The following is a 56736-nucleotide window of genomic DNA, read 5'->3' as shown; positions in this document are numbered from 1 at the left end:
CAGCGCTCCGGCTGGAGGGTGACGACTGCGCTGCGAACTTTGGTTGACGTTGCTGGCTCTGACACGCCCATGGAGACTGTCGAGGACGGTGTGCGCGATGCTCTCGAGCGAGGGCTGACGACGAGGCGGCGCCTGCAGCTCGGCGCTGATGAACGAGGTGGCCGAGCGAGGTCAAGGATGTCCGACCTCCTTGCGAGAGTGTCCTCGTGACATCGCGACGCGCTCAGGGACTGAACGACCGGATCCGGATTGCTGCGACTGACCGTGGGGAGGATGCCCATCGGATCCGCAGGGGGTTGGTCTTCCAACGACTGCTCGGACGGCTCGCACCGCAGGGATTGGTGCTCAAGGGCGGCTTCTGCCTGGAGGTCCGGCTCGGGGATGTGGCCCGGACGACCAAGGACATCGACCTGGTCGGCCGGATGGCCCTGGCGTCCGATCCCGATGATGTGCTCGATGCGCTGGAGCACGCGTTGGCGAGTGGTTCCTTCGACGACGGCTTCTCATTCCGTCCGGGCGTCCCTCGCCGGCTTCGGGCCGACGAAGCGGGCAGCCCCGCCTGGCGGGTCTCCGTGGACGCTCTGGTGGACGGCGCCCCCTTCGAGCGGATCAAGCTCGACCTCGTCGGGCAGGTCGAGGAGGTCGCTGGGGCCACCGAGCCGCTCGAGGTGCGTGCTCCGATCACCGCGCCAGGGTGTGGCCCGGTCACGGTCGCAGCTATTGATGTCCATCAGCACGCCGCCGAAAAGTTGCACGCATACGCTCGCCTGTACTCCGGCGGCCGGACATTCTCCCGGGTGAAGGACCTGGTCGACCTCGTCCTGCTCATCGACGCTGGTCTCCTGACTGATCCGCCTCGCCTGAGCGAGCGACTCGCTGTGGTGTGGAGTGCTCGCGATCAGTCCCGGCCGCCCCCTTCGCTCCCTGAACCTCCGGCGTCGTGGGAGGACGACCTGGCCCGCCTCCTGAGTGATCTTGGTACTCCCCACCGATCCCTTGCCGCCGCTCACACCCTGGTGACCGACCTCTACTCCGCAGCTATCGATGATGAAGGAACCTCCGCGTGACGCCTCCTCGGACCAAGAAGTCCACCCAACCGCCGACCACTCGCGCTCGCCTGCAGTCGGTGATCAAGGAATCGCGCAACATCATGCGCAAGGATGCTGGCCTCAACGGTGAGCTGGATCGACTCCCGCAGCTGGCGTGGCTCCTCTTCCTCCGCGCTCTCGACGAGGTTGAGGAGGAGCGCCAGATCAACGACCCCGACTATGTGCCTGCGGTCGTCGGACGGTACCGGTGGTCCGAGTGGACCAAGGGTGACCGGACCGGCTCTGCGCTCCTCACCTTCGTCGAGGAGCAGCTGCTGCCACACCTGCGCGAACTGCGTGGATCGGGTCGGGCCGGTGACCCGAAGGACACCGTGGCCCAGATCTTCAAGCACGTCGACAACCGGATGCACAGCGGCTACCTGCTCGCAGACCTTGTCGGCCAGCTGGGCAAGGTCGACTTCGCCAACACGGACGACATCCACACGATGGCGCACCTCTACGAGTCGATGCTCAAGGAGATGCGGGATGCAGCGGGTGACTCCGGCGAGTTCTACACGCCTCGGCCACTTGTGCGGTTCATGACCGAGATGGTCGACCCGCAGCCCGGCGAGGTCGTCATGGACCCTGCGATGGGCACGGGCGGCTTCCTCGTCGAAGCCTTCGATCACATGCGGGCGGCGGCGACCACGGCCAAGCAGCTCGAGGCGGTCCAGCTGGGGATCAGGGGCACCGAGAAGAAGTCGATGCCCCACCTGCTCGCACAGATGAACTTCCTGCTCCACGGCATCGACCGTCCTGCCGTCGCGCAGACCAATGCCCTGTCCAGCTCGATCGCGGACATGCGTCATGACGGGGTCGACGCCATCCTCACCAACCCGCCCTTCGGCGGTGAAGAGGAGAAGGGGATCCAGGACAACTTCCCGAGCGGCATGAAGACGGCCGAGACCGTGTGGCTCTTCCTCCAAGCAGTGATGGCACGCCTGACGAAGACCAAGGGGCGGTGTGCCATCGTCGTGCCGAACTCGGTGCTCTTCGATCAGGGGATCGGCGGGCGGGTGAAGAAGGCCCTGATGAAGGACTTCAATCTGCACACCGTGCTCCGTCTGCCCAACGGTGTCTTCGCGCCGTACACGCTCATCCCCAGCAATGTCCTCTTCTTCGAGCACGGGCCCCAGCAGGAGCAGGTGTGGTTCTACGAGCACCCGCTGCCCGAGGGGCGCAAGAACTACACGAAGACCAAGCCGCTGGCCCATGACGAGTTCGCGGACTGTGCCGCGTGGTGGGGCGGCCAGGACCGTGAGGGGCGAAGGGAGACCACGCAGGCCTGGCAGGTGCCGGTCACGGACATCGTCGAGTCGGGGTACAACCTCGACCTGCGCAACCCCCATCGGCCGGATGACCTGTCACACCGACCGCCGGCTGAGCTCATTGCTGAGCTCATCGAGACCGAGCGCGAGATGCTGACTCTGCTCGAGCAATTGGAGCTGGAGATCAAGGACTTCGCAAAGTGAGTGTCGAGTGGGTGCGGGTGGGTGACGTGCTGGAGCTGCAACGCACTCCGATCGATATCGAGTTGACCGAGTCCTACAAGCGGATCGGTATTTACTCTTGGGGTCGGGGGCTACTGCACCGGTCAGAAGTTCCCGGCACTGAGATGGGCAGTCTCCGCTACTACACCTTCCCCACAGAGGCACTGATCCTGAGCAATATCCAGGCATGGGAAGCGGCGGTTGCGGTTACGTCGGAGGCTGAAACGGGGTATGTCGCCTCAAACAGATTTTTGCCCTACGTTCCCAAGACGGAGCGTGTCGACGTTCGATATCTCGCCCACTACTTCGTGAGCGAACGAGGGCTGGGCCAGCTCCGATCGGCTAGCCCCGGCACGCAGGTCCGCAATCGGACGCTGGGTAAGAAGTTGTTCGAGGAGTTGAGGATCCCCCTCCCGCCCATCGACGAACAGCGCCGGATCGCCGCCCATCTCGACGCAGTTCAAGACTACGTTGCGCATCTCGCGTCGGAATCGATCACATTTCCTCTGCAGAGGTTGCCGACGGTGGTTGGCGATGTAATTACGGAGGCAGGCCTGCCGGTCACGACAGTGGGTGAGTTGCTCTCCGTGGTCAATACAACAATCCACCCTGGCGAGCCGTTGCAAGGTGCCACAGAGTTCGTCGGTCTGGAGCACATCGCGTCTCACACTGGAGATCGTCTGGGATCTCGCGCCATCCACGAGGAGACCGGGCGCAAGTTCCTCTTCAGGCCGGGGCAGGTGACCTTCGGGTACCTGCGGCCGTATCTCAACAAGGCCTGGGTCGCTGACCGGACAGGCCTGTGTTCAGTTGAGCAGTTCATCCTTGAGCCAGTCGATGGGCTGGCTCCGGAACTTCTTGCGCACCTCTTGCGAAGCGCTCACGTGCTGGACCGTGCGGTCGCCGCTACGAATCGCCTTCAGTTGCCAAGACTCAGCCTGAAGACCCTGCTTGCTATGGAGGTCCCGGACATTCGTGTTGCTCAGCCCGGATTGACGAGACGTCTCGACCTCTTGCGGGACCAGTTCGTGACGCTCAGCCGAATCGACAAGCGCCGTGAGGTGCTGAGAGACGGGATGTTGCCAGCTGCACGCAACGAGATCTTCACCGCGATGCGGTGACGCTGCGCCACTGAGCGCCACCCACGACCACGTGGTCGAGGAAGCGCACACCGACCTCGTCACACGCCCGTCGCAGCCGCTCGGTGACGGACACGTCGTCGGCACTCGGTTCGACCGACCCGCCAGGATGGTTGTGCGCCAGCGCGATCGCCACGGCATCGTGGCGAAAGGCGAGCGCCAACACGTCACGCACCGGCACGAGACTGCCCGTGGCGCCGCCGCTTGCGACGGTTACGGCTCGTCGGACGCGATTGCCGCCGTCCATGAGGATGAGGAGCACCTGCTCTGTCCTTGCTCGTCCGATCCGGCTCGCCGCGATCTTTGCGATGTCTGCTGAGGTCGTGACCGTCACACCGTCATGAGGGCTGATCCGATCGGCCAAGGTGAAGGCCGCGACGAGCCGGCACGCTTTCGCAGGACCGACTCCGGGTGTCCGGGAGAGCTCGTCGACGTCTGCCCGCGCCAAGCCGCCTACCCCACCCCACTCGGTGAGCAATGACCGGGCGAGAGTCAGCACCCCTTCGCCCTTCCTGCCGGTGCCGAGGTGGATCGCGACGAGCTCCGCGTCAGAGAGGGCACCTGCACCCAGCGATATCAGTCGCTCCCGCGGTTGGTCGGAGGTCAGGTGGTCTGGTGGCACTTGTCGACGCTAGGGCAGATGGACGCGCGACGCCTTGCGTCATCCACAGGGCCTCAGCCCCAGAAGATGCTGGTGGGGTCTTCCTCAAGCTCTGCGAGGAGCTCGGCCGCAGAGCCGGTGAAGATGCCACCCTCGTGGTACTCGTGCCACCGGCTGTTGCGATCCGCCCAGTGCAGCGTCCAACGACCCTCATCTGGTTGGTACCTCAGTTGCGCAATGGGCTGGTGGGTCCAACTCCCTTCGCCGTTCCACGGGGCACGCGTCTCGCAGACGGTGACGCTGCGTCCGCCCACGTGATGCTCAGCGCGGACCTCATCCGCGAATCGCGCCGGCCACTTCTCCTCGCAGTAAGCCGTGATCCGACGCAGGTCGGTCTCCGGCAACGAGGTCCGAGGCATCAGAAGTACCAGGGGAAGGGCGACCAGTCCGGCTCGCGCTTCTCGAGGAACTGGTCGCGCCCCTCGACGGCCTCGTCGGTCATGTAGGCCAGACGGGTCGCCTCGCCGGCGAAGACCTGCTGGCCCATGAGTCCGTCGTCGGTGAGGTTGAAGGCGAACTTGAGCATCCGGATCGCGGTGGGGGACTTGGCCATGATCTCGCGAGCCATCGTCAGGGCCTCGGTCTCGAGCTCGGCGTGGTCGACGACCGCGTTGACCGCGCCCATCTCGTACATCTCCTGGCCGGTGTAGGCACGGCCGAGGAAGAAGATCTCGCGAGCACGCTTCTGCCCCACCATCTTGGCGAGGTAGGCGCTGCCGTAGCCGCCGTCGAAGGAGCCCACGTCGGCGTCGGTCTGCTTGAAGCGCGCGTGCTGGCTGGCCAGGGTCATGTCGCAGACGACGTGCAGCGAGTGACCGCCGCCGGCCGCCCACCCGCCGACGAGGGCGATGACGACCTTGGGCATGGTGCGGATGAGGCGCTGGACCTCGAGGATGTGCAGGCGCCCCCCTTCGGCCTTGACGCGACGCTCGTCGATGCCCGCGACGCTGTCGTCGCCGGTCGGGTCGGCCGCGTACTGGTAGCCGGAGCGGCCGCGGATGCGCTGGTCACCGCCGGTGCAGAAGGACCAGCCCTCGGTGCTCGCGCTGCTGCCTTCGCGCGGTGTCGGGCCGTTGCCGGTGAGCAGGACGACGCCGACGTCGGGGGTGCGACGGGCGTGGTCGAGGGTGCGGTAGAGCTCGTCGACCGTGTGCGGACGGAAGGCGTTGAGGATCTCCGGCCGGTCGAAGGCGATCCGGACGCAGCCGACGTCCTTGGCGCGGTGGTAGGTCAGGTCGGTGAGGTCCTCGAAGCCGGGGACCACCTCCCAGGCCTGTGGGTCGAAGGTCTCGCTGACGTTGTCCAGTGCACTCACGCAGGTGAGCCTACTGACCTGCGTGCTGCGACCGGCCGGCGCTCGGGTTGGCGACCTCGTCCCGAAAAGTTAAAGTGACAACCGTTGTTTGTGCAATCAACCGGAAGGACCGCGCGCATGCGCCGCCACCAGATCGACTCCGCCCTCCTCGTCCTGCGGGTCGTGGCCGGACTGACCATCTTCCTGCACGGCTGGCAGAAGCTCACGACCGCCGGGTTCGGTGGAGTCGGGGAGATGTTTGCCGGGATGGGAGTCCCGCTTGCGGGCGTCTCCGGTCCACTGACCCTCGTCATCGAGGTCGTCGGCGGGATCCTTGTCGTGCTCGGCCTCGCCACCCGGGTCGTCGGCGCCGTCTACGCGCTCGTCATGCTCGGGGCGCTATTCATCGTCCACCTGGCCGCCGGCTTCTTCGTCGCCGAGGGCGGGTACGAGCTCGTCCTGCTCCTGGGCGCGGTCGCCGCGGCGCTGGCCCTCGCCGGCCCGGGTGCCTGGTCCCTCGACGCCGTCCTCGCCGGTCGTCGCGGCCGGGCCGTGGTCGACGCCCCCGAGCGGGAGCGCGTCGAGGCCTGACCACGACCGGTGGGGCGGGCCCCCTTCGTCACGACGACGAAGGGGGCCTCGCTCACGCGACGAGGCTGACGAGCAGGACCATCGGCAGGGAGACCACCGCACCGAGCGAGGTGCACAGCGTCAGCGTCTTGAGCGCGCCCTTGGTCGAGAGCCCGAGCAGGCTCTTGAACATCCAGAAGAAGTTGCTGTTGACGTGCAGGGCAAACATGGCGCCGGACGCGATCGACAGGCCGATGACGACCGGGTCGACGCCGGTCGACGCGACGACCGGGCCGATGATGCCGGCCGCCGTGATGGCGCCGACCGACACCGAGCCGATCGCGAAGTGCAGCAGGGCCGCGATGAACCACGCGAGCAGCACGCTGATCAGCACGGGCGCTCCGGCGTCCGCGGAGAACAGGCCCTTGAGCGTGTCGCCGAGGCCGGTGGCCTTGATGACCGCGCCGAGCGAGCCGCCGATACCGGTGATGAGGAGGATCTCGCCGGTGGTGCGGAAGCCGGTCGACAGAGCCCCCTCGGTCCCGTCCGAGCCGAGTGTCGTGCGCCCGATGACGAAGGCGATGAGCAGGCCGACGAAGAGGGCGATGTTGGCGTCGCCGATGAAGGCGATGACGTCGTTGCTCCGGTCGAAGAGGTCCATGAAGGCGCCGAAGGCGATGAGCACGAGCGGCACGAGGATCGGCGACAGGCGGAGCAGGAGAGGCAGGCGAAGGGCGCGCTCCGGCACCTCGTCGGGGTGGTCCAGGTCGGCGTCGGCGCCGGTGGTCCCGGACGTCGTGGCACCGGACGTCATGGCCCCGGACTCCGCGTCGGCGCGGGCGAGGTAGGCGCGGTGCCCGGCGTTGTCCGGGTGCTCCTCCTCGTCGGGGTCGATGTCGGTCGTCTCGTCCCACAGGCCGGCAGCCAGCAGGGCCCGGAAGATGAAGGTCGTCAGCAGCGCGGTGGCCAGACCGATCGGGACACCGAAGACGAGGTAGCGGCCGAGCGGCACCTCGAGCAGGCCGGCCACCGCGACGGCGGCCAGGCCGGGGACGACGAAGACGTAGCCGGAGAAGATGCCGACACCGATCGCGCCGGCGAGCCACGGCAGGCCCCGCTTGCGGTCGACGACGGGCGCCGCCTGGCGGGCCATCGGCGAGGCGAGGACGACCTGCACGTCGACGTAGATGGAGGGGAAGATCGTCGAGAGCGCCGCGGTCATCGCATAGGGGAGCTTGCCGCCCACCCGTCGGGCGATGATCTCCACGAGCGCGCGGAAGGTGCCCGTTGCCTGGAGCAGCGAGCCGATGAGCACCCCGAAGCCGATGAGCAGACCGACCTCGCCCATGATCTCGCCGAAGCCGCCGGTGATCTCCTTGACCGTGTCCGCGAGGCCCACCCCGGCAGAGAGGCCGAGGAAGACCGACGAGATGATCAGCGAGATCACCGGGTCGACCTTGAAGCGGATGATGAGCAGGATCGCCAGGGCGATCGCGATGAGCGTCAGTGCGATGTCCACCCTGCGACCCTACGTGGTGGTGACCGGCGTCACATGTCGGAGCGGTCGGGTCGGGTCGGTCGTCGAGATCGTCCCGTGGCCTTTCCACAGCCCGGCTGCCGGTCCGTGGTCCTTCCACAGCTGGCGAAGGGGGTGCCCCCTCGCCTCCCGCAGGCGGTGGGGTGGGTGCACGGCCACCCACAGGCGGTGGCCCCGACGGGAGGACACCACATGCTCGAGGACTGGATCCGCGCACCGGAGGGACTGCCGTCCGGTCCGGGCCGATGGTTGGCCAGGGACGACGACCACGACGGGACGGGGCAGTACGACGCGTACGAGCCGGGGCCGCCGCGCGAGGGCATGGGCGAGCTCACGCAGATCGTCGTCCTCAGGGGCCGGGTCATCGACGTGACGTACGAGGCGGTGAGCGGCAGCGGGTACGAGTGCGCGGCCATGGAGATGGAGCACCTGCACCCGTCACCGGCTCCGAGGGTGGAGAGGATCAGCGTCCGAGAGCCCCCGCACGAGGCGATGGTCGACTGGCTCGGGCGGGTCGTCGGGGGCGAGGAGGCTCTCGACACCCTGGACGCGCGGCCATTGCCAGCATCCTCACCGGTCGAGGCGAGCTCGCTGCCCGACCCGGAGCGGGAGCTGGTTCTGGCGATCGACGAGCAGCTTGCGCGGGCCGCCGCCGGGTGGCTCCTCGCCGACGAGATGCTCAGCGCCTGCCGCAACCTGCTCGCGGCCGCTGTGGACGCCGACATGCTGCGCATCTGGCGTGACCTCGAGCCGGAAAAGATCGCCGCCGTCGTCGTGCACTGCATCGCCAAGGCCAACGCGCTGGTCGGCTCTGGTGCCCCCTTCACCGTGGCCCACTGGCTGCGTGATCTCGGGACGACCTCGGCGCCGAGCAGTCGGTCCGCGACCTTGTCCAAGGTGATCGGTGGCCGGCAGTGGTCCCACGGGTGTGCGCCGTCGGAGGTCCCTGATGTGTACGTGCTCGGCGATGTGCGCCTGCTCGTCAGCAGCTTTCGCCGGGAGCTGCTGACCTATCGGGCCCTCGCGGGGAAGGTCCGTGACGAGTGACGCGGCCTCCACGGGCGGCCCGTGGTGCACCATGTCCCCATGGCGAGCACGCAGTCGACCCGGATCCGCCGGGCTGTCCAGCGATACGCCGCGAGCCACGACGAGCTGCGCGGTGTCACCGACGCCTATGTCGCTCTCGTGACCCGGCTGCTGGACGACGCGGGCATCAACTACCTGGCCGTGACCGGGCGGACCAAGTCGGTGGAGTCCTTCGCCGGCAAGGCGGCCCGACGGCTGCAGGGTGGCCGGCTGGCGCACCCCAAGCCGCTCACCGACATCACCGACCAGGTCGGCGTACGCGTCGTGACCTATGTCCTCGCCGACGTCGACGCGGTCGCCCAGCTGCTCTCCTCGCAGCTGGTCGTCCGCGAGGACCGCGACATGGGTCAGGAGACCGCCGACGCAGGACGCTTCGGCTACTCCAGCCGCCACCTGCTGGTCGCGCTCGACGAGGAGCGCGCCGAGGCGGGCATCCCGACGGACCGCCCGGCCTCGGTGCAGATCCGCACGGTCCTCCAGCACGCCTGGGCCGAGTTCGAGCACGACGTCCGCTACAAGGGGTCGGTCTCGGACGAGCACGCCCCGGACTTCGACCGACGGTTCACGCTCGCGGCGGGGCTGCTCGAGCTGGCCGACCAGCAGTTCTCGGCGATCAGGGACCGCCACCGCGAGGAGCTCACCTCGCCGGCCGAGGCGGCTGACGACGACCCGCGGATCAGCCCGACCGACCTGGCGGCCTTCCTCGCCGGCCAGTTCACCGACGCCGGCTGGTCACGCACCGATCACTACGCGTGGATCAGCGGGCTGCTGCTCGAGCTGGGCATCAGCTCGCTCTCCGAGCTGCGCGAGGTCCTGCGCGACGTCGACGTCGCATCGATCGAGGGCCACATGGGCTACCGCTACCCACCCGGCGCCGTCCGCCGCCTCGACGACGCTCTGCTGTCCGTCCACGGCGACCGCTACGTGGCGCTGCACGGCAATGCCCACCGGGTCGGGCTGCTGCGGGCCCGGCTCGGCCGGCTCACCGACTGACGACGGGCGTGGGGCTGCGACTACCGTCGGGCCCATGGCCCTGCACCTCCACCAGCTGTCCGTCGACGCGCACGACCACGCCGCCCTCGCGAGGTGGTGGGCCGACGTGCTCGGGTGGCGGATCGGGTACGAGGACGAGTTCGAGTGCAATGTCGTGCCTCCCGAGCACACCGAGGACCCGGTCGACGACACCGCGACGTGGCTGACGGGCCGGACGTCGCTCGTCTTCGCCCCCGTGCCCGAGGGCAAGACGATCAAGAACCGTCTGCACATCGACCTCGCCCCACACATCGACCAGGACCGTGACGCCGAGATCGAGGCGCTGCTGGCCAAGGGGGCGACCCGCGTCGACGTCGGCCAGACCCCCGACGTCACCTGGACCGTGCTCGCCGACCCGGAGGGCAACGAGTTCTGCGTGCTCTCCTCCCGCGACCGGTGAGCGGCACCCGGACCCAGCCCGGGCCGGACTCCGTCGAGGAGCTCGTCGACGGGCTGCGCGTGGTGACCCTGCCGCTCAACACCCGCTTCCGCGGCGTCGAGGAGCGGGAGGTGGCGCTCGTCCACGGGCCCTGCGGGTGGGGCGAGTTCGCTCCCTTCGTCGAGTACGGACCGGCCGAGGCGGCACGGTGGCTCGACGCCGCGATCGAGGCCGCGTGGACCGGCTGGCCCGACCCGGTGCGCACCGAGGTGCCGGTCAACGCCACGGTGCCCGCGGTGCCCGCCGAGCGCGTCGCGCAGGTCTTGGCCCGCTACGACGGCTGCACCACGGCCAAGGTCAAGGTCGCCGAGCGCGGTCAGACCGAGCAGGACGACATCGACCGGGTGGCCGCCGTCCGCGATCTCATGGGGCCCGACGCGCGGATCCGCGTGGACGCCAACGGCGGGTGGTCGCTCACCCAGGCGGCCGACATGCTGGCCAGGTTGGCTCCCTTCGGGCTGGAGTACGCCGAGCAGCCCTGCGCCGACGTGCGCGACCTGGCCCATCTGCGAGTGGACCTGGCGCACAACGGGGTCGACGTACCCGTCGCCGCGGACGAGTCCATCCGCAAGGCGGAGGACCCCATGCAGGTGGCGCGGCTGCGCGCCGCCGACGTCATCGTCGTCAAGGTCGCACCGCTCGGCGGCGTCACCGCCGCCCTGCGCATCGTCGACGAGTGCGGCCTGCCGGCCGTGGTCTCCTCGGCCATCGACTCGAGCGTCGGGCTGCGGGCCGGCGTCGCCCTCGCCGCCGCACTGCCGAGCCTCGAGCACGCCTGCGGGCTCGGTACCGGCGCGCTGCTGGCCGCTGACGTCACCACCGACCCGCTCCTGCCCGCCGGCGGAGTCCTCCCCGTGCGCGACGTGGAGCCCACCGAGGACCTCTTGGCGCGCCACGCGTCGCCCGCACCACGACAGCAGTGGTGGCGCGAGCGGGTGCGCGCGGCCTGGGCGGCCCGCGACTGAGCGCTCCTCCACAGCCCCCATCCGGGCTCGCCCCGACGTGCACAGCGGGGCGAAGGGAGCCCCGCCCACCTCGTCGAGGCGGTGGGCTGTGCTCATGGACATGGGGACATTCCTCCCGGGGGAGCTGAGCGGGACCGCGGCCCGACTCGATCGGTGCGCGAGGCGGCTCGAGACCTGCGCCGCGCAGGTGCGCGTCGCCACCGCGACGAGCTGGCAGGGCGGTGCCGCCGACCTGCACCGCGACCGGGTCGCCGGGCACGCCGACGACCTCATCGCCCTCGCGGGCCGGGTGCGCGAGAGCGCGCGGCTGGTCCGTGAGCTGCAGGTGGTCGCCGAGTCCCGGCTCGACCTGGTCGCTCAGGTCGACCTGACCGTCGGGCTGCTGCCGTGAGCGGCATCGAGGTCAGCGGGGGCGTCGCCGGGCTGTCGGTGGCGCTGATCGAGCTCGAGGAGTCCGCCGAGCGGCTGCGCGGCATCGGGACCCAGCTCGCGGAGATCGCCGTGTCGGTGGCCGGGGCCGCGACCGAGCCGGCGATGGTGCTGGCCGGGGTGCTCGCGCCGCGCGAGCTCGTGGCCGTGGAGTGCTCACTCCTCGGCTGCTCAGGAGCGACCGGGGTGACGGGCGTGGCAGCCGACGTCGTGGCCACGTCGCTGGCGACCACGGCCGCGGTGCGCAGCTACCGGGCGGGCGAGGACGCCGCGGAGGCCCTGACCGACGGCATCGCGACCGCGGCAGGTCGCTGGATCGGGCGCCGGGCCGGGCCGGTGCTCCTGGGCGCGGGGGTGGCGATCGCCCCGGTCGCCACGGTCGTGCTGTCCGTGCCCGGGGGCCGTGACGCAGCCGTCGCGGTGGGCCTCGGGCTCGGTCGAGAGGTCGACGAGATCCTCTACGACCACCCGTGGCTCGTCCCCGCAGTGGCCGACGGCCTCGACGGGCTGGTGCTCGGCCTCGGCGAGGGAGTGCCCGCCCTCGGCGTGTGGATGGCCTGGCGCAGCGGCCGGGCAGGAGCCACCTATCCACCCCGGACGCAGGAGGAGGCGCTCGCCGTCGTCCTCGCGACGACCCAGGGTGTCCTGCTCGACGAGTCGGGTGCGGACATCCGTCTGAGTGCGCACGAGCCCGAGGCCGGGGTGGCGCCCCGTGGGGTGGGCGACCTCGTGGCGGGTGACGGTCCGACCTCGGGCGGGTCGCGGGTGCGGGTGTCGGGGATCCCCCAGCCGGACGGCTCCTGGACCTGGGTGGTGGACGTGCCGGGGACGCAGACCTTCGACCCACGCGCCGGCAGCAACCCCTATGACATGACGAGCAACATCCTGCTCGCCGCGGGCCAGCGCACCCGCACCATGAGGGCCGTCGTCCAGGCGGTCGAGGACGCCCGCCGCCGCACGGGTGACACCGGGCCCCCCAGGGTGATGGTCACCGGGCACAGCCAGGGTGGGCTGACGGCGGCGGCGCTCGCGGCCGACCCCGCCTTCAGGGCCCGTCTGGGCATCACCCACGTCGTGACCTCCGCGGCTCCCGTCGCCCGTCTCGACATCCCGCCGGACGTGTCGGTCCTCAGCCTCGAGCACACGCAGGACCTCGTGCCGGCCGCCGAGGGGGCCGACAACCCTGACCGGGAGAGCTGGGTGACCGTCGAGCGGTCGGTCGTCGACGAGCTCGGGTCCGACGGCCGGGCGACGCAGGCACACGACAACGGGCTCTACGCCGACACGGCCCGCATGGTCGACGCGAGCGACGACCGCTCGATCGCTGCCTGGCGAGACGGCGCGACGGCCTATGTCGGCGGCTTCGGCGGTCCCACCGTGACGATCGACTACGACATCGAGCGTCGATGAGTCACGAGACAGGTGGCAGGATCGGGCCCGTGAACCCCTCGACGACCGGCGCGCGCGTCCTCCTCGACGAGCTCGTGCGGCTGGGGCTGCGCGAGGTGGTGCTCTGCCCCGGCTCGCGCTCGGCCCCGCTGGCCTACGCCGCCCACGACCTCGAGGTCGCTGGTCGGATCCGGCTGCACGTGCGCGTCGACGAGCGCAGCGCGGCCTTCCTGGCGCTGGGCCTGGCCAAGACCTCCCGGCGTCCCGCCGCCGTCATCACCACGAGCGGGACGGCCGTGGCCAACCTGCATCCCGCGGTGCTCGAGGCGCACCACGGCGCGGTCCCCCTCCTGCTGCTCACCGCGGACCGCCCTCCCGAGCTGCGCGGCATCGGCGCCAACCAGGCGACCGACCAAATCGGCGTCTACGGCGAGCACGTCCGCCTCGCCCTCGAGCTCGAGACCCCCGCCGACCCGTCGCGGCAGGCACCGGCGTGGCGCACGGCCGCGGCCCGGGCCGTCGCCGCGGCCACCGGAGCGCTCGGCGGGACCGGTACGGCCGGTCCGGTGCACCTCGACCTGCCCTACCGCGACCCGCTCGCCCCGAGCGGCGGCGACCTCGCGCCGAGCGGCGGCCTCCCCGACCCCCTGCTCGGTCGACCCGACGGCGCTGCGTGGGTCGCCCTGCCCGAGCCGGCCACCTGGACTGCCACCCCGGTCGCCGGGCCGGCCGCCCTCCTCGCCCACGACCCCGACACCCTCGTCGTCATCGGCGAGCTGCCGACTGCGCAGCACCGCGCCGCCGCGCTCGCCTGGGCGACGCACCACGGAGCACCCGTCATCGCCGAGCCCGGACCGGGAGGCAGCCCGCTCGTCCTGCCGCACGGCGACCGGATCCTCGCGGCCGCGCACTGGGTGGGGGAGCACCTCCCTTCGCGCGTCGTCGTCGTCGGCCGACCGACCCTGGGCCGGGCCGTCCCCGCGCTCACCCGCACGCCCGGGTTGCGGGTCGAGGTGGTCACTCCCGGCGAGCCCGGCGCCGCCGGGTGGGCCGATGCCACGCACACGGCCGCGGCGGTCCACCCCTTCGCCGCGCTCGGGGTGCAGGGGGAGGGGAAGGAAGTCACTCCCTTCGCCCGCACCTGGCTGGCCGCGGGTGAGCGGGTCGCCGCTGCGCTGGCCCCCGACGCCCGCGCCGACGCCGACCTCGACGGGCCGGTCACCGCGCGGGTCGTCCACGACGCGCTCCCCGAGGACAGCGCCCTCTTCCTCGGCAGCAGCAGCGTCGCCCGCGACATCGCGCACGGCACGGCGCACGTGCGTGACGACGTCGAGATCGTGACCAGTCGTGGTCTGGCCGGGATCGACGGATGCGTCTCCACCGCGGTCGGTCTGGCCCTGTCACGGCCCGGCCCGACGCTCGCTCTCCTGGGCGACCTGACCTTCCTCCACGACGCCAACGGCCTGCTCATCGGCCCGGACGAGCCTCGGCCCGACCTGACGATCGTCGTCGTGGACGATGACGGCGGGAGCATCTTCAGCACCCTCGAGTACGGCGTCGCCGAGCTCGAGGGGCCGATGCGGCGCCTCTTCACCACGCCGACCGGCACCGACATCGAGCTGCTCTGCGCGGCCCACGGGGTGCCCGCCACGACGGTGACGGACGCTGCCGGGCTGGCGCAGCTCGTGAGCCGCCCGAGCACCGGTATCCGGGTCATCCGGGTCCCGGTCGATCCCGGTGCCAGGCGGGCAGCCGGTCAGGCATCGCGCGACGCGGTGGTCGCGGCGCTCGCGGACTGAGGCGGAGCGCTCAGCCCCCGAGGGCGCTGCGCATCGGCATCAGCTTGGCCACCGACTCGGCGACCTCGTCCTCGGCGACCGAGCCCGCGACGATGCCGCAGCCGGCATACAGGCGCAGGGACTGCGGGCTCTCGTACCAGCCGCAGCGCAGGGCGATGCCCCACTCGCCGTCGCCCGAGGCGTCCATCCAGCCGACCGGACCGGCGTAGCGGCCCCGGTCCATCTGCTCCAGCTCGGCGATGACCGTGTCGGCGTCCATCGTCGGGGTGCCGCACACGGCGGCCGAGGGGTGCAGCGACGCGGCCAGCGCCAGCGAGGTCGACCCGTCACGCACGACGCCCGCGACATCGGTCGCCAGGTGCATGACGTTGTTGAGGTGCAGGACGAAGGGAGTCTCCGGCACGTTGATCGAGGAGGTGTGCGCCGTCAGCGCGTCGGCCACCGAGCGCACCGCGTACTCGTGCTCCTCGAGGTCCTTGCTGCTGCGGGCCAGCGACCCGGCGAGCGCCAGGTCATGGCTGTCGTCGCCCGTGCGCCGGATGGTGCCGGCCAGCACGCGCGATGTGACCAGGCCGCGCTCGAGCCGGACGAGCATCTCGGGGGTCGCCCCGACGAGGCCGTCGACGGCGAAGACCCAGGTCGTGTCGTAGTCCTCGGCCAGCCGGGTGAGGAGCCAGCGCGGGTCGATGCGGTGCCCCGCGGTCGCCTGGACGGCCCGGGCGAGGACGACCTTGTCGAGGGTGCCGGTGCTGATCCGGGCCACGGCCTCCTCGACCGCCTGCGCCCAGCCCTGCGTGCTCAGGTCGCGGTCGGCGAAGACGACCTCTCCCGGGTCACGAGGGTCGGGCTGCGCCGCGAGCGGCTCGTCGGCCGGCGGGACCGTCGAGTCGGTGGTGGTCGTCGTGACCCAGGCGAGGTCCCCGCGGCGTCCGACGACGACCTCGGGGACGACGAGCACGGACTCGGTCCCGGAGCGGCGGGAGTAGGCCATGGACCCGAAGGCGATGGGGCCGGTGCCGGGCTCGTCGACGTCGTCGCGCACGATCGCCTCGCTCGTCACGCCACGCCACCACGACTGCGCCTGCTCGAAGCGGTCGACGCCCGTCGCACGGAAGGTCGCGACACGTCCCCAGCCGACGAAGCCCTCGCCCTTGCGGACCCAGGAGACGATGTCGCCGGCGTCCTCGGGCTCGGGGAGCAGGGCGAGCAGGTCGCCGACGCGAGCGGTCGGGACGGCGACGGTGCGCACGACCAACGCCGGGTGCTGGGAGCCGAGCGGGTGGGGGACGTCGACGGGCGATGGTGAGGTCATGGCGGGCAACAGCCTACGACTGTAGGTGCGAAGATGAGCACATGAGCCGCGCCACCCTGCAGAAGGACCCCAAGGACGTCGCCGCGATGTTCGACGAGACCGCCGCGAAGTACGACCTGATGAACGACGTGATGTCGCTGGGGCAGACGAGGCTGTGGCGCCGGGCCGTGCTGCGGGCCATCGACCCCCAGCCGGGCGATCGCATCCTCGACATCGCCGCCGGTCCCGGCTCCTCCTCCATCCCGCTGCGTCGTGCCGGCGCACAGGTCGCTTCTGCCGACTTCTCCCTCGGGATGCTGCGCCAGGGGCTCAAGCAGAGCCCCGAGCTGCACTTCACCGCGGCCGACGCGACCCGGCTGCCCTTCGCCGACGAGTCCTTCGACGTGGTGACGATGTCCTTCGGCTTCCGCAACGTCGTCGAGCCCGAGGTGGCGCTGCGCGAGTTCCTGCGGGTGACCAGGCCCGGCGGCCGGCTGCTCATCTGCGAGTTCAGCCAGCCGGTCAACAAGGTCTTCCGCACCGTGTACTCCGAGTACCTCATGGCGGCCTTCCCGCCGGTGGCCCGCCGGCTCAGCTCCAACCCCGACTCCTACGTCTACCTCGCCGAGTCGATCCAGTCCTGGCCGGCGCAGGAGCCGCTCGCCCGGATGGTCGCCGGGGCCGGGTGGGCCGACGTCGAGTGGAACAACCTGACCGGTGGCGTCGTGGCGCTGCACCGAGCCAGCAAGGCGAGCTGAGGGACTCGGCAAGTTAGGTCAACCTGTGTGACCGGCGGTGTTCCCACCGAGTAGTCTTCGGGCGATCGTGAAATACTTCACAAGCAGTTGAGGAACCCTCTCGTGACCAGTTCTCTGCCTGCGGCCGACGGTGACCGCAGTGTCGACGTCATCGTCGTCGGAGCCGGACCCGGCGGCAGCGCGACCGCCGCGTGGTTGGCCAAGGCCGGCAAGGACGTCGTCCTGCTGGAGAAGTCGCGCTTCCCCCGGGACAAGATCTGCGGTGACGGCCTGACGCCGCGCGCGGTGCGACAGCTGATCAACCTCGGCATCCCCCTGTCGGAGACCGACGGGTGGGCCCACAACAAGGGCCTGCGGATCATCGGCGGCGGCATGCGGCTGCAGCTGGACTGGCCCGACGTCACCTCCTTCCCCGGCTACGGCATGGTCCGGGCCCGCCAGGACCTCGACGAGGTGCTGGCCCGCCACGCAGCCTCCTGCGGCGCCGAGCTCCTCGAGGGACGCAATGTCTCCGAGCCCATCCGTGACGAGTCCGGCCGGATCGTCGGGGTCACGGCCAAGGTCGTCGACGAGCGTGGCAAGGCCACCGGCGAGCGCGAGACCTACCGGGCGCCCGTCGTCGTCGCCGCGGACGGCGTCTCCTCCCGGCTCTCGGTCAAGATGGGCCGCGAGAAGCGCGAGGACCGGCCGATGGCCGTGGCCGTGCGCGCCTACTACGAGACCCCCCGCCACGACGACGAGTACCTCGAGAGCCACCTCGAGCTGTGGTCGACGACGCCCGAGGGCGGTCGCATCCTCATGCCCGGCTACGGCTGGCTCTTCGGGCTGGGCGACGGCCGATCCAACATCGGGCTCGGCGTGCTCAACACCTCGGAGGCCTTCGGTCGCACCGACTACAAGGACGTCATGCGTCGCTGGGTCGAGACGATGCCGGCCGAGTGGGGCATCAACGAGGGCACGATCACCGGCGAGATCACCGCCGCTGCGCTGCCGATGGCCTTCAACCGCCAGCCGCTCTACGCCGACGGGCTGATGCTCGTCGGTGACTCCGGCGGCATGGTCAACCCCTTCAACGGCGAGGGCATCGACTACGCCCTCGAGGCCGGTCACGCCGCAGCCGAGACGATCGTCCAGGCGCTCGCCCGGCCGACGGCCGCGGACCGTGAGCGCGTGCTCGTGTCCTACATCGGGCGGATGAAGGACATGCACGGCGGCTACTTCACCCTCGGGGCCCAGTTCGCCAAGCTGATCGGCAAGCCGGAGATCATGCGGCTGGCGACCAAGTACGGGCTGCCGCGGCAGACCCTGATGAAGTTCATGCTCAAGCTCATGGCCAACCTGCCGGAGGAGAAGGGCGGCGGTCTCGACGACCGTCTCGTCCAGCTCATGACCAAGGTGGCGCCCAATGCGTGAGGCGGGCGCCGGGCAGTCCCGGCTCACCCCTAGGATCGGGCATGGCGTGCATCACACACAAGAAAGCGAGGCGCAGCGATGAACCCCTACATCCCGCTGCTCATCCTCTTCGCGCTCGGCCTCGGCTTCGCGCTCGTCTCCGTCGGGACGAGCCTGGTCGTCGGTCCGGCGCGCTACAACGTGGCCAAGGCCCAGGCCTACGAGTGCGGCATCCAGCCGACCCCGCAGGCCGCTGAGGGCGGCCGCTTCCCGGTCAAGTACTACCTGACCGCGATGCTGTTCATCATCTTCGACATCGAGGCGCTCTTCCTCTACCCCTTCGCCGTCGCCTTCGACGAGCTCGGGGCCTTCACGCTCGGTGCCGTGGTGCTTTTCCTGTTCAACGCGTTCTTCATCGCTGATGCCTATGTGTGGCGTCGCGGTGGGTTCGAGTGGGACTGACGAGGACGGATCTGACATGGGTATCGAGGAAAGGCTGCCTTCGGGCATCGCGCTCACCACGGTGGAGAACCTTGCGGGCTACATGCGCAAGTCGTCGATCTGGCCGGCCACCTTCGGACTGGCCTGCTGCGCCATCGAGATGATGGCCGTCGGCACGCCGCACTACGACATCGCCCGCTTCGGCATGGAGCGCTTCGCCGCCACGCCACGCCAGGCCGACCTGATGATCGTCGCCGGCCGCGTGAGCAACAAGATGGCGCCCGTCGTGCGCCAGGTCTACGACCAGATGGCCAACCCCAAGTGGGTCATCTCGATGGGCGTGTGCGCCAGCTCCGGCGGCATGTTCAACAACTACGCGATCGTCCAGGGCGTCGACCACATCATCCCGGTCGACATCTACCTGCCGGGCTGCCCGCCACGGCCGGAGATGCTGCTCAACGCGATCATCACCCTGCACGAGCAGATCCAGAGCACGCCCCTGGGCGTCAACCGGGTCGCCGCCGCCCGCGCCGCCGAGAAGGCCGCGCTCGGCGCCACCCCGACGGAGCTGCAGCCCCCGACGCACGACCACGAGGGCCTGCTCGGAAGGAACCTCCTGGCATGACCGACGACAACAAGGACGTCGCGGCGCCCCGGCCCGAGGGTGTCCACCCGCAGGGCCCCGGCCTCGGCGGCACGGCCAACAAGGGCTTCCCCTCGACCGAGGGACTGACCGGCGGCAACCGCCCGGTCGAGTACTCCAACGTCGAAGGGGGCCCGGCCGGCGAGGTCGACCCGGACCACGCACCGGTCGTGCGCGACGAGCGCCGCGGCATGTTCGGCGTGCGCGAGGGCCAGGACACCTCCGGCTACGGCGGGCTCCAGCGCACCGTCGCCTTCCCGGGCGCCACGCCGCGGCCCTACGGCGGGTGGTACGACGAGGTCGTCGACCGCCTGGCCGAGGCCACCGGCGGCGACCTGGTCGAGCGGGTCGTCGTCCACGCCGACGAGCTGACCCTGCACGTGCACCGCGAGGACCTGCCCGTCGTCATGCGCGCGCTGCGCGACCGGGCGGACCTGCGCTTCGAGATGTGCATGTCGGTCTCCGGGGTGCACTTCCCGCAGGAGACGGGCGCCGAGCTGCACGTCGCCTACCACCTGCTGTCGATCACCCACGGTGGGCGCCGGCTGCGGGTCGAGGTCACGGCCCCTGACAGCGACCCGCACATCCCGAGCGTCGTCGCGACCTACCCGGCCGCGGACTGGCACGAGCGCGAGACGTGGGACATGTTCGGTGTCATCTTCGACGGCCACCCGTCGCTGACCCGCATCCTCATGCCCGACGACTGGGCCGGGCACCCGCAGCGCAAGGACTATCCACTGGGTGGCATCCCGGTGGAGTACAAGGGCGGCACCGTCCCGCCGCCCGACCAGCGGAGGTCGTACAACTGATGGCTCGCACGCACACGCACACGGCCGGGGTGCATTCCACCCCCGGGGCCGACGACCTCGCCGAGGGCCACGTCGTCAACGTCCAGGGCGGTGACTGGGATCAGGAGATGGGCGAGCTCGGGATGAACCCCGAGGAGCGCATCGTCCTCAACATGGGGCCGCAGCACCCCTCGACGCACGGCGTGCTCCGCCTCATCCTCGAGCTCGACGGCGAGACGGTCACCGAGGCTCGCGCGGGCATCGGGTACCTGCACACCGGCATCGAGAAGAACATGGAGTTCCGCACCTGGACGCAGGGGGTCACCTTCTGCACCCGGATGGACTACCTGACCCCGATGTTCCAGGAGACGGCCTACTGCCTGGCCATCGAGAAGGTCCTGGGCATCACCGCGGACATCCCCGAGCGGGCCAGCGCGATCCGGGTGCTCATGATGGAGCTGACCCGCGTCTCCAGCCACCTGATCTGCCTCGGCACCGGTGGCATGGAGATGGGCGCGACGACGATCATGACGATCGGCTTCCGCGAGCGCGAGCGCATCCTGTCCGTCATCGAGAACATCACCGGCCTGCGGATGAACAACGCCTACGTCCGCCCCGGCGGTGTGGCCCAGGACCTGCCGCACGGCGCGATCGACAAGATCCGCGAGATGGTCCCGCAGGTGCGCAAGGGCATCCTCGAGCTCGACAAGCTGCTCATGGAGAACCCCATCCTCAAGGGCCGCACCAAGGACGTCGGCGTCCTGTCGCTGACCGGGTGCACCGCGCTGGGCATCACCGGCCCGGTCCTGCGCTCGACCGGCCTGCCGCACGACCTGCGCAAGCTCGCGCCGTACTGCGGCTACGAGAAGTACGACTTCGACGTCATCACCCGCACCGGGGCCGACGCCTACGACCGGCTGGCGATCCGCATCGACGAGATGCGCGAGAGCCTGAAGATCATCGAGCAGGTCACCGACGAGCTGCAGCGCAACCCCGGCGAGACGATGGTCGCGGACAAGCGCATCGCCTGGCCGGCCAAGCTCGCCGTCGGCGGTGACGGCCAGGGCAACAGCCTCGACCACATCCGCGAGATCATGGGCACCTCGATGGAGTCCCTGATCCACCACTTCAAGCTCGTCACCGAAGGCTTCCGGGTCCCGCCCGGCCAGGCCTACGTGGCGATCGAGTCGCCCAAGGGCGAGCTGGGCTGCCACGTCGTCGCCGACGGCGGCACCCGCCCCTACCGGGCCCACTTCCGGGACCCGAGCTTCAACAACCTGCAGGCCGTCGCGGCCATGTGCGAAGGGGGCATGCTCGCCGACGTGATCGTCGCCGTCGCCTCCATCGACCCCGTGATGGGAGGAGTGGACCGATGACCGGACACTATGGGAGGCAGAGCGCCTCGGGGCACCTGCACGTGGCCTCGGAGAGCAAGGAGCCTTACCCCGCAGACGTGCTCGAGCAGCTGTCGCTCGATGCCGAGCAGGTCATCGCGCGCTACCCGCAGCCCCGCTCGGCGCTGCTGCCGCTGCTGCACCTCGTGCAGAGCCTGGACGGGTACATCACCGGCCGCGGCATCGACTTCTGCGCCCGCACCCTCGACCTGACGACGGCCGAGGTCTCGGGCGTCGCGACCTTCTACACCCAGTACAAGCGCCACCCCAACGGCGACTACACCGTGGGCGTGTGCACCAACACCCTGTGCGCGGTCATGGGCGGCGACCAGATCTGGGAGACCGTCAGCGAGCACCTGGGCATCGGCCACGATGAGACGACCGAGGACGGCAAGATCACCCTCGAGCGCATCGAGTGCAATGCCGCGTGCGACTACGCCCCGGTCGTGATGACCAACTGGGAGTTCTTCGACAACCAGACCCCGGACTCGACCGTGCAGCTGGTCGACGACCTGCGCTCCGGCGCCCCCGTGGCCCCGACCCGCGGCCCCAGCCGCGTGTGCACCTTCAAGCAGGTCTCGCGTGTGCTCGCCGGCTTCCCCGACGGCCTCGCCGACGAGGGCATCGGCGCCGGGCCCGCCTCCCTTCGCGGGGTGGAGCTGGCCAGACGCGAAGGGTGGACCGCTCCCGGTGACGGGTCGGACGCCACGAGCGCGGACTCCCGCGGCGAGTCCGTCGACGGCATCGCGGTCGGCGAGCAGAGCTCGGTGGACACCCCGGCCAACGCCCCGGACGAGCGGCCCGGTGGGCAGGACGCCCAGGAGCAGGCCAAGGAGGACGACAAGTGACCACGCTGACCCCGATCCTCACGAAGTTCTGGGACCACCCGCAGTCCTGGACGATGGCCACCTACGAGGACAACGAGGGCTACACCGCCCTTCGCCAGGCACTCAAGACCGACCCCGCCGACCTCATCCAGGCGACCAAGGACTCCGGCCTGCGCGGCCGCGGCGGCGCCGGCTTCCCCACCGGCATGAAGTGGGGCTTCCTGCCACCTCCGGACGGCGGCCCCCGCTATCTCGTCGTCAACGCCGACGAGTCCGAGCCGGGCACCTGCAAGGACATCCCGCTGCTCATGGCGGCGCCCCACTTCCTGATCGAGGGCGTCGCGATCACCTCCTTCGCGATCGGCTGCAACCACGCCTTCATCTACCTGCGCGGTGAGGTCGTCCACGTCTACCGCCGGCTCATGCGCGCGGTCGAGGAGGCCTACGCGGCCGGCTACCTCGGCAAGGACATCCTCGGGACCGGCTTCGACCTGGACGTGACCGTCCACGCCGGTGCCGGTGCCTACATCTGCGGCGAGGAGACGGCTCTGCTGGACTCCCTCGAAGGGCGCCGTGGCCAGCCTCGTCTCAAGCCCCCCTTCCCCGCGGTGGCCGGTCTCTACGCCCGCCCGACGGTCGTCAACAATGTCGAGTCCATCGCCTCGGTCCCGGCGATCATCAAGCAGGGCGCCGAGTGGTTCTCCGACATGGGGACGGAGAAGTCGCAGGGCTTCGGGATCTTTTCCCTGTCCGGGCACGTCAAGAACCCGGGCCAGTACGAGGCGCCGCTCGGCATCACGCTGCGCGAGCTGCTCGACATGGCCGGTGGCATGCGCGACCCGGGTCACCCGCTGAAGTTCTGGACCCCGGGTGGCTCGTCGACGCCGATCTTCACCGACGAGCACCTCGACGTGCCCCTGGACTTCGAGTCCGTCGCGGCCAACGGCTCGATGCTCGGTACGCGTGCGCTGCAGATCTTCGACGACACCGTCTCGGTCGTGCGCGCCGTGAGCCGCTGGACCGACTTCTACATGCACGAGTCCTGCGGCAAGTGCACCCCGTGCCGCGAGGGCACGTGGTGGCTCGCCCAGATCCTGCAGCGGATCGAGCGCGGCCAGGGCACCCCCGAGGACATCGACAAGCTCGTCGACATCTGCGACAACATCCTCGGACGGGCCTTCTGCGCCCTCGGTGACGGCGCCACCAGCCCGATCACCTCTGCCGTGAAGTACTTCCGTGAGGAGTTCGAGGCCGGGTGCCACACCCCGGCCGCGGAGCTCTTCCCGCCCGCCGCCTCGACGCTCTTCGCCAAGGAGCAGAACACGATGGTGACCGCATGAGCGTCACGAGCGACAAGAACCCGACGTCCGACGAGGTCAAGCCCGACCTCATCGGCGTGACCATCGACGGCATCGCCGTCTCGGTCCCCAAGAACACCTTGGTCATCCGGGCCGCGGAGGAGGCGGGGATCGAGATCCCGCGCTTCTGCGACCACCCGCTCCTGGAGCCGGTCGGCGCCTGCCGCCAGTGCCTCGTCGAGGTGGCGACGCCCGACCGCGAGGGCAATGTCAAGCCGATGCCCAAGCCGCAGGCGAGCTGCACCATGACGGTCAGTGAGGGCATGCAGGTGCGCACGCAGCACTCCTCGCCGGTCGCCGACAAGGCGCAGCAGGGCATCATGGAGATGCTCCTCATCAACCACCCGCTCGACTGTCCGGTCTGCGACAAGGGCGGGGAGTGCCCCCTGCAGAACCAGTCGATGAGCAACGGCCGGGCCACCTCGCGCTTCGAGGACGTCAAGCGCACCTACCCCAAGCCGATCAACATCTCCTCCCAGGTGCTCCTCGACCGTGACCGGTGCGTGCTGTGCGCGCGCTGCACCCGCTTCTCCGACCAGATCGCCGGCGACCCCTTCATCGCGCTCGTCGAGCGAGGTGCCCTCCAGCAGGTCGGCATCTACGAGGACCAGCCCTTCGAGTCCTACTTCTCGGGCAACACGGTCCAGATCTGCCCCGTGGGCGCGCTCACGGGGGCGGCCTACCGCTTCCGGTCGCGTCCCTTCGACCTCGTCTCCACCTCCGACGTCTGCGAGCACTGCGCCGACGGCTGCTCGATCCGCACCGACCACCGCCGCGGCACGGTCCTGCGACGGATGGCGGGCAATGACCCCCAGGTCAACGAGGAGTGGAACTGCGACAAGGGCCGCTGGGCCTTCAACTCCGCCAGCCTCGGGGACCGCTTCGAGTTCCCGATGGTGCGTGACGCCAGCGGTGAGCTGCGCGTCGTCTCCTGGCAGGAGGCTCTCGTCGCTGCCGCGGAGGGGCTGCGCGCTGCGCAGGGCCACGGAGTGCTCGTCGGCGGCCGGGTGAGCGTCGAGGACGCCCACGCCTATGCGGCCTTCGCCCGCTCGGTGCTGCACACCGACAACATCGACCACCGCGCCAGGCCGCTCTCCGCCGACGAGCGTGACTTCCTGCTGCGGCATGTCGCGGGGACCACGCCGGAGACCGGTGTGACCTTCGAGGAGGTCGGGCGGGCCAGCTCGGTCCTGCTCGTCGGCCTGGAGCCCGAGGAGGAGAGCCCGATCCTCTTCCTGCGCCTGCGCAAGGCCTACCGCGAGGCCAAGACCGCGGTCCACTCCATCGCTCCGCTGGCCACCCGCGGCCTCGACAAGCTCGGTGGCACCCTCATCCCCTCCGCACCGGGCACCGAGACCGAGGTGCTCACGGCGCTGACCGGCGAGGTCGGTCCCGGCGCGGACACCGACCCGCTCATCGCTGCCCACGCCGCGCTGCGCGGCGAGCGGCCGATCATCCTCGTCGGCGAGCGACTGGCCACCGTGCCCGGTGCCCTGCCCGCCGCTGCCGAGCTCGCCCGGACGACCGGTGCACGCCTGGCCTGGATCCCACGTCGTGCGGGGGAGCGCGGCGCCGTCGAGGCCGGCTGCCTGCCGGGCGAGGGTGGTCTCGACACCGCCGGCATCGTCGCCGGCGCGGCCTCCGGCCAGCTCGGTGCGCTCGTCGTCGGTGGCGTCGACGTCCGCGACCTCGGACTCCCCGGAGCGAGCGAGGCCTTCGAGCGCTCCTTCGTCGTCTCCCTCGAGATCCGGCCCAGCAGCGTCACCGAGCACGCCGACGTCGTGCTCCCGGTCGCCCCGCACGCCGAGCGCGCGGGTGCCTTCGTCAACTGGGAGGGTCGCGTGCGGCCCTTCGAGGCGGCCCTGTCGACCAGCGCGCTGCCCGACCACCGCGTGCTGCACATGCTCGCCGACGAGATGGGCGAGTTCCTCGGGACCCGCACCACCGCCGAGGCCCGCGCCTCGCTGGAGACCACACCCGCCCCGGCAGCCAAGGGCTACCCGCCGCGGGTGCGACGCGCCCCGGTGCCCGAGCCCGGTGCCGGTGAGCTGGTCCTGGCCACCTGGCGCCTCATGCTCGACGAGGGGTCGATGCAGGAGGGCGAGCCCTTCCTCGCGGGGACGGCCAAGGCGCCGCGCGCGATCGTCTCCCCGGCGACCGCGCAGGCCTTCGGCCTTGCGGTGGGTGACCTCGTCACCATCCGGGCCGACGACGTGCGGGTGACCGTGCCGGTCCTGGTCCAGGACATGGTCGACCACGTCGTGTGGTTGCCGACCAACTCGAGCAGCTGCGACCTGCGCAGTCTCTCCGGCCGAGCCGGAGCCATCGTCTCCGTCACGAAGGGTGGTGCGGCATGACCGGTCTCTCACTCCTGATCGCCGCTGCGGACAAGCCGGTGGCCGCGGACTTCAGCGACACCCCGCTGTGGCTCTCGCTGGTCAAGGCGCTCTTCCTCTTCGTCTACCTGCTCGTGTCCGTGCTGCTCGTCATCTGGTTCGAGCGTCGCGTCATCGGCCGGATGCAGCAGCGCCCCGGGCCCAACCGCACCGGCCCCTTCGGCCTGCTGCAGACCCTCGCCGACGGCATGAAGTCGATGCTCAAGGAGGACGTGCGGCCCAAGGCGGCCGACGCGCTGATCTTCACGATCGCGCCGGTCATCTTCGCCTCGATGGCCTTCGTCGCCTTCTCGATCATGCCGCTCGGCGGGATGGTCTGGATGTTTGGTCACCACACGCCGCTGCAGCTGACCGACCTGCCGGTCGCCGCCCTTCTCGTCCTCGCGGTCGCCGGTGTCGCCGCCTACGGCATCGTCCTCGGCGGCTGGTCGGCTGGCTCCACCTACCCGCTGCTCGGTGGGCTGCGCGCCACCGCCCAGCTGATCTCCTACGAGATCGCGATGGGCCTGGCCCTGGTCGCGGTCTTCATGTACTCGGGATCGATGAGCACCAGCGAGATCGTCGCCGCCCAGGCCGACCTCTGGTACATCATCCCGGCCTGCGTCTCCTTCGTCATCTACGTCATCACGATGGTCGGCGAGACCAACCGACTGCCCTTCGACCTCGCCGAGGGCGAGGGCGAGATCGTCGGTGGCTACTTCACCGAGTACTCGGGCATGCGCTTCGCGATGTTCTTCCTCGGTGAGTACATCAACATGTTCACCGTCTCGGCCTTGGCCACGACGCTCTTCCTCGGCGGCTGGCAGGCACCTCCCGGCATCGCGGCGATCGGCGACGGCATGCTCAACACCGGCTGGTGGGGCCTGCTGTGGTTCTCGGTGAAGCTGTGGATGTTCATGTACTTCTTCGTCTGGCTGCGCGGCACCCTGCCCCGTACCCGCTACGACCAGTTCATGCGCTTCGGCTGGAAGTTCCTCATGCCCGTCACCGTCGCGTGGGTCATAGCGGTGGCCTTCATCCGCGGCGCCGACGCCGGGTTCTTCGGCGACGGGACCGTGGGCATCCTCGGTCTGAGCTTCCCCGTCTCCTCGCTGATCATCGTCGCGGTCCTGGCCGTGATCGTCCTGGGCTCCACGTGGATCTGGGAGAGCAAGGTCGAGGCCAGGGCCCAGGCCCAGGAGGAGGAGTCCGTCGTGCCCGACGAGATCGACCCGTGGGCCGAGGGCTATCCCGTCCCGCCCATGCCCGGCCAGCGTCTCGTCGAGAGCCGCGGCGCCACCGCGATCGACACCAAGCCCGCGACCACCGGGGCGGCAACGCCGGCCCGTCAGGAGGAGCAGCACCGTGGCTGACGATTCCCAGGGAGGGTTCTTCTCGGACCTCTTCGCCCCCGTAGCCGGGTTCGGCGTGACCTTCGCGACGATGTTCCGCAAGGTCGCCACCCAGGAGTACCCCGAAGTCAAGTGGCCGACCCAGCCACGCTTCCACGGCCGGCACCAGCTCAACCGTCACCCCGACGGGCTGGAGAAGTGCATCGGCTGCGAGCTGTGCGCGTGGGCCTGCCCGGCCGACGCGATCCTCGTGCAGGGCGGTGACAACGACGACGAGCGCGGCCTGCGCTTCAGCCCCGGTGAGCGGTACGGGCACATCTACCAGATCAACTACCTGCGCTGCATCTTCTGCGGGCTGTGCATCGAGGCCTGCCCGACGCGGGCGCTGACGATGACCAACGAGTACGAGCTGGCCGACAACAACCGCGCCGACCTGATCTTCACCAAGGAGCAGCTGCTCGCCCCGATGCAGGAGGGGATGCTCCCGGCGCCCCACCCGATGGTCGAGGGCATGCAGGAGCGCGACTACTACCAGGGCAAGGTCGCCGCGGCCACCGACGCCCAGCGCGAGTGGGTCGACCAGCACGCAGCGGCCACGAGCGACGGCGCCTCGGCCGGCTCGGCGGCGGGCACCACAGCGGACACCACGGAGGAGGTCCGATGACCGGCACCGGAGAAGCCGTCGTCTTCTGGGTCCTGAGCATCATCGCCGTCCCCGGCGCGCTGGCCCTGCTCTTCGCCCGCAAGGCGGTGCACGCGGCCATCGGCATGGTGCTGACGATGATCACCGTCGGGGTCTTCTACCTCCTGCAGGAGGCGGACTTCCTCGGTGTCGTGCACATCTTCGTCTACACCGGCGCCGTGATGATGCTCTTCCTCTTCGTCGTCATGCTCGTCGGTGTCGACCACTCATCCTCGCTCGTCGAGCCGCTCAAGGGCCAGCGGTGGCTCACCGCGCTGCTCTCCCTCGCCGTGATCGCCCTGCTCTTCGGTGCCGTCGGCCAGGTGACCTACACCGGTGACCCGTCGCTGGCGGACGTCAACGCCGACCCCGGCAACGTCGAGGCGATCGCCTACCTCGTCTTCGGCAAGTACGTCTGGCTCTTCGAGGTCACGGCCGCCCTGCTGACGGTCGCGGCACTCGGCGCCATGGTCTTCGCCCACCGCGAGCGGATCATCGCCAAGCCGACGCAGAAGGAGTGGATGGCCAAGCGCTTCCGCGAGGGCAAGAACCTCGCCGGCCTGCCCGTCCCGGGTGTCTACGCCCGCCACAACGCGGTCGACACCCCGGCGCTGCTGCCCGACGGCAGCATCTCCGAGCTCTCCCTCAACCGAGTCCTCGTGGCGCGTGACCAGGTCACCACCCCGACCCGGTACACGCAGCTCGAGGACGCCGAGACCACGACCGAAGGGGGCCTGGAGCGATGAGCCCGATGAACTACATCTACCTCGCGATCATCCTCTTCACGATCGGCAGCGCCACCGTCCTGCTGCGCCGCAACGCGATCATCGTCTTCATGGGGGTGGAGCTCATGCTCAACGCTGCCTCGCTCGCCTTCGTGACCTTCGCCCGAATGCACGGATCGATCGAGGGGCAGGTGATCGCCATGTTCGTCATGGTGGTCGCCGCCGCCGAGGTCGTCGTCGGACTGGCCATCATCATGGCCGTCTTCCGCGCCCGCCGCTCGGCCTCGGTCGACGACGCCAACCTCCTGAAGCTGTAAGGAGCCACCTTGCTCACGGATCTTGCTTGGCTGCTCGTCGCCCTGCCCCTGGCCGGCGCCGCGCTGCTGCTCCTCGGCGGCCGCCTCACCGACTCCTTCGGTCCACTGCTGGCCACCGCCCTGTCCTGGGGTTCCTTCCTCGTGGGCGCGGCGATCTTCGTCTCGATGCTCGGCTCCGACCCGGAGGCGCGCGCGTCCTCGGTCGAGCTGTGGGACTGGGTCCCCGCCGGCAGCATCGACATCGCCGCCGGGTTGCTCGTCGACCCGCTGTCGATGGCCTTCGTCCTGCTGGTGACCTTCGTCGGGTCGCTCATCCACGTGTACTCGCTCGGGTACATGGAGCACGACCCGGACAAGCGGCGCTTCTTCGCCTACCTCAACCTCTTCGTCGCATCGATGCTCCTGCTCGTCCTCGCCGACTCCTACCTGCTGCTCTTCGTCGGCTGGGAGGGCGTCGGCCTGGCGTCGTGGTTGCTCATCGGCTTCTGGAACCACAACCCGGCCTACGCGACCGCGGCCAACAAGGCCTTCATCGTCAACCGGGTCGGCGACGTCGGCCTGCTCCTCGCGATGTCGATCATGCTGGCGACCTTCGGCACCCTCGACTTCGCCGCGGTCGACGGCGCCGTCTCGGGCGCCGGGGAGGGCACCCTGACGGCCATCGGCCTGCTGCTCCTGCTCGCCGCCTGCGGCAAGTCGGCGCAGTTCCCGCTGCAGTCCTGGCTCGGTGACGCCATGGCCGGCCCGACCCCCGTCTCGGCGCTCATCCACGCCGCGACGATGGTGACCGCCGGCATCTACCTCGTCGTGCGCAGCCACACCATCTTCGAGGGAGCACCCAACGCCCAGCTCGCCGTGGTCATCGTCGGTGCGATCACCCTCGTCTACGGGGCGATCGTCGGTTGTGCCAAGGACGACATGAAGAAGGCGCTGGCCGCCTCGACCATGAGCCAGATCGGCTACATGATGCTCGCCGCCGGTCTCGGCCCGGTCGGCTACGCCTTCGCGATCTTCCACCTCATCACCCACGGCTTCTTCAAGGCCGGGATGTTCCTCGGCGCCGGCTCGGTGATGCACGGCATGGACGACCAGGTCGACATGCGCCGCTTCGGTGGGCTGTCCACGGCCATGAAGATCACCTGGGTGACCTTCGGCCTCGGCTGGCTGGCGATCCTGGGGGTTCCCCCCTTCTCCGGCTTCTGGAGCAAGGACAAGATCATCGAGGCCGCCTTCGTCGGCGAGGGCTGGCGCCCGTGGGTCTTCGGCCTGACCGCCCTCATCGGCGCCGGGATCACCGCCTTCTACATGTCGCGTCTGTTCTTCATGACCTTCCACGGCAAGAAGCGCTGGACCGAGGATGTCCACCCGCACGAGTCGCCGCTGACGATGACCATCCCGATGATGGTGCTGGCCGTGGGCTCGGCCTTCCTCGGGCTGGCCCTGGCGACCGTCGCCCCGATCGGCACCTGGCTCGAGCCGGTGTTCGGCCCCGTCGAGCCCCACGAGCCGGTCCTGCCGGTGCCCGTGCTCGTGGCCGCCACGCTCGTCGTGGTCGCCATCGGCGGCATCTGGGCCTGGCTGACCTACGGCCGCGACGAGGTCCCCGTGGTGGCACCGGAGGGCTCGGCGCTCACCCGCGCCGCTCGCCGCGATCTCTACCAGGACGAGCTCAACGCGACCCTCCTGCAGTGGCCGGGCCTGGCACTCACCCGCGGGCTGGTCTCCGTCGACGCCGACGGCATCGACGGTGCCGGGGTCGGCGGGCTGGCCCGTCTGACCGAGCGCTCCTCCTCCTGGCTGCGCCGCGCCCAGAACGGCTACGCGCGCACCTACGCCCTGACGATGCTCTCCGGCGTCGTCGTCTTCCTCGCAGCCCTGTGGGTGAACAACTGATGGACAACATGCCCTGGCTCACCCTGCTCATGGTCGTGCCGCTCGTCGGCTCGATCGCGGTGGCGGCGCTCCCTTCGCGCAGCTCCGCCCTCGCCCGACCCATCGCGCTCGGCGTCTCCCTGCTCACGCTGGTCATCGGTGTCGTCGCCGCGGCGACGAGCTTCACCCGCGGCAGCGACCAGCAGTTCCAGATGGTCGAGCAGCACGAGTGGATCCCGCAGCTCGGCGTCAGCTACGCGCTGGGTGTCGACGGCATCGCGCTGTCGCTCATCCTCATGGCGCTGGTCCTCATGCCGATCTGCCTCCTGGCGGCGTGGGACGACGTGCCCGAGGGCGGCAGCCGGGAGAAGGGCTACTTCGCCCTCCTCCTGCTGCTCCTGCCCTTCATGGTCGGGGTCTTCGCGGCGACGGACGTCTTCCTCTTCTACGTCTTCTTCGAGGCCATGCTCGTCCCGGTCTACTTCCTCATCGGGATGTACGGCGGCGAGCGTCGCCGGGCGGCAGCCGTGAAGTTCCTGCTCTTCAGCCTCGTGGGCGGGCTGATCATGCTCGTCGGCGTCATCGCGCTGTACCTGCAGGGCCCGGGTGGCTCCGACGGCTTCCTCCTCGAGCGCCTCACGGGTCTCGACATCGGCGGTACCACCGAGCGCTGGCTCTTCCTCGCCTTCTTCATCGCCTTCGCGATCAAGGCGCCGATGTGGCCGGTCCACACCTGGCTGCCCGACGCCGCCACGGCAGCCCGCCCCGCGGTGGCCACGCTGCTCGTGGGCGTGCTCGACAAGGTCGGCACCTTCGGGATGATCCGCTTCTGCCTGCAGCTCTTCCCCGAGGCGAGCCGCTGGGCGACCCCGGTCGTCATCACCCTCGCGGTGGTCTCAGTCCTCTACGGCGCGATCCTGGCCATCGGCCAGCGGGACATGATGCGCCTGATTGCCTTCACCTCGATCAGCCACTTCGGCTTCATCGTCATGGGCATCTTCGCCTTCACCTCGGTCTCGCAGGCCGGCAGCAACCTCTACATGATCAACCACGGCTTCGCGACGGCCGCGCTCTTCCTCATCGCGGGCATGCTCGTCGCCCGGCGGGGGAGCAAGCGGATCGACGACTACGGCGGCTGGCAGCGGGCGACCCCGCTCCTCGCCGGCAGCTTCCTGGTCGCCGGCCTGGCGACGCTGTCGCTGCCCGGCCTGTCGACCTTCGTCTCCGAGTTCCTGGTCATCGTCGGCACCTGGTCGCGCTACCCCGTCGCGACGGCCTTCGCCGTCTGGGGCGTCGTCCTCGCCGCGATCTACATCCTGCTGATGTACAAGCGGATCTTCACCGGCCCGCCGCCCGTCGTGGGGACCGACGAGGGGGGGGACCCGGCCGAGTCGTCCGACGCCGACCGGGAGTACCTCGGCGTCGACATCGACGAGGGGCGTCGCCCCCTTCGCCTCACCGCGCCGCTGCGTGACCTCGGCCTTCGCGAAAAGCTCGTGGTCGCACCGATCCTCGCGGTCCTCATCGGTCTCGGCTTCTTCCCCAAGCCCGTCCTGGACACGCTGGGCCCCGCGGTCGAGCGCACCCTCCAGATCGTCGGAGTCTCCGACACCACCCCGTCGGTCCCGGCTGACGCAGGCTCGACCACAGGGAGTGACGACTGATGCCCCCCACCGTCCCCGCGGCCTTCGAGGCCGTCGACATCAGCTACTGGGCGCTCTCGCCGATGATCGTGCTCCTCGTGGGTGCCTTCGTCGGCGTGCTCGTCGAGGCCTTCGTCCCGCGCGGCACGAGGCACCTCGCGCAGGTCGTCGTCGCGGTCGGCTCCATCGTGATCTCGCTGGCCGCGGTGGTCTTCGTGACCGGCGACGAGGCCGGCGTGACCGTGGGCGGCACGATCGCCGTCGACGGACCGACCCGCTTCATGCAGGGCACCCTGCTCGTCTTCGGCCTGCTGAGCCTGCTCGTCATGGCCGACCGGCTCGGCGGCGACACCGCCGATGCCCTCACCCCGATGGGTGCCGCCAGTCCGGGCTCCGAGCTCGAGGCCCAGGCGGCGCGCAAGGGCTGGTCCACGACCGAGGCCTTCCCGCTGGCGCTCTTTGCGATCGCCGGCATGCTGCTCTTCCCGGCGGCCAACGACCTGCTGACGATGTTCGTGGCGCTCGAGCTGCTCTCGCTGCCGCTGTACCTCATGTCGGGTCTGGCCCGTCGTCGTCGCCTGCTCTCGCAGGAGGCAGCGCTGAAGTACTTCCTCCTCGGCGCCTTCTCCTCCGGCTTCTTCCTCTTCGGCGCGGCCCTGCTCTACGGCTACGCCGGGTCGATCGGCCTGCCCGAGATCGCGGCCGCGGCGAGCACCTCGACCGGTGAGTTCGAGGGGCTGCTGCTCCCCGGGGTCGTCCTGGTCCTGGTCGGCGTGCTCTTCAAGGTCGGCGCCGTCCCCTTCCACTCGTGGACCCCCGACGTCTACCAGGGCGCTCCGACGCCGATCACCGGCTTCATGGCCGCGGGTACCAAGGCGGCAGCCTTCGGTGCGCTGCTGCGCCTGATGTACGTCGGTCTCGAGACCACCCGGTGGGAGTGGCACATGGGCGTCGTCGTCATCGCCGCCCTGACGATGGTCGTCGGCTCGGTCCTCTCGGTCACCCAGACCGACATCAAGCGGTTGCTCGCCTACAGCTCGATCGCGCACGCCGGCTTCATCATCGTCGCCCTGATCAGCTTCGACCGCACCGGTGTTGAGGGCGTTCTCTTCTACGTCGTCGCATACGGCATCAGCACGATCGCCGCCTTCGCCATCGTCAACCTCGTGCGAGAGCGTGGCGCCGAGGCGACCCACCTGTCCCAGTGGGCGGGCCTGGGGCGCAAGCACCCGTGGCTGGCCGGTTCCTTCTCGCTCCTCATGCTGGCCTTCGCGGGGATCCCGCTCACCTCCGGCTTCACCGCCAAGGTCGCGGCCTTCATGCCGGCCCTCGAGCACGGCGGCCTCTCGGGCGTCGTCCTGGTCGTCATCGCGGTCCTGATGTCGGGGATCACCGCCTTCGTCTACATCCGGCTCATCGTCCTGATGTTCTTCACCGAGCCGAGCGGCGAGGTCACCGCCGCGGCGCCGGCCACGCTGTCCCTGACTGTGATCACGGTGGGAGTCATCGTTACGATCGCCCTCGGTGTCTTCCCGGGCCCGCTGCTCGAGCTCGCCGAGCAGTCCAGCGTCTTCATCACGAGGTGACCTCTTGACCAGCTCGACCCCGCCGGTCCTCGCACTGCCCCAGGCGAGCGAGGACCTGACCTCGCGCCTGACTGCCGGTCTCGAGCAGGTGGAGGCGCTGATCATCGAGCGCACCCGCAGCGAGGACGACTTCATCACCGAGGCCAGCCTCCATCTGACCAAGGCGGGGGGCAAGCGGTTCCGGCCGATGCTCACGATGCTGGTCGCGGAGCTGGGCGAGGGGATCAACGAGCAGGTCGTGGCCGCCGCTGCCGGTGTCGAGCTGACCCACCTGGCCAGCCTCTACCACGACGACGTCATGGACGAGGCGGACCTGCGCCGCGGCGCCCCGAGCGCCAACGCGCTCTACGACAACTCGACCGCGATCCTCGTGGGCGACCTGCTCTTCGGCACGGCCTCGGACATCATCGCCGACCTCGGCGCCGACGCGGTCAAGATCCAGGCGCAGACCTTCATCCGGCTGTGCTCCGGTCAGATCCGCGACGACCGGCCCCGCCCCGACGGGCAGGACGCGCGCGAGTACTACCGCGGGGTGCTGGCCGACAAGACGGGCGTCCTCGTCGCCACCGCGGCTCGGTACGGCGCGATGTACGGCGGTTGCCGCCCCGAGGTCGTCGCGATGGCCACGGAGTACGGCGAGCACCTCGGTGTCGCCTTCCAGCTCGCCGACGACCTCATCGACATCTCCAGCGACTCCGACGAGACCGGCAAGACGCCCGGCACCGACCTGCGCGAGGGCAAGCGCACGCTGCCCGTGCTCAACGCCCTGGCGTCGAGCGACCCTGCCGACGCCGAGCTGCAGGAGCTGCTGCGCTCCGACCTCAAGGAGCCCGAGCGCGTCGAGCGCGCCCTGGAGCTGCTGCGCCCGCACCGGGCCATGGCCGACGCCCGCGAGGAGACCCTCGCCGTCGGTCGGCAGGCCGTCGACTCGCTCGGCTCGCTGCCCGACAGCGACGCCAAGACGGCGCTCATCGCCCTCATGGAGGGCGTCGTCCACCGCGTGGGCTGAGTCCCCCTTCGCACGTCTCGGGGTCAGACGGGCTCGACCGGCTCCAAGGACGCGCACTCGTCCGGAGCGGGGCGTCGCCGTTGCCGCGCCGTGCGCAGTGAGTCGACCGTCAGGCAGACCAGCGCGACCCACACGATGGCGAAGCCGAGCCAGCGGGCCGGGTCGACGTGCTCGCCGAGCAGGGTGACGCTGACGACCAGCTGGATGACCGGGGTGATGAACTGGATGAGCCCGATCGTCACCAGCGGGATGCGGCGGGCGGCCTCGGCGAAGAGCAGCAGCGGGATCGCGGTGATGACGCCCGCCGACACGAGGAGCAGCGGGTGCCACGGGGCGTCCGTGGTGAAGGTCGAGTCACCCCTGGCCGTCAGCCACCAGACGAGCCCCAGGGCGGGCGGCAGGAGGAAGATCGTCTCCGCTGACAAGGACTGCAGGGCCGGCAGTGTCGCGCCGAGCTTCTTCTTGGTCAGACCGTAGCCACCGAAGCTCATCGCGAGGACGAGCGAGATCCACGGCAGGCCGCCTCCGGCGACCGTGAGGTAGACGGCGGCCAGGGCACCGATCGCGACGGCGACCCACTGCAGAGCGCGCAGCCGCTCACCCAGGACGAGCACGCCCAGACCGACGGTGACGATCGGGTTGAGGAAGTAGCCGAGCGCGGCCTCGTTGGTCTGCCCGATCCCCACGGCATAGACGTAGACGAACCAGTTGATGCCGATGAGGTAGGCGGCGATGCCGACGCCCAGGGCCAGGCGCCCCCGCAGCTGACGCAACAGGGCCACGAGCTCGGTACGCAGCAGCAGCACGACGACGCACAGGACGAAGGTCCAGATGACCCGGTGGGCCAGGATCTCCGTGGCCCCGGCAGGGCGAAGGGCGTGGAAGTACAAGGGGAAGAGCCCCCAGATGCCGTAGGCCAGCCACGCGGCGAGGACGCCACGGGCGTCACGTTGAGGGGTCACGTCGCGAGGCTACTCCGGGCCGAGGGTGGGTCAGGAGGGCAGTTCCGCGACGGCGACGAAGTTGGCCTTGCGGTGGCCGTCGGTGCGGAAGCCCAGCTGGTCGTCGCAGGTCACCAGCACGACCCGGCGGGTGTCGGAGTTGGCGCCCCAGACCTGCGCGCTGGTGGTCAGCTCGTCCTTGTCGACGATGTCGGTGCTCGTCACCTCGAAGCGCAACGTGGCCCCGCCCGGGTAGGACAGCAGCACGCCGTCCCCCTTGGTCAGCTGCTCGAGCGCGGCGAAGGAGTCGGGCTGGCCGCCCGAGATGACGTGACCGGCGATGACGCTCGTGCCCGTGGCGCCGGGACGCACCCGGTCGTACCCGGTGAACCAGATGACCTGGCCGGGATCGGGGTTGACCTTGCCGCCCCGCAGACCCTGCGCCTCGAGCGAGGTGGACAGCCCGACGGCCGGGATGCTCAGGTTGCTCGCGGGGCTCGTGGCGTCCGCGGCGCCGAGGCCCGCGGTGCGGGCTGCAGCCGACTGGGGCGAGTCCTTGGCCGAGGAGACCGAGACGGTGGGGTCGGGCTCGTTGGTCGAGCTGCTCGACGAGGCCGTGGCGCGGGGGGTCGAGGTCAAGGCGCGGGGGGTCGAGGTCGTGGCGGACGCGGCCGGGCCGGTCGGCGCCCCCGAGGACGAAGGGGAGGTCCCTCCCGGGGTCGTGGGCTCCCCGGACCCGCACGCGGCGAGCGCCAGGACGAGGGCGGTCACCGCGAGGCTGCTGCCTGACCGGCGGGGGAGGGGCATGTCGTCACCTTGTCACGGGAGGTGGGCCGCCCGCGAGAGATGTCGCGGACGGCCCACCGGTTGCTGCCGGTCGCTCAGCGACCGGTCGTGGCCGTGCTCTGGCTCTTGCCCTTGCTCGCGGCCTTGCTCGACCCCTTGCCCGGACCGCCCTTCGCCTCGGGCCAGACCATGATGACCGCGGGCCGGGGCTGCGTGTTGCCCTGGTAGGGGAAACGGCTGAGCACGTTGGTCGTGCTGGCGCCGGTCTCCTCACCGGGGTGCTGGATGGCGGCGAAGACCACCCGGTCGTCCCACTCGACGAGCGGGCCGCAGCACTCGGAGAACGCGGGCACCGAGAGGAACTGCTGGAGGTGCCCCTTGTGCTCGCCCTCGAGCGGCATGAGGTACATGCCGTCGCAGTGGCCGAGCGCGTTGCCGTCGGTGGCGATCCACAGGTTGCCGGCCGAGTCGAAGGCGACGTTGTCGGGGCAGGAGATCGGGCTCACCTGGGACTTGTCGTACCCGTTGAAGTAGGTCTCGGGGTCGTCGGGGTCGCCGCAGACGAGGACGAGCTTCCAGTCGAAACCGGTCACCGTGTGATCGCCGGAGCTGGGGGTGATCTCCAGGACCTGGCCGTGCTTGTTGCTGGCGCGGGGATTGGCCTCGTCGAGCTGGGCCGGGGTGCGCCTGGAGTTGTTGGTGAGCGCGGCGTAGACGCGACCGTTGACGAGGTTGACCTCGACGTCCTCGGGCCGGTCCATCTTTGTCGGGCCCACCTTGTCGGCGGCCAGACGGGTGAAGACCAGGACCTCCTCGAGGGTCATGCCCTCGACCGTGGACTGACCGTCGACGACGAGCGGCAGCCACTCGCCGGTGCCGTCGTGCAGGCCGTCGGCCGACCCGTCACCCGAGAACTTGGCGACGTAGAGGTCGCCCTCCTCGAGCAGGGTGAGGTTGTTGGCGAGGTCGCCCTCGACGTAGGTCCCCTTGGAGATGAACTTATACATGTAGTCGAAGCGCTCGTCGTCACCCATGTAGGCGACGACCCGGCCGTCGGACGCGACGACGACGTTGGCGCCCTCGTGCTTGAGGCGGCCGAGCGCGGACAGCTTGCGCGGGGCGGCGCTCGGGTCGAAGGGGTTGACCTCGACGACCCAGCCGTGGCGGTGGGCCTCCTGCGGCTCCTTGGTCAGGTCGAAGCGCTCGTCGAGGCGGTCCCAGTCGTGCTGGGCGGAGCTGCCGCCGGCGAGGCCGTAGCGGGCAGCGCCCTGGCCGGCGAGGTCCGTGCCCGGCGCGGCCGGCTGCGTGAAGTAGCCGTTGAAGTTCTCCTCGCCCGACAGGATCGTGCCCCACGGCGTGGTGCCCCCGGCGCAGTTGCCGAAGGTGCCGACCGGGGTGGTGCCGGCGGGGTCGGCGGAGGTCTTGACGAGGTCGTGCCCGCGGACGGGCCCGACGAGCTCGAAGGGGGTCTGGGCGGTGATCCGGCGGTTGAGCGGGGCGCCCTTGGTGTAGACCCACTTGCTGTTGGGGTTCTTGCGGGTCATCTCCACGACGGTCATGCCGTGCGCGTTAATCGTGATCTCGACCTGGTCGTCGGTCATCGACGTGGCACCGGCGTAGTCGTGGAACATCAGGTCGTTGTTGGTGTACTCGTTGTTGACGACGAGCACGGCCTGGTTGGCGCTGCCGTTGCGCACGACGCCGACGTAGTCGCAGTTGTAGCCCATCTGACCGGCCTGCGCGGCGGCGGTCTGGCGGTCGAAGTCGAAGGCGGGCGCGCCCGCGAGGATCGGGTCGCCCCAGGCGATGATCGGGGCCCACTGGAAGCCCTCGGGGACGACGACCTTGTCCGTGCCGGCGGCGACGGGGTCGATGCCGGTGAAGCCGAAGGGGGCCTTGGGCCCGGGCTTCGAGGCGGCGGCGGCGGCCGCGGGCTCGGCGAGCGCGGCACCGGCGGCGGTCGTGAGGCCGGCCAGCGCAGCGGCGGCGCCGCCGGCCTTGAGCACGGAGCGGCGCGAGGCGGCGACGACGTCGCCGAAGTACTCGTTGTCAGAGGTGTTGGGCACCGGCTTGCTGCAGGCGTCGTTGCACTTCCAGATGCAGGTGGCGGCCGAGCGGCTGCCGTCGCGGTGACCCGTCGCGAGGGGGAGCATGGTGCGGTCGTTGCGGGGTGGTGTCATGTCGTTCTTCCTCCGAGGGGCCCGGGTGCGGGCGGAGTGGCGCAAGGGACCTTCGCAACGTAGGGAGGCGAGGCTCACGCCGGGCGGCGCTCAGGTGACGAGGAGGTGACGCCCGGTCGAACACCGGTCAGATGACCCACGAGTAACGTGGGCGCCGTGAGCAGAGCCGATGTGTGGGACCGGGCGACGAAGGGGAGGTCCGCCCCCTTCGCCGTCGTGGACCTGGATGCCTTCGACGCCAACGCCGCTGACCTCGTGCGCCGGGCGGCCGGCCGGCCGATCCGGGTGGCGAGCAAGTCGATCAGGGTGCGGCACCTGCTCGAGCGGGCCCTGGCGACACCGGGCTTCGCCGGGGTGATGTCGTACTCGCTCCCCGAGGCGCTCTGGCTCGTCGGGCAGGGCGTGCGCGACGTCTTCGTCGCCTACCCGACGACCGACCGCGAGGCACTCGCCGCGCTCGTCGCCGACGAGGTCGCGCTGGAGCAGGTGAGCGTCGTCGTCGACTCGATCGAGCACGTCGACGCCCTACGGCAGTGGTTGCCGAAGGGAGCGCCCGTGCGGGTGGTCGTCGACGTCGATGCCTCCCTGCGCATCGGTCCGGCGCACCTCGGGGTGCGGCGCAGCCCGACCCGCTCACCGCGGCGAGCAGCCAGTGTTGCCAAGGCTGCTCGCGACGCCGGCCTGCGGGTCGTCGGCCTGATGTTCTACGACGCGCAGATCGCCGGGCTGCCCGACAGCTCGGCAGCGATCCGCCTGGTCAAGGCCCGCAGCGACGCCTCGCTGCGGCGTCGTCGCTCGGCCGTGCGGTCGAGCGTCGAGGCCGTGGTCGGACCGCTCGAGATCGTCAACGGCGGCGGGACGGGGTCCCTGCACCTCACCGGCAGGGACGCCTCGCTCACCGAGCTGGCGGCCGGGTCGGGCCTGGTCGGACCGACGCTCTTCGACGGCTACGACGACTTCACCCCGCAGCCGGCGGTGGCCTTCGCCCTGCCGGTCGTGCGGCGCCCGGCCAGGGACGTCGTCACCTGCTTCTCCGGCGGCTACATCGCCTCTGGCCCCGCTGGCGACTCACGCGTGCCCATGGTGCACCACCCCGCCGGCCTGCGGCTGATCGGGACCGAGGGCGCCGGCGAGGTGCAGACCCCCTTGCGGGGCAAGGCCGCTCGCGATCTGGCCATCGGCGACCGGGTGTGGTTCCGCCACGCGAAGGCCGGCGAGCCGGCCGAGCGCTTCGACGAGTACGTCGTCATCAGCGGCGACGAGGTGGTCGACGTCGTGCCGACCTACCGGGGCGAGGGGAAGAACTTCGGATGAGCCGGTCCTCCACCGCATGGTCCAACTGGGCGGGCAATGTCACGGACGACGCGACGGTGCTGCGGCCCCGCACCCCTGGGGAGGTGGCCGAGCAGATCCGCTCCGCGGCGGGCGAAGGGAGGCGCGTGCGGCCCGTCGGCAGCGGCCACTCCTTCACGGCGATCGCACAGGCTGACGACCTGCGACTGGACCTGACCGGGCTGAGCGGGATCGTCTCGGCCGACCGGGGGAGCGGCCGGGTGCGCGTGCTGGCGGGGACCCCCCTTCGCGTCCTCAACACCGCCCTCGACCTGCTCGGTCTGGCGATGCCCAACCTCGGCGACATCGATGCCCAGACGCTCGCCGGCGCCACGTCGACGGGTACTCACGGCACCGGCGCCGGGCTGGCCGGGCTCGCTGCCGGCATCGTCGGGCTGCGGCTCGTCACGGTCGACGGCAGCGAGCGGTGGGTCGACGAGAGCGACCCGGAGCTCTTCGGTGCGGCCCGCGTGGGGCTGGGCGCGCTCGGGGTCATCACCGAGATCGAGCTGGCCTGCCTGCCGGCCTACCGGCTGCGTGCGGTGGAGCGACCGGACTCGCTCGACGTGGTGCTGCCGCGCATCCAGGAGCACTTCGATGCGCACCGGCACTTCGAGATGTACTGGTTCCCCGGGACCCGTCGCGTGCAGACCAAGGCCAACGACCTGGTCGACGACGACGTGCACGAGCCGCTGGCACCGTGGCGCCGGCGGCTGGACGACGAGCTGCTGTCCAACACGGTCTTCGGCGCGGCCAACCGGGTGCTCACCAAGGCGCCGCGAGCAGTGCTGCCCTTCAACGCGATCGCGGCGCGGGCGCTCACCGAGAGGTCGTACACGGCGGCCTCCCACGAGGTCTTCGTGACGCCTCGCACCGTGCGGTTCGTCGAGTCGGAGTACGCGGTGCCGCGCGAGGCGGTGGGCGACGTGCTGGCCGATCTGGTCGCGTGGGTGGAGCGGCGCCGCGAGCCGATCTCCTTCCCCGTGGAGGTGCGGGTCGCCGCCGCTGACGACATGTGGCTGTCCACCGGGTACGACCGGGCCAATGCCTATGTCGCGGTGCACCAGTACCACCGGGGAGACCACCGGGCCTACTTCGCGGCCTTCGAGGAGATCGTCGCCGCGCACGCCGGCCGTCCGCACTGGGGCAAGCTGCACACGCTCGGCGCCGAGCAGCTCGCCCGGCTGTACCCACGACACGGGGACTTCGTCGCCCTTCGCGATCGCCTGGACCCCGACCGGGTCCTGACCAACGACTACCTCGACCGCGTCCTCGGCCCCTGAAAACCGCATCTCCTTAAGGAGATGCGCGGTGGGTGCGTACGACCTTAAGGAGATGCGCACCCGAGGCCGTACGACCTTAAGGAGATGCGCACCCGAGGCCGTACGACCTTAAGGAGATGCGCAGTGGGTGCGTACGACCTCAAGGAGATGCGAAGGGGGGAGGGTGAGTCAGCCCTCGACGGTCCAGGTGTCCTTGCCGTTGAGGAGGGACTGCAGGTCGTCGTCGGTGGCGGGGCCACCGGCGAGCTCGACGGCCGCGTCGACCTGGGCGCGGGTCAGGTCGTCGTAGGTGGGGCGGTCGACGGCGCGGAAGATGCCCATCGGCACGTGCGTCATCGACTCGGAGTCCAGCCGGCTGATCGAGAAGGCCTGGCTGGGGTCGGTGAGGGTGACGTCGTGGACGACGACCTGGTCGGCCAGGCCCTGCGCGGAGACCTCGGCCTCCGGCACGAAGCGGACGGACCCCCCTTCGCCCCGGACGAGGAGCTCGCGCTCGTCGTCCTCGCCGATGGCGATCGCCTCGCCGTCGCGCAGGTGGACCAGGCGGGCCTTCTGCTGCTCGATGTCCTTGATCAGCTCGAAGGCGCCGTCGTTGAAGATCGGGCAGTTCTGGTAGATCTCGACGATCGACGTGCCGCGGTGCGCCGCAGCGGCCTTGAGGACCTCGGTCAGGTGCTTGCGGTCGGAGTCCATCGTGCGGGCGACGAAGGTGCCCTCGGCGCCCAACGCCAGCGAGATGGGGTTGAAGGGGGCGTCGACGCTGCCCATCGGCGAGGACTTGGTGACCAGACCGGGCTGCGACGTGGGGGAGTACTGGCCCTTGGTCAGCCCGTAGATCCGGTTGTTGAAGAGCAGGATCGTCATGTTGACGTTGCGGCGCATCGCGTGGATGAGGTGGTTGCCGCCGATCGACAGGGCGTCGCCGTCGCCGGTGACGACCCACACCGACAGGTCGGGGCGGCTGGTCGCCAGGCCCGTCGCGATCGCCGGGGCGCGCCCGTGGATCGAGTGCATGCCGTAGGTGTCGAGGTAGTACGGGAAGCGCGAGGAGCACCCGATACCGGAGATGAAGGTGATGTTCTCCTTGCGCAGGCCCAGCTCGGGCAGGAAGCCCTGGACCGCGGCGAGGATGGCGTAGTCACCGCAGCCGGGGCACCAGCGCACCTCCTGGTCGGACGCGAAGTCCTTGCGGGTGTGCTTCTCGCCCTCGGGGAGGGTGGGGACCCCGTCGGTGCCGGAGGCGACCGTGGGGATGCCGAGATCGATGCTCATGCTCAGACCTCCTGGAGGGCCGTGTCGATGACCTCGGCGAGGTCGGCGACCTTGAAGGGCAGACCGCGCACCGAGGTGTGGGAGCGGACGTCGACGAGGTACTTCGCGCGCAGCAGCATCGCCAGCTGTCCGAGGTTCATCTCGGGGACGATGACGCGGTCATAGCGGCGCAGGACCTCACCGGTGTTGCTCGGGAAGGGGTTGACGTGGCGCAGGTGCGCGTGGGCGACGGACTTGCCGTCCGCGCGCAGGCGGCGCACGGCGGCCAGGTTGGGGCCGTAGGTCGAGCCCCAGCCCAGGACGAGGACCTTGGCGTCGCCGCTCGGGTCGTCGACCTGCAGGTCACCGATCGTGGCCGCGATGCCGTCGACCTTGGCCTGACGGGTGCGGACCATGAGGTCGTGGTTGTCGGGGTCGTAGGAGATGTTGCCGGTGACCGCGTCCTTCTCGATGCCACCGACGCGGTGCTCCAGACCGGGGGTGCCGGGCACGGCCCACGGCCGGGCGAGGGTCTCCTCGTCGCGCACGTAGGGGTGGAAGACGGGGTTGCCCTTGGCGTCGACGCCGTTGGGCTCGGTGGCCAGCTCCACGGGGAAGGACGGCAGGTCGGCGACGGCCGGGACCTGCCAGGGCTCGGAGCCGTTGGCCAGGTACCCGTCGGAGAGCAGGAAGACCGGGGTGCGGTAGGTCGTGGCGATCCGCACGGCCTCCATGGCCGCGTCGAAGCAGTCGGCGGAGGTCTGCGGCGCGATGATCGGTACCGGCGACTCGCCGTTGCGGCCGAACATCGCCTGCAGCAGGTCGGACTGCTCGGTCTTGGTCGGCAGGCCCGTGGAGGGTCCGCCGCGCTGCACGTCGACGATGACCAGCGGCAGCTCGAGGCTGACGGCCAGGCCGATGGTCTCCGACTTCAGGGCCACGCCGGGCCCGGAGGTGGTGGTCACGCCGACCGACCCGCCGAAGGAGGCACCGAGCGCGACGCCGATGGCGGCGATCTCGTCCTCTGCCTGCACGGTCGTCACGCCGTGCCGCTTGTAGTTGGACAGGGCGTGCAGGACGTCGCTGGCCGGGGTGATCGGGTACGAGCCGAGGACCAGGGGGCGGGTCGCGCGGTGCGCGCCGGCGACCAGGCCGAGCGCCAGGGCCGCGCTGCCGGTGATGTTGCGGTAGGTGCCCGGCGGGGTCTTGGCGGCGGCGACGGTGAAGGGCACCGCGAAGTCCTCGGTGGTCTCCCCGTAGTTCCACCCGGCGCGCAGCGCGGCGAGGTTGGCCGCGAGGATGTCCGGCTTGGCGCCGAACTTGCCGGCGAGGAAGTCCTCGGTCGAGGTGGTGGAGCGTGAGTACATCCACGACAGCAGGCCGAGGGCGAACATGTTCTTCGCCCGCTCCTTCTCCTTGCGGGTCAGGGAGTCGAACTCCGCCAGGGCCGCGACCGTGATCGAGGTCAGCGGCAGGGCGTGCACGTGCCAGGACTCGAGGGTGTCGTCCTCGACCGGGTTGCTGGTCCAGCCGACCTTCTTCAGGCTGCGGGTGGTGAACTCGTCGGTGTTGACGATGATCGTCGCGCCCCGCGGGACGTCGCCGAGGTTGGCCTTGAGCGCCGCGGGGTTCATCGCCACCAGGACGTCGGGGGCGTCGCCCGGGGTGAGGATGTCCCAGCTGGCGAAGTGCAGCTGGAAGGAGCTGACGCCGGCCATCGTCCCCTGGGGCGCGCGGATCTCCGCCGGGAAGTTGGGCAGCGTGGACAGGTCATTGCCCAGTGCCGCACTGTCGGCGGTGAACCGGTCACCCGTCATCTGCATGCCGTCGCCGGAGTCGCCGGCGAAGCGGATGATGACGCGATCCTTGGCCTGGGTCGTCGCTGTGCTGCTCATGGTGGGTGGTCGTGCCCCTCGCAGGTCGGTCGTGCCGCGGGAGACCCCCGGGGCGTCCTTCCATGTTAGGTCGCCCTGATTCCTGTGATCCAGTCGGTCACGTTATGAGATGGATAACTCAGGGTTATGGATCGCGCGCCGAGCGGCCCGTCAGCCCGCGCGGCCGAGCCGGGCCTGGCCGCGCGCGACCTCCAGCTCGAGCACCTCGCCGGCAGCGAGGCCCGGCAGCCGCGGCAGCAGCAGCTCGACGATCGTCGCGGGCTGGTGGTGCATCGGCTTGGTCTCCGGGTGGGGCACGTAGACGAGCCCCTCGACCCGCTCGTCGCCGCGGGTGACCGCGCACCCGACGAAGGAGAAGGTCTCCGGCGGGTGCACGTCCGTCCAGTCGACGTCCGCGAAGGTCCACCGCGGCTCCTCGAGGACGAGCCGCAGCGGGGCGAGGTCGAGGTTGACCGTCGCCATGACGAAGGGGGACAGGTCCAGCCCTCGGGCCGCGAAGTGCGGCGCCTGCAGCGCGATCGTCCCGGCGGCGAAGGGGGAGTCGCTCGCCCTCCCGGAGGCGACCCCGTGGCCGGCGACGACGACCCCCGTCGCCGTCGTGGTCACCGGACGATCTGCGGGGTCATCGGCGGCTGCCACCACTCACCGTTGTTGGCCTTGACCGCACCCATGATGTGGATGACGGTCGCGACGATGATGACGAGCGGGTAGGCGATGAAGCCGATGAGCACGAGCATCAGGACGCTCGAGGCCACCAGCAGGATCGCGGTGATGATCTGCACGTTGAGGCTGTTGGCCGCGTGCTGGCGTACGAAGGGTCCGCGGTCCTTGTACATCAGGTAGATGACGAGCGACCCGACGAAGCCCAGGGTCCCGGCACTCAGCGGCAGCAGGACGGCCGGCACGAGGTGGGCCACCATGCCGAGGTTGCGCTCCTCCGTCGGGGACAGCGCCGCCGGCGTGTAGCCGGGCGGCAGCCCGGCTCCCGGTGGCGGCTGCGGCGGCGTCTGGCCGTGGGGCTGGGACGAGGGCTGCGGGGGCGGTGCCGGCTGGGATTGGTGCGGGAGCTGCGGGTGCTCGCTCATGTGTTCCTCCTGTGGTCTCAGCACGACTCTGCCCGCTCGGCGGCGGCGAGCCAATCCGGGCGGCCTCCGCAGGCGAAGGGGGGACATCCCCCCTTCGCCCGTGGGCACGACGAGGGGGACGTCCCGCAGGACGTCCCCCTCACCGGTACGGACCGCATTGCCCTGGGGCAGTGCGGATGGTCAGGCTGCCTCGACACCGTCCGGGAGGACGGTCGGTGCGGGCTGCCCGCTCTTGCCACGGCTGGACTTGCCGTTGATCGCCTTCGTCGACTGGGCGAGCGTGATCGTCGAGTGGGCGATCGCGTCGCTCATGATGTCGAGCGCGTCCATGTTGATGTTGGTGATGTCGTCGGCGGGCGTGTGGTAGTTGGGGTCGTAGGTGATCCCCGCGGTCCCGCCGAACTTCTCGACCTCCTCGGGGGTCTTGGTCCCGTCGGCGCCGGTGAAGAGCCCGGAGGCCGGGACACCCGCGGCGATGAAGGCCGAGTAGTCGCTGCGACCGGAGAACTCGGTGTCCACCCACGGCTGGTCGATGCCGTCGAAGTAGTCGGTGAAGACGTCCTCGGTCTCGGCGGAGCCCGCCGGGACGTCGACCGGGGCCTCGTAGGTCGACTCGTCCGCGTCGTACACACCGATGATGTGGTTGGGCGAGCCGATCATGTCGAAGTTGAGGTAGGTCGCGATGTCGTCGAGCGCGGCCGGGTCGTTGTCCTGCAGGTCGGCGACGTAGTGGTCGGAGCCGAGCAGGCCGAGCTCCTCCGCGCCCCAGAAGGCGAAGCGGACCTTGTTGTTGAGCTTGTTGACCTTGCCCAGCTGGACGGCCGTCTCGAGGATCCCGGCGGAGCCGGAACCGTTGTCGTTGATGCCCGGCCCGTCGCCGACGCTGTCGAGGTGCGCGCCGAGCATGACGACGTTGTCGTCACGGCCGGACTCGGTCTCGGCGATGACGTTGAAGGTCTCGCGCTCCTCCATCGTCTTGGTGAGGACGAGCTTCATCGTCACCGGGCCGGCAGCCATCTTGGCGAGCAGGGCCTGGCCCTCCTCCTGGGTGACGCCGGTGGCGGGAGCACTGTCGGGCTCGACGCCACCGAGCGTGCCGTTGAGGGCGCCCGTCGTGTTGTTGTAGATGATGACGGCGTCGGCACCGGCCGCCTTGGCAGCGATCGCCTTCTCGCCGAAGGAGCACTCGCCGCGACTCACGAGCGCGATCTTGCCGGCGACGTCGGCGCCGGCGTAGTCGCCGGCGGTGCAGCCGATGGCCGTCGTCGGGGCGGCCAGCTCGGCGGTGACGCCCTCGGCGGGGGTGGGCTGGCTGTAGGACATCGGGATGCCGTCGACCGTGCGGGCGTCGGGGGAGACCTCGGCGAGGCTGGACTCGTGGACCTCCTCGTAGATGAAGGAGAAGTCCTGCCGCTGGGTCGTGTAGCCCGCGTCGTGCAGCGTCTTCTCGACGTACTGCGCGCTGGCCTCGTAGCCGGACGTGCCGGCGCCGCGGTTGCCGTCGTTAGCGTCCGCGATGTCCTGCAGGGCCTGCAGGTGCGCGTGGACGTTCTCCACGGTGACGGCCTGCGTCATCTTCTTCGAGTTGTTGGGGTTGTTGGCCTGGGCCGGGCCACTGGCAAGGGTGGTGAGTGCCAGGGCCGCGGTCGCGGCGGCCGCGGTAGCGGCTGCGGTACGTGATCGCACGATGATTCCTCCAGAGGGTGACCGGATGGGCCCCATTGCCCAGCCGGTGACCGACGAGGCTATTGGCTGCGAGACGAACCTGCAGGGTGAGAGCGATCCCGCTCAGCAGGTGCTCGCGCGGATAGGGTGCCGAGCGTGGATGGTTACCTCGTCGTCGCAGGCACGCTCGTCGCGGGCGTGCTCCTCGTCGTGGCCGCCTACACCGCCAGGCGCCTGCTCGCGCCCGCTGCGCCGACCCACGCCAAGCTGACGACCTACGAGTCCGGCGTCGACCCCGTCGGGCGCGACTGGGCGCAGACCCGGGTGCGCTACCTCGCCTACGCCTTCCTCTACGTCGTCTTCGCGGTCGACGCCGTCTACCTCTTCCCGTGGGCGCTCGTCCTGCGCACCGACCTCGGCCCGGTGAGCCTGCTCGAGGTCGCGATCTTCATCGGGGTGGTCCTGCTGGGCCTCGTCCACGCGCTGCGCCGCGGACTGCTGCGGTGGACCTGATGGGAGCGACGCGATGACCACCGACCTGCCGATGCCGCGCGTGGGGCCCGTCGGTGCCCACGCACCCCAGCCGATGAAGGTCGTCCTCAATTGGGGGCGGCGCTACTCGCTGTGGGTCTTCAACTTCGGCCTGGCCTGCTGCGCCATCGAGTTCATCGCCGCGTCAATGGCCCGGCACGACTTCATCCGGCTGGGCGTCATCCCCTTCGCGCCCGGCCCGCGGCAGGCGGACCTCATGGTCGTCTCGGGCACGGTGACCGACAAGATGGCGCCGGCGATCCGCCGGCTCTACGACCAGATGCCCGAGCCCAAGTACGTCATCTCCTTCGGCGCCTGCTCCAACTCCGGCGGCCCCTACTGGGACAGCTACTCGGTCACCAAGGGCGTCGACCAGCTCGTCCCCGTCGACGTCTACGTGCCCGGCTGCCCGCCGCGCCCCGAGGCGCTCCTGCACGGGATCCTCACCCTGCAGGACCGCATCGCCGCCGAGTCGCTGTCCACCACGACCCTGCGGGCACGCTACGCCGGTCACCGGACCGCCGAGGCGGGCGAGGTGCGCCGCGGCCTCCTGCGACGACCGACGAAGGGGGCGTGACATGCCCCAGCAGGGCCTCACCGTCACTCCGCCGGAGTGGCTGCGCGCGGCGCGCGACGCCCACGCGGACGGCTTCACCTACTTCGACTGGCTGAGCGCCGTCGACGAGAGCGACCGCGAGGACGCGCCGGGCCTGGACATCGTCTGCCACCTGATCGACCCCGTCCCGACCCCGGAGCGCGACCAGCGCACGCTGCTCATGCGTACGCGAGTCCCCTTGGGGGAGAGCGTGCAGAGCATCACCGGTGTCTTCGCCGGTGCTGCGTGGCACGAACGCGAGACCCACGAGATGTTCGGTCAGGACTTCGAGGGCTTCGTCGACGGCACCGGGCTGGGGCTGCGCCCGCTCCTGCTGCCCGACGGCTTCGAGGGGACGCCGCTGCGCAAGTCCTTCGTCCTCGCGGCCCGCGCGACCCGGCCCTGGCCGGGCGGCAAGGAACCCGGCGAAGGGCACTCGAGCAAGTCGCCGAGCCGCCGCCGCGTGGCGGCGCCTGGGGTGCCCGGGCCCGAGTGGGGGCCGCGAGAGCCATGAGCCTGCTCGAGATCTCCCTTCGCTCGCTCGCCGCGCTCGCAGCGGTGCTCGTGCTGCCGCTGGTCGCCGGCCAGGCCGAGCACAAGGTCATGGCCCACATGCAGGGCCGGCTCGGCCCGATGTACGCCGGGGGGGTCCACGGCTGGGCGCAGCTCGTCGCCGACGGCGTGAAGTTCGTGCAGAAGGAGGACATCACTCCCGCTGCCGCGGACCGGTCGGTCTTCCGCCTCGCGCCGGCCGTCGCGCTCATCCCCTACGTCATCGCCGTCGCGCTGCTGCCGATCCACCCCGGGTTGTCCGCGGCCGAGGTGCCGGGCAGCGTGCTGCTCGTCCTGGCCGTCATCGGTGTCGGGGTGCTCGGCACGCTCATGGCCGGGTGGGCGAGCGCCAACAAGTACGCGCTGGTCGGTGGGATGCGCTCCGCCGCACAGCTGCTCGCCTACGAGCTGCCCCTCGTGCTGTCGGTCGCGTCGGTCGCCATGGCTGCCGGGACGCTCTCGCTCGCCGGCGTCGTCGAGGCATGGTCCCCCTGGTGGCTGCTCTGGCAGCTGCCCGGCGGCCTCGTCTTCCTCGTCGCCGCGACCGCGGAGCTGCAGCGGGTCCCCTTCGACGCCCCGATCGCCGACAGCGAGGTCGTCATGGGTCCGTGGACCGAGTACACCGGCCTGCGCTTCGCCTTCTTCATGCTCGCCGAGTACGCGGGCATGGTCGTCATGAGCCTGCTCTTCGGCATCCTCTGGCTGGGCGGCTGGCAGGGACCCTTCGCCGACCAGCTCGGCTGGCTCTGGACACTGCTCAAGGGAGCGTTGATCGTGCTGCTCATCATCTGGATCCGGGTCTCCTGGCCGCGGATGCGCGAGGACCAGCTGCAACGCCTGGCGTGGACCGTCCTCGTGCCCCTCGCGCTGGCCCAGCTGGCGCTCACCGCAGTCGGAGTGGTGGTGACGGCATGAGCAAGGACTTCATCCCCGGGCTGGTCAAGGGCATGGCGACGACCGCGCGCCAGATGATGAGCCCGCCGCACACGGCCGAGTACCCCGACGTCGCGCCCGAGCTGCCGGCCCGCTCCCGCGGGGTCATCGCCCTCGTCGAGAGCAACTGCACCTCGTGCATGCTCTGCGCCCGCGAGTGCCCCGACTGGTGCATCCACATCGACTCGCACAAGGAGGAGGTGCCTCCCGCCAAGGAGGGCGGCCGTGCCCGGCAGCGCAATGTCCTCGACCGCTTCGCCATCGACTACTCGCTGTGCATGTACTGCGGCATCTGCGTCGAGGTGTGCCCCTTCGACGCGCTCTTCTGGAGCCCTCAGTTCGAGTACGCCGAGACCGACATCCGCGACCTCCTCCACGAGAAGGACCGCCTCGGCCAGTGGGTCGCCGACGTCCCCGCGCCGCCCGAGCTCGACCCCGCGGCCGCCGAGGCGCCCGAGGTGACCGCTGCCAACAAACCAACACGCGGGGGGCCCCGCCCCCCGCGTCCCCCCCGAGAACCTGACTCGCGCGGAGAGTCACGATGACGGGACTCGACCTCGCCTTCGCCGCGACCGGCCTGATCACCGCGGCCGCCGCCGCGCTCGCCGTCACCACGCGGCAGGTCGTGCACTCCGCGCTCTGGCTGGTCGTCGCGCTGCTCGGCCTCGCCGGCTGCTACCTCGTGCTCGGGGCCGAGCTCGTCGCCCTGGTGCAGCTGCTCGTCTATGTCGGGGCCGTCGTGGTGCTCATCATCGTCGCGCTCATGCTGACCCGGGCGCCCATCGGACCGCGCGCGGAGCACTCCACCGGGCGCGCCCACCGGGTGCTCGCCGGGTGCGTCGGCGCCGGGACCGGTGGGCTGGTCGCGGCCGTGCTCCTGCCGACCGCCACCCGCGCGCAGGTGCGCCCCGCGGGGAGCGAGGAGCTGGCCCGGCAGATCTTCTCCACCTGGGTGTGGCCCTTCGAGCTGCTCTCCCTGCTGCTGCTCGCGGCACTGGTCGGCGCCTTCGCCGTCTCCGGCCTGACGACCGCTGACACCTCGGGGGAGGACGCGCGATGATCCACACCGCCGGGCCCCAGCTCCTGGCCAGCCTGCTCATCGGGCTCGGGCTCTACGGGATCCTCGCCCGTCGCAACGCCGTGCTCATGCTCGTGGGCGCCGAGCTGGTGCTGGCCGGTGGCGGGCTGCTGCTCGTCACGGCCGGTGCCGTCGGTCGCGACCCGTCGTGGTCGGGACAGGTGCTGACCCTCTTCGTCATCACCATCGCAGCCGCCGAGGTCGTCGTCGCCCTCGCCGTGATCGTCGCGGCCTACCGACGGCGCGGACACATCGACCTCTCCGGGGACGCCGGCTGATGGCCTGGGCGATCCTCGCGCTGCCGTGCCTGACCGCAGCCCTGGCCCTCGGCCTGGCGCGCCGGGGCTCCCTCGCGGCCCTCGTCGCCGTGCTGGGCAGTGCCGTGACCCTCGTCCTGTCCGTCGTCGCGCTCGCTGGCGCGCCGACCGGGGCGCGAGGGGCTCCCTTCGCCGAAGCGCTGGGGACGGGACCGGGCGCACCCCTCGGGGGGATCGACCTGCCGCTTCACCTGTCGCTCTCGGCGACCAGTGCCTTCCTCGTCCTCGTCGTCGCGCTCGTCACCGCGCTCGTGCAGACCTACTCGGCCTGGTACCTCGCCGCCGACGACCGCCGTGGCGTCTTCCACGCGAGCATCGCGCTCTTCGCCGCGGCGATGCTGATGGTCGTCCTGTCAGCGGACCTGGTCCTGACGGTCGTCGGGTGGGAGGTGATGGGCTGGTGCTCCTACCTGCTCATCGGGCACTGGTCGCGTCGGGAGGCCCCACGACGGGCCGGGCACACCGCCTTCATCGTCACCCGCATCGCCGACATCGGGCTGCTCCTGGGCGTCAGCGTGCTCATCGCCGGGGCGGGCACCAGCGGTCGGGCCGAGGTCATCGAGCACTGGACCTCGGCCGCTGCAGACCCGGCGACCCGCTCGGTCGCGCTCGTGCTCGTCGTCATCGGTGTCCTCGGCAAGTCGGCACAGCTGCCCTTCCACGACTGGCTCCTCGACGCCATGGAGGGACCGACCCCCGCCTCCGCCCTCATCCACGCCGCGACGATGGTCGCCGCAGGCACCGTCGTGCTCGCCCAGCTCCTGCCGCTGCTGCTGCGCGCCGAGCCCGCGCGGGCGCTGCTCGGCATCTCCGTCGCGGCCACGATGGTGCTGGCGGCGATCTGCGCGCTGGTCGAGCCCGACCTGAAGCGACTGCTCGCCTGGTCGACGATCAGCCAGGTCGGCGTCATGCTCGCGCCGCTCGCCGCGGCGGGCACCGGACCCACCACGGGGGCCGCGCTCGGGCACATCTACGGCCACGCGATCTTCAAGGCCCTGCTCTTCCTCACCATCGGGTGGCTCGCCATGACCCGGGGGTCCACAGCGGCCAGCGCGCTCGTCGGGAGCGGACGCTCGCACCCGGTGGCCCTCGTCGCCTGGGGAGCCGGGCTGGTCTCCCTCGCCGGCGTGCCGCTCGTCCTCGGTGGACTGACCAAGGAGCACGTGATCGCGGCCGTCGGCGAGGACGTCGGCGCGCGCGGACCCGTGGCCCACCTCGTCCTGGGGTCGCTGCTCGTCACCGCGGTGCTCACCGCCGCCTACGCCACCCGGGCGCTCCTCGTCGTCGCCCTCGGCAGCGACGAGCGCGTCCGTGCCCGGGCCGTCATGCCGGCCGCCGTCAGCGCGATCCTCGTCGTGCTCGCGGTGACCAGCATCCTGGGCGGCCTCGCACTGGGAGGCCGGCTGCCCGACGCCGGCCACGTGCCGCTCGGGCTCTTCGTGCTGGTGCTCGCGCTGGTACTGCTCGGTGTCGCCGTCGGCTACGCGCTGCACCACCTCGGGGTGCAGCGGCGGCTCGTCGACGGTCGCGCCGGGCGAGCGGTCGGCGTCGGGCTGGGCGTCGGGGCGCTGCAGCGGCTCGTCGTCGTGCGACCCGTGACGTCGCTGGCCCGTCTCGTGGCCTTCCTCGACCGCGAGGTCATCGACACCTACGTGCGGGCCGCCGCGTGGGGCGTGCTCGGGCTGAGCGACGCCGGCGCCACCGCGCACCGACGCTCACGACCAGCCTCCGGGCTCGCCCTTCTCGGAGGTGGCCTGCTGGCCGTCGCCGTCGTCACCGCCCTCGTCCTCGTGGGGTCCTCGTGATCGGCCTCGCCTGCGTCCTGCCCCTCCTCGTCGGCACCGTGCTGCTCGGCGGTGGCACCGAGCTGTCGGCCAGGACCGCCACCCGCACCGGCGTGGTCGGCGCCCTGGCGACCCTCGTGCTCCTGGTGGTCGCGTGGTCGACCCAGGCCGTCGTCGACATCCCGTGGCTGCCCTCCCTCGGTCTGCGCATCCACCTGGGGCTCGACGGCATCAGCGGCCCGCTGGCGGTGCTCGCCGCGGCCGTCACCGCTGCGGCCTGCCTGACGACGTGGGGCGAGCGTCCGCGGAGCGGGAGCCAGGCCACCTTCGTCGGCTGCCTGCTGATCACGCTCGCGGGAGCGGTCGCGACCTTCGCCGCGCGCGACGCGCTGCTCTTCGTCGTCGCCTTCGAGCTGGTGCTCGTCCCGATGTGGGTGCTCATCACCCGGTTCGGTGATGAGCGCGACCCGCAGGCGCGTCGGGAGGCCGGTGCCCGATTCGTCCTCTACACCGGCCTCGGGTCGACCCTGATGCTCCTCGGCGTGCTCCTGCTCGTCAGCAGCGCCGGCACCGCCGACCTCCAGGCACTGGGCGCGGCCCGGGGCGAGGGCCTCAGCGCGGCGACCCAGGTGACCATCGCCGTCCTGCTGACGCTCGGCCTCGCGGTCAAGGTGCCCGTCTGGCCGCTGCACTCCTGGCTGCCACTGGCGCACACCACCGCACCGACCGCGGGCTCGATGCTCCTGGCCGCGGTCCTGCTCAAGATGGGCACCTACGGCCTCGTGCGGCTCCCCCTGGCGACCGTGCCCGACGGGTTCGCCACCATCGCCCCGGTGCTCGCCGTGTGCGGCAGCATCGGCATCATCTGGGGCGGCCTCGTCTGCCTCGTCGAGACCGACCTCAAGCGACTGATCGCCTGGTCGTCCATCGCGCACATGGGCTTCGTCGCCCTCGCCCTGGCCACCGGGTCGGACACCGGTGTCGCCGCCGCCCTCTACGCCAACATCGCCCACGGGGTCATCTCCGCGCTGCTCTTCCTCGTGGTCGGTGGGCTGAAGCACCAATGGGGCGACGACGACCTGAGGACCCCGCGAGCAGCCCTGCGCGAGGGCGCCCCCGTCACCGGGCTGCTCCTGCTCGTCGGGCTCGCAGCCGGCCTGGGGCTGCCCGGGCTCGCCGGCTTCTGGGGGGAGTTCACCGCCGTGATCGCTGCGCTCTCCCCGGCAGCGGACCGCTCCGGCCCGCTCTTCGTCGGCTGCGCGGTCGCCGCGGCCGTGGGTGCCGCGCTCGCCGCCGGGTACTCCCTCCGGGTCGCGCGACTCGTCTGGCTGGGGGAGGACCACCCCGGTGGTGACGCCGCGCCGGCCGCAGAGCTGCGGCGCACGGACCTGCTCGCGGGTGCCCTGCTCGCCCTCGCGGTCCTCGTGCTCGGCGTCGTGCCCGGGCTGCTGCTCGCCGTCACCGACCCCGCGCTCGTGGGAGTGGTGACCCGATGAGTGCCCCCACCCTCGACCTGGTCGTCGCAGCACCCGTCCTGGCTCCCGCGCTCGGCGCGGTCGCCGCGCTGGCGGTCGACGCCATCGCCCCCAGGCGGCAGGTGCCCGCTCCCGTCATCGGTGCCGTGGCCCTCCTCGTCGCGCTGGTGGGCGCCGTGGTCCTGCGGCTGCGCGCGCACGGCGGTGGCGAGGTGTCGACACTGTGCCTGTCGGGCGACCCGGCGCTGGCCGTCACCGATGCCCCCGGCGTGGTCGCCAGCGACTGCCTCCTGCGGGTCAGCGCCTCCGGTGCCCTGCTCCAGGCCCTCGCCGCCGGCGCCGGTCTGGCAGTGCTGGTCCTCCTCGCACGTCGTCGCGGCAGCCCGCCCGAGAGCCCTGACTCCCCGGGCGCCCGACCGGTCGCCGACCCCGGCGTCGAGGTCGCCCTGCTCCTCGCCACCGTCGCCGGGGCCGCCGTCGTGGCCGTGGCCCACGACCTGGGGACCTGGCTCGTCGGGCTCGAGCTGGCGACGCTGCCCGTCGTCGCGCTCGCCGTCATGCGTGGCGCACCCCGCGACAGCGGCGCCCTCAACCTCATCACCACCTCCGTCACCTCCTTCGCGATCGCCGTGGTCGGCGCCGGCCTGTGGGTCACCGCGACCGGCAGCCTGCGGCTCGGCGGCGTCGCGTCCTGGGCCCCCGGCCAGGAGGCGGCGATGCGCGCGGTCCTCACGCTCGGCATCGTCCTGCTCCTCGTGGCCGTCGCCTTCAAGCTCTCGCTCATCCCCTTCCACGCCTGGGCGCCGACCACCTACCCGCGCGCGGGCGCCGAGGTCGCGATGCTCCTGGCGAGCGTGTCGACCGTGGCCGCGCTCGGCGGCATGATCGCCGTCGTCAACGGGTCGGTCAGCGTCCACGCGGCGATCCAGCCCGCGCTCTCGGTCCTGGCCGTCGTGTCCATGGTGGTCGGTGCCGCCCTCGCGCTCCGGGCGAGCGACCCCCTTCGTCTCATCGCGTGGTCCGGCGTCACCCAAGGTGGCTGGGTGCTGGCGCCGCTCGTCGCCGGTGACGTCGATGCCGCCGTCGGCTACCTCGCCGTCTACGTCGTCGCGGTCGTCGCTGCCCTGTCCGTCGTGGCGGCACTCGGCGTCGACGGGCCGCGACGTCTCGAGGACGACCGCGGGCTGCTGCGACGCCGCCCCCTCCACGCGGCCGTCCTGGGGCTGGCCCTGCTGACCTTCGCCGGGCTCCCGCCGGGAGTCGCCGGCCTGCTCGCCAAGTTCCTCGTCCTGCGTCCGCTCGCGGCCCAGGGACTGTGGTGGGTGGCACTGCCGGCCGTCGTCGCCGTCGTCATCGGGCTGGCGGCCTACCTGCGCTGGGTGGCGCTGCTGCTCCTGCCGGCCCCGGACGAGCGCACCCCCGAGCCGGTCGACCCCACCGCCACGAGGGTGGCGCTCGTCGCCGGTCTGGTGCTCCTCGCCGCCACCGTGGTGCCCGTGCTGCTCCTCGGCGCGGGAACGACCTGAGCCTCCCCGGCGTTGGACGGGACATGCACAACCACTTCAACGGGCTGAAGACCGCAGCGCTCTTCGGCGCGATCTTCACCCTGCTGCTCCTCGTCGGCTATGCCATCGGTGGGAGCACCTACCTGTGGCTCTTCGGCCTCGCCGGCGTGGCCATGA

The 56736-nt window shown here is 70.8% G+C and carries 55 protein-coding genes (2 of these 55 only partly in view); 42 read left to right on the top strand and 13 right to left on the bottom strand.

All coding sequences use genetic code 11. The annotated features are described in order from the left end of the window. The 4 genes from EXU32_RS12735 to EXU32_RS12720 form a co-directional block, all read left to right on the top strand. A protein-coding gene (locus tag EXU32_RS12735) for a type IV toxin-antitoxin system AbiEi family antitoxin domain-containing protein (protein ID WP_130630242.1) crosses the window boundary here: on the top strand, positions 1–210 show its final stretch. 384 nt of this gene lie to the left of the window's left edge; 210 of the gene's 594 nt are visible here — the last part of the coding sequence; the start codon falls outside the window, past its left edge; it ends in the stop codon at positions 208–210. Positions 211–296: 86 nt separating this feature from the next. After that, positions 297–1067, top strand: coding sequence for a nucleotidyl transferase AbiEii/AbiGii toxin family protein (locus tag EXU32_RS12730; protein WP_165399670.1), 771 nt, complete (start codon positions 297–299; stop codon positions 1065–1067). Continuing rightward, positions 1064–2560, top strand: a complete 1497-nt coding sequence (locus EXU32_RS12725; protein WP_130630240.1) for an N-6 DNA methylase — start codon at positions 1064–1066, stop codon at positions 2558–2560. Before EXU32_RS12730 ends, EXU32_RS12725 begins: the two co-directional genes overlap by 4 nt. Then, positions 2557–3699, top strand: a complete 1143-nt coding sequence (locus EXU32_RS12720) for a restriction endonuclease subunit S (RefSeq protein ID WP_165399669.1) — start codon at positions 2557–2559, stop codon at positions 3697–3699. The genes EXU32_RS12725 and EXU32_RS12720 overlap by 4 nt, the downstream gene beginning before the upstream one ends. On the opposite strand, the gene radC is transcribed toward EXU32_RS12720, so the two are convergent. The 3 genes from radC to EXU32_RS12705 all read right to left on the bottom strand — a co-directional run bounded on the left by radC (position 3683) and on the right by EXU32_RS12705 (position 5693). Beyond that, on the bottom strand, positions 3683–4339 hold the full coding sequence (gene radC, locus EXU32_RS12715; RefSeq protein WP_207233794.1) for a RadC family protein: 657 nt from the start codon (positions 4337–4339) through the stop codon (positions 3683–3685). The two genes, EXU32_RS12720 and radC, sit on opposite strands and share 17 nt — an antisense overlap. A 53-nt stretch (positions 4340–4392) precedes the next feature. Then, positions 4393–4632 (bottom strand): DUF3024 domain-containing protein, encoded by a 240-nt coding sequence (locus EXU32_RS12710; protein WP_165399668.1) that lies wholly within the window; start codon positions 4630–4632, stop codon positions 4393–4395. A 104-nt stretch (positions 4633–4736) separates the two neighbouring features. After that, positions 4737–5693, bottom strand: a complete 957-nt coding sequence (locus tag EXU32_RS12705; RefSeq protein WP_130630237.1) for a 1,4-dihydroxy-2-naphthoyl-CoA synthase — start codon at positions 5691–5693, stop codon at positions 4737–4739. A 117-nt stretch (positions 5694–5810) separates the two neighbouring features. Here EXU32_RS12705 and EXU32_RS12700 point away from each other — a divergent pair, with 117 nt between their 5' ends. Continuing rightward, a complete protein-coding gene (locus tag EXU32_RS12700) occupies positions 5811–6263 on the top strand; it encodes a DoxX family protein (protein ID WP_130630236.1) in 453 nt (150 codons plus the stop codon). A 52-nt stretch (positions 6264–6315) separates the two neighbouring features. Here EXU32_RS12700 and EXU32_RS12695 read toward each other — a convergent pair whose 3' ends face one another. Then, positions 6316–7761, bottom strand: coding sequence for a GntP family permease (locus EXU32_RS12695; RefSeq protein ID WP_130630235.1), 1446 nt, complete (start codon positions 7759–7761; stop codon positions 6316–6318). Positions 7762–7971: 210 nt separating this feature from the next. Between EXU32_RS12695 and EXU32_RS12690 the strand changes: the two genes are divergently transcribed. From EXU32_RS12690 to menD, 7 genes are all read left to right on the top strand, one after another. Continuing rightward, positions 7972–8826, top strand: a complete 855-nt coding sequence (locus tag EXU32_RS12690) for a hypothetical protein (protein WP_130630234.1) — start codon at positions 7972–7974, stop codon at positions 8824–8826. A gap of 39 nt (positions 8827–8865) precedes the next feature. Next, positions 8866–9858: a GTP pyrophosphokinase gene (locus EXU32_RS12685; protein ID WP_130630233.1), complete on the top strand. Its 993-nt coding sequence runs from the start codon at positions 8866–8868 to the stop codon at positions 9856–9858. A gap of 34 nt (positions 9859–9892) precedes the next feature. Next, entirely contained in the window at positions 9893–10297 is a 405-nt protein-coding gene (locus tag EXU32_RS12680; protein WP_130630232.1) for a VOC family protein, read from the top strand. Continuing rightward, positions 10294–11301, top strand: coding sequence for an o-succinylbenzoate synthase (locus tag EXU32_RS12675; RefSeq protein WP_130630231.1), 1008 nt, complete (start codon positions 10294–10296; stop codon positions 11299–11301). The genes EXU32_RS12680 and EXU32_RS12675 overlap by 4 nt, the downstream gene beginning before the upstream one ends. Before the next feature lie 94 nt (positions 11302–11395). Next, positions 11396–11692 carry a hypothetical protein gene (locus tag EXU32_RS17205; protein WP_165399667.1) on the top strand — a complete coding sequence of 99 codons (297 nt, stop codon included), beginning with the start codon at positions 11396–11398 and terminating at the stop codon, positions 11690–11692. Then, on the top strand, positions 11689–13140 hold the full coding sequence (locus tag EXU32_RS12670; protein WP_130630230.1) for a hypothetical protein: 1452 nt from the start codon (positions 11689–11691) through the stop codon (positions 13138–13140). Before EXU32_RS17205 ends, EXU32_RS12670 begins: the two co-directional genes overlap by 4 nt. Before the next feature lie 29 nt (positions 13141–13169). Further along, complete coding sequence (menD, locus tag EXU32_RS12665) at positions 13170–14918, top strand: 2-succinyl-5-enolpyruvyl-6-hydroxy-3-cyclohexene-1-carboxylic-acid synthase (protein ID WP_242612784.1); 1749 nt, start codon at positions 13170–13172, stop codon at positions 14916–14918. Between the two features lie 10 nt (positions 14919–14928). On the opposite strand, the gene EXU32_RS12660 is transcribed toward menD, so the two are convergent. Continuing rightward, the gene (locus EXU32_RS12660; RefSeq protein WP_130630228.1) at positions 14929–16230 is read right to left on the bottom strand and encodes an isochorismate synthase; all 1302 of its coding nucleotides are present in this window, start codon (positions 16228–16230) and stop codon (positions 14929–14931) included. Positions 16231–16271: 41 nt separating this feature from the next. Between EXU32_RS12660 and EXU32_RS12655 the strand changes: the two genes are divergently transcribed. From EXU32_RS12655 to EXU32_RS12575, 17 genes are all read left to right on the top strand, one after another. Next, the gene (locus EXU32_RS12655) at positions 16272–16967 is read left to right on the top strand and encodes a demethylmenaquinone methyltransferase (protein WP_130630227.1); all 696 of its coding nucleotides are present in this window, start codon (positions 16272–16274) and stop codon (positions 16965–16967) included. Positions 16968–17069: 102 nt separating this feature from the next. Then, positions 17070–18380 carry a geranylgeranyl reductase family protein gene (locus tag EXU32_RS12650; protein ID WP_130630226.1) on the top strand — a complete coding sequence of 437 codons (1311 nt, stop codon included), beginning with the start codon at positions 17070–17072 and terminating at the stop codon, positions 18378–18380. Positions 18381–18458: 78 nt separating this feature from the next. Further along, a complete protein-coding gene (locus EXU32_RS12645) occupies positions 18459–18821 on the top strand; it encodes an NADH-quinone oxidoreductase subunit A (protein WP_130630225.1) in 363 nt (120 codons plus the stop codon). A gap of 16 nt (positions 18822–18837) precedes the next feature. Then, on the top strand, positions 18838–19425 hold the full coding sequence (locus EXU32_RS12640; RefSeq protein WP_130630224.1) for a NuoB/complex I 20 kDa subunit family protein: 588 nt from the start codon (positions 18838–18840) through the stop codon (positions 19423–19425). After that, positions 19422–20252: an NADH-quinone oxidoreductase subunit C gene (locus tag EXU32_RS12635; protein WP_130630223.1), complete on the top strand. Its 831-nt coding sequence runs from the start codon at positions 19422–19424 to the stop codon at positions 20250–20252. Before EXU32_RS12640 ends, EXU32_RS12635 begins: the two co-directional genes overlap by 4 nt. Further along, entirely contained in the window at positions 20252–21607 is a 1356-nt protein-coding gene (locus EXU32_RS12630; RefSeq protein WP_207233793.1) for an NADH-quinone oxidoreductase subunit D, read from the top strand. Before EXU32_RS12635 ends, EXU32_RS12630 begins: the two co-directional genes overlap by 1 nt. After that, positions 21604–22473 carry an NADH-quinone oxidoreductase subunit NuoE gene (nuoE, locus tag EXU32_RS12625; RefSeq protein WP_130630222.1) on the top strand — a complete coding sequence of 290 codons (870 nt, stop codon included), beginning with the start codon at positions 21604–21606 and terminating at the stop codon, positions 22471–22473. The genes EXU32_RS12630 and nuoE overlap by 4 nt, the downstream gene beginning before the upstream one ends. Before the next feature lie 53 nt (positions 22474–22526). Then, positions 22527–23792: an NADH-quinone oxidoreductase subunit NuoF gene (nuoF, locus tag EXU32_RS12620; RefSeq protein ID WP_242612986.1), complete on the top strand. Its 1266-nt coding sequence runs from the start codon at positions 22527–22529 to the stop codon at positions 23790–23792. Further along, complete coding sequence (locus EXU32_RS12615; protein WP_130630220.1) at positions 23789–26167, top strand: NADH-quinone oxidoreductase subunit G; 2379 nt, start codon at positions 23789–23791, stop codon at positions 26165–26167. Before nuoF ends, EXU32_RS12615 begins: the two co-directional genes overlap by 4 nt. Next, on the top strand, positions 26164–27558 hold the full coding sequence (gene nuoH, locus EXU32_RS12610; protein WP_130630219.1) for an NADH-quinone oxidoreductase subunit NuoH: 1395 nt from the start codon (positions 26164–26166) through the stop codon (positions 27556–27558). The genes EXU32_RS12615 and nuoH (EXU32_RS12610) overlap by 4 nt, the downstream gene beginning before the upstream one ends. After that, complete coding sequence (gene nuoI, locus EXU32_RS12605; protein WP_130630218.1) at positions 27551–28201, top strand: NADH-quinone oxidoreductase subunit NuoI; 651 nt, start codon at positions 27551–27553, stop codon at positions 28199–28201. The genes nuoH (EXU32_RS12610) and nuoI overlap by 8 nt, the downstream gene beginning before the upstream one ends. Further along, entirely contained in the window at positions 28198–28965 is a 768-nt protein-coding gene (locus tag EXU32_RS12600; protein WP_130630217.1) for an NADH-quinone oxidoreductase subunit J, read from the top strand. The genes nuoI and EXU32_RS12600 overlap by 4 nt, the downstream gene beginning before the upstream one ends. Then, complete coding sequence (gene nuoK, locus EXU32_RS12595) at positions 28962–29261, top strand: NADH-quinone oxidoreductase subunit NuoK (protein WP_130630216.1); 300 nt, start codon at positions 28962–28964, stop codon at positions 29259–29261. Before EXU32_RS12600 ends, nuoK (EXU32_RS12595) begins: the two co-directional genes overlap by 4 nt. Before the next feature lie 9 nt (positions 29262–29270). After that, the gene (gene nuoL / locus EXU32_RS12590) at positions 29271–31154 is read left to right on the top strand and encodes an NADH-quinone oxidoreductase subunit L (RefSeq protein WP_130630215.1); all 1884 of its coding nucleotides are present in this window, start codon (positions 29271–29273) and stop codon (positions 31152–31154) included. After that, positions 31154–32797, top strand: coding sequence for an NADH-quinone oxidoreductase subunit M (locus EXU32_RS12585; RefSeq protein WP_130630214.1), 1644 nt, complete (start codon positions 31154–31156; stop codon positions 32795–32797). Before nuoL ends, EXU32_RS12585 begins: the two co-directional genes overlap by 1 nt. Next, positions 32797–34362 (top strand): NADH-quinone oxidoreductase subunit NuoN, encoded by a 1566-nt coding sequence (gene nuoN / locus EXU32_RS12580; protein ID WP_130630213.1) that lies wholly within the window; start codon positions 32797–32799, stop codon positions 34360–34362. Before EXU32_RS12585 ends, nuoN begins: the two co-directional genes overlap by 1 nt. A 4-nt stretch (positions 34363–34366) precedes the next feature. Next, the gene (locus EXU32_RS12575; protein WP_130630212.1) at positions 34367–35371 is read left to right on the top strand and encodes a polyprenyl synthetase family protein; all 1005 of its coding nucleotides are present in this window, start codon (positions 34367–34369) and stop codon (positions 35369–35371) included. Positions 35372–35394: 23 nt separating this feature from the next. On the opposite strand, the gene rarD is transcribed toward EXU32_RS12575, so the two are convergent. The 3 genes from rarD to EXU32_RS12560 form a co-directional block, all read right to left on the bottom strand. Next, positions 35395–36333 (bottom strand): EamA family transporter RarD, encoded by a 939-nt coding sequence (gene rarD / locus EXU32_RS12570; RefSeq protein WP_130630211.1) that lies wholly within the window; start codon positions 36331–36333, stop codon positions 35395–35397. Between the two features lie 30 nt (positions 36334–36363). Then, complete coding sequence (locus EXU32_RS12565) at positions 36364–37119, bottom strand: class F sortase (protein ID WP_130630210.1); 756 nt, start codon at positions 37117–37119, stop codon at positions 36364–36366. Positions 37120–37193: 74 nt separating this feature from the next. Further along, positions 37194–39278: a PhoX family protein gene (locus EXU32_RS12560; RefSeq protein WP_165399666.1), complete on the bottom strand. Its 2085-nt coding sequence runs from the start codon at positions 39276–39278 to the stop codon at positions 37194–37196. Between the two features lie 156 nt (positions 39279–39434). Between EXU32_RS12560 and EXU32_RS12555 the strand changes: the two genes are divergently transcribed. Further along, the gene (locus EXU32_RS12555) at positions 39435–40592 is read left to right on the top strand and encodes an alanine racemase (RefSeq protein ID WP_242612783.1); all 1158 of its coding nucleotides are present in this window, start codon (positions 39435–39437) and stop codon (positions 40590–40592) included. Continuing rightward, a complete protein-coding gene (locus EXU32_RS12550) occupies positions 40589–41893 on the top strand; it encodes a D-arabinono-1,4-lactone oxidase (RefSeq protein WP_130630209.1) in 1305 nt (434 codons plus the stop codon). Before EXU32_RS12555 ends, EXU32_RS12550 begins: the two co-directional genes overlap by 4 nt. 168 nt (positions 41894–42061) lie before the next feature. Here the strand turns inward: EXU32_RS12550 and EXU32_RS12545 are convergent, their stop codons facing one another. The 5 genes from EXU32_RS12545 to EXU32_RS12525 form a co-directional block, all read right to left on the bottom strand. After that, on the bottom strand, positions 42062–43165 hold the full coding sequence (locus EXU32_RS12545) for a 2-oxoacid:ferredoxin oxidoreductase subunit beta (RefSeq protein WP_130630208.1): 1104 nt from the start codon (positions 43163–43165) through the stop codon (positions 42062–42064). Positions 43166–43167: 2 nt separating this feature from the next. After that, the gene (locus EXU32_RS12540; RefSeq protein ID WP_130630207.1) at positions 43168–45039 is read right to left on the bottom strand and encodes a 2-oxoacid:acceptor oxidoreductase subunit alpha; all 1872 of its coding nucleotides are present in this window, start codon (positions 45037–45039) and stop codon (positions 43168–43170) included. A gap of 150 nt (positions 45040–45189) precedes the next feature. Continuing rightward, positions 45190–45678, bottom strand: coding sequence for a hypothetical protein (locus tag EXU32_RS12535; RefSeq protein ID WP_207233792.1), 489 nt, complete (start codon positions 45676–45678; stop codon positions 45190–45192). Next, positions 45642–46124 (bottom strand): DUF4870 domain-containing protein, encoded by a 483-nt coding sequence (locus EXU32_RS12530; protein WP_130630206.1) that lies wholly within the window; start codon positions 46122–46124, stop codon positions 45642–45644. The genes EXU32_RS12535 and EXU32_RS12530 overlap by 37 nt, the downstream gene beginning before the upstream one ends. A gap of 180 nt (positions 46125–46304) precedes the next feature. After that, positions 46305–47810, bottom strand: coding sequence for a M28 family metallopeptidase (locus EXU32_RS12525; protein ID WP_242612782.1), 1506 nt, complete (start codon positions 47808–47810; stop codon positions 46305–46307). A gap of 135 nt (positions 47811–47945) precedes the next feature. On the opposite strand from EXU32_RS12525, the gene EXU32_RS12520 reads away from it, so the two are divergent. The 11 genes in view from EXU32_RS12520 to htpX are tightly spaced (at most 23 nt apart) and all read left to right on the top strand, a layout consistent with a single transcriptional unit that may run on beyond the window. Next, the gene (locus tag EXU32_RS12520) at positions 47946–48302 is read left to right on the top strand and encodes an NADH-quinone oxidoreductase subunit A (RefSeq protein WP_130630205.1); all 357 of its coding nucleotides are present in this window, start codon (positions 47946–47948) and stop codon (positions 48300–48302) included. A gap of 13 nt (positions 48303–48315) precedes the next feature. Next, positions 48316–48897 (top strand): NADH-quinone oxidoreductase subunit B, encoded by a 582-nt coding sequence (locus EXU32_RS12515; RefSeq protein WP_130630204.1) that lies wholly within the window; start codon positions 48316–48318, stop codon positions 48895–48897. Position 48898: 1 nt separating this feature from the next. After that, the gene (locus EXU32_RS12510; RefSeq protein ID WP_130630203.1) at positions 48899–49429 is read left to right on the top strand and encodes an NADH-quinone oxidoreductase subunit C; all 531 of its coding nucleotides are present in this window, start codon (positions 48899–48901) and stop codon (positions 49427–49429) included. Next, on the top strand, positions 49426–50382 hold the full coding sequence (gene nuoH / locus EXU32_RS12505) for an NADH-quinone oxidoreductase subunit NuoH (protein ID WP_130630202.1): 957 nt from the start codon (positions 49426–49428) through the stop codon (positions 50380–50382). Before EXU32_RS12510 ends, nuoH (EXU32_RS12505) begins: the two co-directional genes overlap by 4 nt. Continuing rightward, positions 50379–50945 carry a NuoI/complex I 23 kDa subunit family protein gene (locus tag EXU32_RS12500; RefSeq protein WP_130630201.1) on the top strand — a complete coding sequence of 189 codons (567 nt, stop codon included), beginning with the start codon at positions 50379–50381 and terminating at the stop codon, positions 50943–50945. Before nuoH (EXU32_RS12505) ends, EXU32_RS12500 begins: the two co-directional genes overlap by 4 nt. Further along, positions 50942–51460 carry an NADH-quinone oxidoreductase subunit J family protein gene (locus tag EXU32_RS12495; protein ID WP_130630200.1) on the top strand — a complete coding sequence of 173 codons (519 nt, stop codon included), beginning with the start codon at positions 50942–50944 and terminating at the stop codon, positions 51458–51460. The genes EXU32_RS12500 and EXU32_RS12495 overlap by 4 nt, the downstream gene beginning before the upstream one ends. Next, entirely contained in the window at positions 51457–51756 is a 300-nt protein-coding gene (nuoK, locus tag EXU32_RS12490) for an NADH-quinone oxidoreductase subunit NuoK (RefSeq protein WP_130630199.1), read from the top strand. Before EXU32_RS12495 ends, nuoK (EXU32_RS12490) begins: the two co-directional genes overlap by 4 nt. Next, a complete protein-coding gene (locus tag EXU32_RS12485) occupies positions 51756–53600 on the top strand; it encodes an NADH-quinone oxidoreductase subunit 5 family protein (RefSeq protein ID WP_130630198.1) in 1845 nt (614 codons plus the stop codon). The genes nuoK (EXU32_RS12490) and EXU32_RS12485 overlap by 1 nt, the downstream gene beginning before the upstream one ends. Beyond that, positions 53597–55075, top strand: coding sequence for a complex I subunit 4 family protein (locus EXU32_RS12480; protein ID WP_130630197.1), 1479 nt, complete (start codon positions 53597–53599; stop codon positions 55073–55075). The genes EXU32_RS12485 and EXU32_RS12480 overlap by 4 nt, the downstream gene beginning before the upstream one ends. Beyond that, positions 55072–56580, top strand: a complete 1509-nt coding sequence (locus EXU32_RS12475; protein ID WP_130630196.1) for a proton-conducting transporter membrane subunit — start codon at positions 55072–55074, stop codon at positions 56578–56580. The genes EXU32_RS12480 and EXU32_RS12475 overlap by 4 nt, the downstream gene beginning before the upstream one ends. A 23-nt stretch (positions 56581–56603) precedes the next feature. Beyond that, positions 56604–56736 carry the 5' portion of a zinc metalloprotease HtpX gene (gene htpX, locus EXU32_RS12470; protein ID WP_130630195.1) on the top strand. Its footprint extends 719 nt past the window's final position, so the window shows 133 of its 852 coding nt (coding positions 1–133); it begins with the start codon at positions 56604–56606; its stop codon lies off the right edge, out of view.

The sequence above is a fragment of the Janibacter limosus genome, from assembly GCF_004295485.1.
GTDB lineage: Bacteria > Actinomycetota > Actinomycetes > Actinomycetales > Dermatophilaceae > Janibacter > Janibacter limosus_A.
The sequence above is the reverse complement of the archived record's forward strand: the minus strand, read 5'-3'. Positions and strand labels throughout refer to the sequence as shown.

Coding starts and splice junctions, on each gene's coding strand:
- EXU32_RS12685 (WP_130630233.1), top strand. CDS start 8,866: ATGGCGAGCACGCAGTCGACCCGGATCCGCCGGGCTGTCCAGCGATAC.
- EXU32_RS12560 (WP_165399666.1), bottom strand. CDS start 39,278: ATGACACCACCCCGCAACGACCGCACCATGCTCCCCCTCGCGACGGGT.
- nuoN (WP_130630213.1), top strand. CDS start 32,797: ATGCCCCCCACCGTCCCCGCGGCCTTCGAGGCCGTCGACATCAGCTAC.
- EXU32_RS12530 (WP_130630206.1), bottom strand. CDS start 46,124: ATGAGCGAGCACCCGCAGCTCCCGCACCAATCCCAGCCGGCACCGCCC.
- EXU32_RS12485 (WP_130630198.1), top strand. CDS start 51,756: ATGGCCTGGGCGATCCTCGCGCTGCCGTGCCTGACCGCAGCCCTGGCC.
- EXU32_RS12475 (WP_130630196.1), top strand. CDS start 55,072: ATGAGTGCCCCCACCCTCGACCTGGTCGTCGCAGCACCCGTCCTGGCT.
- EXU32_RS12540 (WP_130630207.1), bottom strand. CDS start 45,039: ATGAGCAGCACAGCGACGACCCAGGCCAAGGATCGCGTCATCATCCGC.
- EXU32_RS12635 (WP_130630223.1), top strand. CDS start 19,422: ATGACCGACGACAACAAGGACGTCGCGGCGCCCCGGCCCGAGGGTGTC.
- nuoE (WP_130630222.1), top strand. CDS start 21,604: ATGACCGGACACTATGGGAGGCAGAGCGCCTCGGGGCACCTGCACGTG.
- EXU32_RS12500 (WP_130630201.1), top strand. CDS start 50,379: ATGAGCAAGGACTTCATCCCCGGGCTGGTCAAGGGCATGGCGACGACC.
- EXU32_RS17205 (WP_165399667.1), top strand. CDS start 11,396: ATGGACATGGGGACATTCCTCCCGGGGGAGCTGAGCGGGACCGCGGCC.
- EXU32_RS12510 (WP_130630203.1), top strand. CDS start 48,899: ATGCCCCAGCAGGGCCTCACCGTCACTCCGCCGGAGTGGCTGCGCGCG.
- EXU32_RS12585 (WP_130630214.1), top strand. CDS start 31,154: ATGGACAACATGCCCTGGCTCACCCTGCTCATGGTCGTGCCGCTCGTC.
- EXU32_RS12655 (WP_130630227.1), top strand. CDS start 16,272: ATGAGCCGCGCCACCCTGCAGAAGGACCCCAAGGACGTCGCCGCGATG.
- EXU32_RS12630 (WP_207233793.1), top strand. CDS start 20,252: ATGGCTCGCACGCACACGCACACGGCCGGGGTGCATTCCACCCCCGGG.
- EXU32_RS12690 (WP_130630234.1), top strand. CDS start 7,972: ATGCTCGAGGACTGGATCCGCGCACCGGAGGGACTGCCGTCCGGTCCG.
- nuoH (WP_130630202.1), top strand. CDS start 49,426: ATGAGCCTGCTCGAGATCTCCCTTCGCTCGCTCGCCGCGCTCGCAGCG.
- EXU32_RS12545 (WP_130630208.1), bottom strand. CDS start 43,165: ATGAGCATCGATCTCGGCATCCCCACGGTCGCCTCCGGCACCGACGGG.
- EXU32_RS12680 (WP_130630232.1), top strand. CDS start 9,893: ATGGCCCTGCACCTCCACCAGCTGTCCGTCGACGCGCACGACCACGCC.
- EXU32_RS12640 (WP_130630224.1), top strand. CDS start 18,838: ATGGGTATCGAGGAAAGGCTGCCTTCGGGCATCGCGCTCACCACGGTG.
- EXU32_RS12615 (WP_130630220.1), top strand. CDS start 23,789: ATGAGCGTCACGAGCGACAAGAACCCGACGTCCGACGAGGTCAAGCCC.
- nuoK (WP_130630199.1), top strand. CDS start 51,457: ATGATCCACACCGCCGGGCCCCAGCTCCTGGCCAGCCTGCTCATCGGG.
- EXU32_RS12645 (WP_130630225.1), top strand. CDS start 18,459: ATGAACCCCTACATCCCGCTGCTCATCCTCTTCGCGCTCGGCCTCGGC.
- EXU32_RS12600 (WP_130630217.1), top strand. CDS start 28,198: ATGACCGGCACCGGAGAAGCCGTCGTCTTCTGGGTCCTGAGCATCATC.
- nuoF (WP_242612986.1), top strand. CDS start 22,527: ATGGCCACCTACGAGGACAACGAGGGCTACACCGCCCTTCGCCAGGCA.
- EXU32_RS12700 (WP_130630236.1), top strand. CDS start 5,811: ATGCGCCGCCACCAGATCGACTCCGCCCTCCTCGTCCTGCGGGTCGTG.
- EXU32_RS12565 (WP_130630210.1), bottom strand. CDS start 37,119: ATGCCCCTCCCCCGCCGGTCAGGCAGCAGCCTCGCGGTGACCGCCCTC.
- EXU32_RS12660 (WP_130630228.1), bottom strand. CDS start 16,230: ATGACCTCACCATCGCCCGTCGACGTCCCCCACCCGCTCGGCTCCCAG.
- nuoH (WP_130630219.1), top strand. CDS start 26,164: ATGACCGGTCTCTCACTCCTGATCGCCGCTGCGGACAAGCCGGTGGCC.
- EXU32_RS12550 (WP_130630209.1), top strand. CDS start 40,589: ATGAGCCGGTCCTCCACCGCATGGTCCAACTGGGCGGGCAATGTCACG.
- nuoK (WP_130630216.1), top strand. CDS start 28,962: ATGAGCCCGATGAACTACATCTACCTCGCGATCATCCTCTTCACGATC.
- EXU32_RS12495 (WP_130630200.1), top strand. CDS start 50,942: ATGACGGGACTCGACCTCGCCTTCGCCGCGACCGGCCTGATCACCGCG.
- EXU32_RS12515 (WP_130630204.1), top strand. CDS start 48,316: ATGACCACCGACCTGCCGATGCCGCGCGTGGGGCCCGTCGGTGCCCAC.